This is a genomic window from Paenibacillus mesophilus, assembly GCF_005938385.1.
GTDB lineage: Bacteria > Bacillota > Bacilli > Paenibacillales > NBRC-103111 > Paenibacillus_AB > Paenibacillus_AB mesophilus.
Genome location: NZ_VCRA01000011.1, coordinates 115,343 through 173,013 on the forward strand (window position 1 = coordinate 115,343; position 57,671 = coordinate 173,013).

The following is a 57,671-nucleotide window of genomic DNA, read 5'->3' on the forward strand; positions in this document are numbered from 1 at the left end:
CTGGTCGGCATCAGTAAAGCAACAAACGTTCAGGCTTCGGGTTCGGGCTGTACCCCTCCTGTTACAGCTTCCGTTTATATCTCCGTCTACGGAATTGGCGACAACCCCGGTTCCGTTACTTGTGTAGCCGGTAGCTCCGTGGTAATAAGCAGTGTATATGCCAAATATGATATAACTTTGCACGTATCGGGTAACGAAGGTAAACCGGCTATCATCGTACAAGGCGGCAAAGTAAATATAAGCTCGGCTGACGTTTCGAGTGGAACTGTTACGTTCAGTAATGTGGAATATTTAAATGGGAGCGAGCTTCGTTTTGCGCTAGTGCCGGATAGAGAATGGAGAGGAATGTTCTACAAGCGGTCAGATGAAATCCTGTTTCAGGAAGGCGATTACGGAGACTTAGAATTTGCCGTTCCCTCAGCATCGCAGTTTGATTTCTACGTATATAGAAGTGGATTCGATGACATTAAATTGGTTGGCCCCGATAAAACAGTGTTGGGAAGTTCGGCAATTGTGGAACAACGTGCTTTTGTCCCGAATGTTCCAATTGCAGCCGGCAGCCGGATATACGCATTACTAAGCGACGGCGGTAAAATAGAAGAAGTGAATATGGTCGGCGTAAAACCCTTGGCCGATCCAGAGACATTCAAAGTCATTTCCAATGCCGGCACTTTGCAGTACCGAACGAATAACGCCTCCATAATGCAGGCATTTCCGAGTGATTTTTCGAATGTCTACGTATTAGATCAACCTGCCGATAATGTTTTGGTTTATTACGGGGATTCCCTTAATTACCCTCTAGTTAACGTGACGAATGGGGTAGATGAAAGAATAGTAACCGTGTATGATTATTATAATACGACGGTTATCGATCCGGAGCTGTATTATACGCTGACCTTGAAAGCTGTAGATGGAACTCCGATACTTACGAATCGACTTTTGTACGCATTTGAGCCACCTGAAATGGAAGGTCCTCCTTTAACTCCTCTAACGACGCATATGTCGGATAGTTTGGGCAGAGTGACGTTTCTTGGGGGAATGCAAACGAACGTGTTCGCGATTCCTTTCGACCTAGAATGGAATCCGGGGGAACCGCTTCCGTCCGATCTAGTATGGACAGGTGATGTCTTCTTCCCGAACCCGGGAGTACACAATCAAGCGGAACTACCCGTTCTGCCTTTATTTCGACCGGGGGCGGGTGGAACGGGTTCCTCCGTATTCGGACTTCAGGATTTAGTGTGGATCGCGACGCATGGACACGTAATGAGAGATGCGGAGTTATTTCCTGAGGAACTAAAATTTTTCTTGGAACTGCTCGTTCCGTAAAAGTAATCAGCAAAGGAGAAGCCGATGAAAAAAACAATGAAACTAATAGCCGCGCCGCTGCTTGCCGCCACGCTGATCCTGAGCGGCACGACCGCCTTCGGGGCCGGTATCGACAAAGCGGTAGTCGGCGGAGAAGGTCAGATCCTGTCGCAAGTGTCGACGACGGCAGGCAAGGGCGATCTGGGCGAAACGAACGGGAAGGCGGCGGACTCGACGTTCCGCGCCCCATGGAGCCTGCTGCCGCTTCCCGACGGCTCGGTCCTGATTGCCGACGCTCGGAGCCATTTGATCCGTAAATTGTCGGGCACGGATGTCACTACATTCGCCGGCATTACGATCAGCAAGGACGCTTACAATTATCCGATCGGCGGATTGCTGGACGGCACATCCAAAACATCCGTCTTCCAGCAGCCGAAAGGGCTCGCCGCCGACGCCAAAGGCAACATCTACGTCGCCGACGAGAAGAATCATGCGATTCGTAAAATCGATGCGAACGGAAATGTAACAACTTTTGCAGGGAACGGCGTATTCGGCAGCAAAGACGGCAAAGGAAAAGAAGCTTCCTTCAAGCAGCCCCAAGACGTTGCGGTTGCTGCCGACGGAACCGTATACGTAGCCGATACGCTGAATCATACGATCCGTAAAATTACCGCGGACGGGACCGTCACGACGTTGAACGCACCTTCCAAGAGGGTTGTGGAAGTCGTACCCGGCCAGCTTGTTCCGGCGGGCGATTACGCGGACGGCGCCTTGGCATCGGCGAAGTTCAACGAGCCGTCCGGCCTTGTCATCGACGGCAAAGGCAACCTGTATGTGAGCGATTCCGGCAATCAGAGCATCCGGTATATCGATTTGGCCGCCGGCACGGTTACGACCGTAGCGGGCAGCAATACCGTGAAATATGCGAAATCCGAGCTGTATGTTTCGGGGGATTATGCCGACGGCGCCGCCGCCCAGGCCAAGTTCAGCTTCCCGAGAGGGCTGGCGCTTGCGCCTGACGGCGGTCTGCTGATCGCGGACAGCTTGAATCATTCAATCCGTTATTTGAAGGACGGCACGGTCAAGACGATAGCCGGGGAGAAAAATACGTACGAGGGCAGCGCAGACGGGACGGAACGCAATGCGGAGCTGCATCATCCTTCGGACGTAGCGGTACTCGGGGACGGCAGTCTGCTTGTGGCGGATGCATACAATAACAAAATCCGTAAAATCGCATTTTATGAGCTTCCGGCGGGCATTACGGCGGATGGCAACGTAAAAGTTGTATACGGCGGTAAAAAAATCGATTTTGACGCCCAGCCGGAAATCAGCAACGGCCGCACGATGGTGCCGGTGCGGATCATTACCGAAGCACTGGGCTTCGAAGTCAAGTTCGACGAGAACCCGCAGACGACTGAACGGACTGTCGATCTGAGCAAAAACGGGACGACGATCCGTTTAACGATCGATAAGGCCGAAGTGAAGAAGATCGTGAACAATGGTGCGGCCACGACAAAAGCGATCGATGCTTCCCCTTACATCAAAGAAGACCGCACTTATGTGCCGGTCCGCTTCTTCGCCGAGGAGCTCGGGTTGGACGTGCAATGGGAAAATGCGACGCGTACGGTCATACTGCGCGATAAGCTGACGAAGTAGAGCAGCATACAGCCGAAAGAAGCCTGTCCCGTTTCGACAGGCTTCTTTCTTTTTTTTGTCTGATGGATGAGGTGTTCCGTCCGAAGCACCATTTTCGCATGATCCCTTCAAAACGCCGAGGAAGCGGCCGATATAAAAGTAGTAAATGTTGGAAGGCCGTCGATCGGCCGATGTTCCTGCGAAGAAAAGGGGGATGCGGGTGGATAAACAACCGGAAGATCCTCAATATTTGAAAGACTATATTAAAGAGCACCCGACGAACAAAATGGCTTGGTATTTATTAGGCCGGCAATATGCGGCAAAAGGCGAAACCGGCAAAGCCAATTACTGCTTCGCTCAAGCGGGCGAGGTGTACCGGGCGTTCGAGGAAGGAACCGTATTCGGAGCGCCGGACGAGAAGGAGAAAGAGCAGGAGGCTTCGGATGACAAAACGAACGCAAAAGGACGGGAAACCCGCAAGCCGGGAAAATGGAAAACCGCCTTACTTGTCCTGCTCTTGCTGCTCGGCAGCCATATTCCGTATCAGCCCGATCGTCTGAAGAGCTCTGCCGCTGAAGCCGCCGAGGCAAGCGGGACGAACGGCGGTACCGCTGCCCCTAGGTCCGATGCGGCAACCGCGTCCTCAGCCGCTTCAGGCAGCTTGGATGTCGTCTATGCCGTGTCCGGCGATTCGGCGGCGAATCGGACGAACCAGATCGGGGAAATGCTGCGACGCTTTCAAGACAAATCGCTGATTCGAGCCGAGACGCTGCTGCTTGCCGAGCCGGAGTGGATCAAGGAACGGAAATGGCTGCTGTGGCCCGTCCCCGCCAAGCCGATCGTGACGGTTCAACATTCGGACACGGCGGCGGGAACGCATCTTACGTATTACGATGCGAAAACTTGCCAATGCGAGCCCGCTAACCGTGCCGTACCCGCGGCCAAATATGCCGAATGGCAAAACGAGCAGCTGCAGCAGCTGATCGTCCGGACCGCAATATCGACCTTCGAAGCGGCGAACGGAAAAACGCCCGACAAAATCGAGCAGATGGTCCGCAGCTATCCGGACAATTGGATGGCCGGTTATACACCCGCGATGAAAGCTTATTTCGACCGCTACCTTGCGGAACGACAAGGAGGACGTGCCGCTGCGGGAGGCGAGCAGCCCGCATCCGCTCCTTCCGGCGCTGCACAGGCAGGCAATGCTTCACTATTACCGGCGGCGGAAGCGCTGCAGCAGCCGCTTCGCATTCTGGTAGACAAAACGACCCATACGCTGGCGCTGGTGAGCGGAAACGTGCTGCTGCGCAGTTACCCGGTGGGGCTGGGGGGAGAGCGGACCCCGGAGGGCGAGTTTACGATTACGGAGAAAGTTCGTAACCCGAACGGCCGCGATAACGGAACGTTCGGCAGCCGGGGAATGACGCTGTCCGATACGCTGTATGCGATTCACGGCACGAATCAGCCTTCCAGCATCGGCAAGGACAAATCGCTCGGCTGCATCCGCATGCTGAAGCCGGATGTCGAGGAGCTGTTCGACATCGTGCCGAAAGGAACGAAAGTGGTCATCGGGCAAAATTTGCTGATCCCGGCTGAAACGTACCGCTCCGATGCGCCTTTGCGGGTACCTTCCTCAACGGACGAGACGAACCCGAACAAAACGTACAAATGGTTGGACTAAAGCATGGCAAATAGTCCCGTAGACGAGAAGAGGATCGTCGCAGGGATTCGGGCACGACCAATGAGACGAGGAGCGTTCGCGGAGCAACCCGTTCGACTGTCCGGTCGGATAGGACGGATTGCTCTGTGGGCGCTTTTTGTGCACATATTAGAATCTTTAAGTTCTTCACCGTACTAAAGCGGAATATACCTTTACGTGTCACACTCTTCAGGTGAAAGCTTTATGGAGAGAGAAAGAGACGGAACTTTCATTTCCTTAATCGGTTCAGAAAGAGAGTAAGCAGGAATAAGCGTTTGGGGCATGGGCTTTTGAAGTAGAAGTCATTTCGCAGAAGCTCCGAGAGGGAATGGGTATTGAAGCGGAAAGTTTGGGTGTGAATTTGGCATGGACCTCGCCAAAATCACACTCAGGCCGCCTTTGAAGTCGTGTTGTTACCGCCAAGTCTAATCAAGACAACACGACTTCAACAGCGGTTGGAGCTCGATGCCCATTCCCTCCCAACGCGCTAACGTATGGGTACGCACACCAATGGACCGTCCGGGAACCGGACAGTTTTTCTTATTGTGGATAACGGTGGTTCCCCCAGAAGTAACAGGAATAAGCTACGAAGCAGATCTTCACTTCTGGGGGTTTTGTTCAAATTCAGGGGTTCCAGATGAGAAGGACGATCATCAGCAGCACGATCGCGCCGATAATGGAGCCGACCCATATGACCGCTTTCTTGTTAACCGTATCCTTCCGCCTGCGCTGCATGTAGCTCGGTTTCCGGTTCGCCATAGGACAATCAACCTTCCTCCCGATAATACTTTTTCAGAATATTATAACAAATCGCCCAGACTAATGAAAGGGTTTGCAAAGCGGTCCATATAGCGAATGCCGAAACTCGGCACTTTCTTTTTCCCTCAGAAACGGATAAACTGATCGATAGAGTCTACGACAGAACGGAGTGTACTTCCATGCTTTACCGTAACGTGGCAAAACCCGTATTGTTTCAGATGGACCCGGAGAAAGCTCATCACGTCACGGTGGACGGGCTCGGGGCGGCGAGCAGGGTGCCGGGCATGACCGCACTACTGAACTCGCTATGGGGGGTGACGAGCCGTCCGGAGACGACGGTATCTTTGTGCGGGCTGACGTTTCCGAATCCGGTCGGCTTGGCCGCCGGGCTCGACAAAAACGCCAAAGCGGTGCGCGGCTTCTCTTCGATCGGCTTTGGCTTCATGGAAGTCGGCACGGTAACTCCGCGACCGCAGACGGGCAACGACAAACCGAGATTGTTCCGCCTTCCATCCGACGAGGCGCTGATCAACCGGATGGGCTTCAATAATGTGGGTACGGAGACGATGGCCGTCCATTTGCGGCAGGCCGGCCCGCAGCGCATCCCGATAGCGGTCAATATCGGCAAAAATAAAGATACGCCGAACGACCGGGCGGAAGAAGATTACCGAATCTGCATCCGAAGGCTGTACCCTTTCGGCGACTTTTTCGTCGTGAACATCAGCTCCCCGAACACGCCCGGACTTCGCAATCTGCAGCATGGCGCCGAGCTGCAAAGCCTGGTAGCCGCTGTAAAGGACGAGGTGGAGAAGCAAAGCGCGGCGATGAAGCTGCCTATCAAGCCGGTATTCGTGAAGATCGCACCGGACGTTACCGGCAAAGAGCTCGATTATATGGTCGAGACGCTTGCGGCGAGCGGCGTATCCGGCGTGATCGCGACCAATACGACGATTGGCCGCGAAGGGCTCAGCCACTCCAATGCGAAGGAGACCGGAGGGCTTAGCGGCAAGCCGTTGACGGCCCGTTCGACGGAAGTAATCCGCAGCGTATACCGGCTGACCGGCGGGAAACTGCCGATCATAGGCTCGGGGGGTATTTTTACCCCACAAGACGCATATGAAAAAATACGGGCGGGCGCCAGTCTCGTTGAAGTGTATACGGCGCTTATCTATAAAGGGCCCGGCTTGCTGCGCGAATTGAACGAAGGTCTTCTCGGCTTGCTCGAGCGCGACGGATTTACGCATATTTCCGAAGCGGTCGGCGCAGACGCGAAACGATGACAACGGTTCGGGAGGCGTGCGTATGGACAGCAGGGATTGGAAAAAGTTTTTGATTCCATACGATCAGGCGGTCGAGGAGCTGAAGGTGAAGTTCAAGACGCTCCGGACGGAGATGAAAGCCCGGGAAGAATATGCTCCGATCGAATTTGTGACGGGAAGAGTGAAGCGCATCTCGAGCATATTGGAGAAGGCGAAGCGGCTTCAAGTTCCGATGGACCGGCTCGAGCAAGGAATCGAAGATATCGCGGGCATCCGTATCATGTGCCAATTCATCCAGGACATCCGGACTTTGTCGGAGCTGATCCGGCAGCGGAAGGACATGTCGGTTGTCTACGAGAAAGATTATATTACGAATTATAAAGAGAGCGGCTACCGCAGCTACCACATCATCGTGGAATACCCTGTACAGACATCGCTCGGGCTGAAGACGGTGCTGGCCGAAGTGCAGATCCGTACACTGGCCATGAATTTCTGGGCCACGATCGAGCATTCCCTCAGCTACAAGCATCGGGAAAGGCTGCCGGAGGACGTCAAAAACCGGCTGCAAAGAGCGGCTGAAGCCGCCAATGCGCTCGATCAGGAAATGTCCAGCATCCGCGACGAGATTATGGACGCGCAGAAGCTGTTCGAGGACAATTCGAACTTGGTTTCGAAGGTGCTGGGCCACATTCAAGACTTGTATTACTACCATCGCGTACGGGAAGCGGCCAATTTCCAGCTGAAATTCAACGAGCTATGGGAAACGGAAGAAATTATGGGAATGCGCGCTTTGGCGGTTCAGGTGGAGGAAGCGGTGCTTCGGGCCAAAAAAACGGATTCGTCGTTGTAGCCCGGCAACCACTTTAAACGAACAGTACCGTATTGTGATGTTCAAGCCCCTCTTCCGGCCCCGTCCGGAAGCTGCGGGCTCATTTTGTTCATGGAGGCGCGGGGATGATCGCATACGATATGCTGTACGTGGAGTTTTTGTATTACTTCAATGTGGAACGGGATTATTTCGAATGCCACGAGGTGATGGAGGAGCTATGGATGGAGGAGGGGCGCAATCCGCTTCATCAAGGACTGCTTCAGGTCGCGGTAGCGTTGTACCACCATCGCAACGGCAACGTGGGAGGAGCGATCAAGCTGTTCTCCCAAGGGATCGAGAAGCTGGAATTTTACCCGAAGATTACGCTCGGCATCGATCTCGGCAAGCTGATCGCGGACTCGGAATCTTATTTGGACAAGCTGCTCGCGATCGAGGAGGAGCCTTTCGAATTTTACGATCTCGATATCGCGATCGTCCACAGCGAGCTGACCGCGATGGTCGAGGAGCTGAAGGAGTTTCCCCCGGTGAAAGGATCGTAAAAGCAAAAAGCGGCGGTCCCGATCCGGGATCTCGCCGCTGCCGCTGCCGTTATTTCTTCTTGGCATCCTCGAAAAACTTCTTGAAGTCGTCGGCCGAATAGCCCGGTTGGCCGTTGGAGCTGATGCCGCCTTCCATGCGAAGAACTTCCTTGCCGCCTTTGTAATAGACGATCGTAGGCGTGGCGGTAATTTTGAACTCGTTCCAGCCGGCTTCGTACTCCCATAGGTTAAGCTGCTTGAGATCGACTCCGGCCGTTTTGGCGATCGGGTTCAGCACGGGAGTAGTGACGATGCAATGAGGGCAAGTCGTCTGGAAATAGTAGACGAACATATCCTTTTTTGCGCTCAGATCGTTTTTCAGATCGGCCGGCTTGATGATGTTCTGGTAATTCGCGTCGTTCAGCTGCGCCAGCGTCTCCGGCTTCAGCTTGGCGGCGTCGACTCCGTACAGCTGCTTCGACTTCTCGTTCGTCGCCGCATCGATTTTGCTTGCGCGGGCTTCTTCCTTGGTCTTTTCGCTTTGATGATTTACAATGAAAAGAAGGACGAAAAGTCCGACGATAATCCCTAAATAAATCAACAACTTCTTCACGATTTCACCCCGGTTAATAGTTTGAAATAACTTATTCTACCCGTCCCCCTTCGTTTCCTCCCGGAGGCGGATGGGAATTGTTGATCATTTTTTGAACTGAACGTTTGATAAGAGCGGAGCGCAGCATACGATGGCCAAATTGCCCGACCTATTTTTGAAAAAGATGGAGCAGCTGCTTCAAGACGAATATCCCGCTTTTCTAAGTTCATACGAGCAATCGCGGCTGCAAGGGATCCGGGTGAACGGGTTGAAAATGGAAGCGGAACGGTTCCCGGGACTGTCGCCGTTCCCGCTGTCACAGGTTCCGTGGGTGCGCGAAGGCTTCTATATCCCGGAGACCGAGCGGCCCGGGAAACATCCGTATTACCATGCGGGCTTGTATTACGTGCAGGAGCCCAGCGCGATGGCCCCCGTCGAGCTGCTCGACGTACGCCCCGGCGACAAAGTGTTGGACCTATGCGCCGCTCCGGGCGGCAAAACTACGCAAATTGCGTCCAAGCTGCAAGGACGAGGGCTGCTGGTAACGAACGACAACCAACCGGACCGGGTCAAGGCGCTCGTCAAAAACGTAGAGCTTTACGGCGTAACGAATGCTATCGTATTGAACGAGACGCCGGAGAGGCTCGCTCCCGTATTGCCGGATTACTTCGATAAAATATTGGTCGATGCTCCTTGCTCGGGAGAAGGGATGTTTCGCAAAGACGACAGTATGGCGAAAGGGTGGGACGGACTTTCGCCGCTTCGTTATGCAGCCATGCAGCGCCATATTTTGGCGAAGGCCGCGGACATGCTGAAGCCCGGGGGACGGATCGTTTACTCGACCTGTACGTTTTCCCCCGAAGAAAACGAGCGGATTATAGCCGATTTTGCCGCCGAACATCCCGGGTTTCGGGTTGTGCCGATTCCGGCGGAGCACGGCTTTGAGCATGGACGTCCGGATTGGACAGGTTCTGGCCGTTGCGAGGACGGGCATTGTCAAGAGACAGCGGGAACTGTCAGGCTCTGGCCTCATCGGCTGAAGGGCGAGGGGCATTTCGCCGCCGTACTGGAACGTACAGGCGTTCGGATCGGTCCCGAATCGGTAAATGTGTCGGCGCAGCCGGTGAATCGATCCGAGTCCCGCATGCCGGAAGGCCGAATGAAGCGGACATTCGGGGAGAAAGAGGGCCGGATGGCGGGTAAGCACGGCGCTAAAGGAAAAGGCATGAACGGGGAGCGAGGCGGAACGTCCCGGCTTGAAAGCGGATCGTCTGCGGACGGGAGCGAGCTGCTCCGTTTGTTTGCCGAAGCGAATCTAACCGCCGGATTATCCGGCAAAGTCAAGCTGCATCGCGATTACGTATATATTTCTCCCGAGGAAGCGCCGGACCTGGACGGGCTGAAGGTCGTCCGTCCGGGCTGGTTCGCAGGGACTGTGAAGGGAGGACGATTCGAGCCATCGCACGCGCTGGCTATGGGGCTGAAGCGCGGCGCCGATGCCGTACGCTCGATCTCCTTCGAGTCCGGCGACCTCGACGCCGTCCGCTATTTGAAGGGCGAGACGCTGCAGCTTTCCGAGGAACGGCTTTGCCTGAATCGTCCGGGAATGCCCGCCAAAGGCTACTGTCTCGTCTGTGTCGACGGTTATCCGCTCGGATGGGGCAAATGGATGGACGGTATGCTGAAGAACGAATATCCGCCGGGATGGAGGTGGTCCTGATTGGGCAAAAAACAACGGGTCGATAAAATATTGGCGCATATGGGGTACGGCACGCGAAGCGAAATCAAGCGTTTGGTCAAGCAGGGCGCGGTGGAGGTCGGAGGAAAGACGGTCAAGGACAGCGGGCAGCAGGTCGATCCCGAGCTGGAGACGATCACGGTCGACGGCGAACGGGTCAAGTTCCGCGAATTCGTCTATCTGATGCTGAACAAGCCGCCGGGCGTCGTCTCGGCTACGGAAGATACGCGCGACCGGACGGTGGTCGATTTGCTCGCGGATGAATATATGACGTTCGAGCCTTTTCCCGTCGGACGGCTCGATAAAGATACGGAAGGGCTGCTGCTGCTGACGAACGACGGCAAGCTGGCGCACAATTTGCTCTCCCCGCGCAAGCATGTGCCGAAGACGTATTTCGCCGAAGTCGAGGGCAAGGTCGACGGAACGGATACCGCCGCGTTCGAGAAAGGCGTGGAGCTCGACGACGGTTATGTCACGATGCCGGCCAAGCTTGTCATTCTGAAGGAAGGCGATCCGGCCGAAGGACGCGTATCCAAGATCGAGCTGACGATTATGGAAGGCAAGTTCCATCAAGTGAAGCGGATGTTTCAGGCGGTCGGCAAAAAGGTCGTCTACTTGAAGCGGATCGCGATGGGCCCGCTGCTGCTGGACGAACATTTATCCGTAGGACAATACCGCGAGCTGACGGAGGACGAGCTGGAGCAGCTGAGGGGACACAACGGCAAATAACGAGGCCGGCTGCGGAGAGACAACCGCGTTGGATGGGGGATGACCTGGGACGATGAACTATAAGCTAATTGCGCTTGATGTGGACGGCACCTTGTTGAACGATCGGTACGAGCTAACAGAGGCGACGAAGCGAACGGTCCGGGACGTGTACGAAGCTGGGGCTACAATCGTGCTGTGTACGGGACGATCTCCGGTGAATACGCTGCCGCTGATGGAGGAGCTCGGGCTGGAGGGAACGCTGATTACGCACAACGGAGCGGCTACCGTTCGCTCGACCGACAAGCGGATCGTACACCAATTTCCGTTCGCAGTCGATCAGCTGTGCGATCTCGTGCAATATTGCCGGGAGCGTCGGGTGCATCTGGACGTGTGCACGCCGTTTCATTTGTACGTCGAAGGGGAATTGGGCGAAGCGGAAGCATCGATGTACCGCAAATTTATGCTGGAGCCGATACGGATGGACGATGTTCTTGCGCTCGGCGAAGCGCCTGTCAAATTTACCGTATTCGGCGATAAACAAACAATGAACCGCGTGGAGGAAGATTGGCGGAATATGCGGCTGCCGTTGACCGTGCTGCGCAGCGGGGATTATTTTATAGACATCATGCACCCGGAAGCGACGAAAGGGAACGCACTGAGACGGTTGGCCGATTCGCTCGGAATCGAACGTTCGCAGGTGATGGCCATCGGCAATTATTTCAACGATACGGAGATGATCCGGTTTGCCGGTCTCGGGATCGCCATGGATAACTCGCCCGAAGAAGTGAAGCGGGAAGCCGATGCCGTGACGGCATCCAACAATGAGGACGGGGTTCATCTGGCGCTGCGGCGGTATTGTTTGGGGGATAGATGAGAAAAAGGGATTGGCGCCATAGATGCGCCAATCCCTTTTTCCTTTGTTCAAGGACGTGAATTAGTACAGAACAGGACGGGATACGATTACGAGCAAAATGTACAGCACGAGAATAATGGCTGTGGAAGTTACCAGGCCCCCAACTCCGGACATTCGAATTCCTCCCTCGTTAATAATGGTACCAAAAGGGTTGGTTTCGTTCCCTGTAATCAGTAGATGAACGGACGGGATACGATGACCAACAGAATGAACAGTACGAGAATAACGCCGGTCGACGTAAATACTCCTCCAACACCAGACATTTGCGATTCCTCCCCATTTGAAGGTATTTTCCGAATGCGCCGGCCCTTATGAGGCCGTTTCTCGCGTCGTGTTTCTTGTTGATTCCGCATTCGGCATACACCATCATATTGAGATGAGCGCACATCCGATTGGACATATGTCCCGGCGCATAGAAAATGGGCTCATACAGGATAATAAAGGGGAAGTTGGAATTCATCCCGAAAGGAGAACCGTGTCCATGGCAGTGATTACGTTAAGGCCCGATCTGAAAACGTCCGGCGGGGAAGTGACCGAGCTGCTTCTCGACGGTCGGTTCGTCGGAGCGGTGACGCTCGTATACCGTGAAGGCGGACGTATATCCGGTTCCATTCAGCTCGATCGCGAATCGCTTTACGGCAGCCGGAAAGCAGAAGCCGTGAGCGCCGCCCAAACCTATGTGGAGCATCTGATGGACGCACTGGAAGCCAAAGAGTGCGAAGTGATCGTAACTTGCAGCGGATACGACCATATTATTACAGCCGGGCATCAAGTCGGGGTTATCGAATCGTTCGCGGATGAATCGGACTATTATGAACAACTATCCGGTGAAGAGGACGACGCGCATTTGGACGATATCGATCCGAATGGCCTCGAAACGATGGAGATGTACGGCGGCTTGCAAGAACGCGAGTACGAGCTGGTCATTGTAGGGGAAAGCCGCAGCCGGATCGAATACCACATATACGATCGCGATCAGGAATGGCTGGCCGAAGCGTTTGTCCGGATACGCGGTGCCGGCGTAATCGCGGAGATCGAATGGAAGATCGAGCCTTCGGAGGAAGAGATCGGGCATGTTACCGATTTGCTCGTCTCCGATTTCGACCCCGATGAAGTGGATACTTTCGTAATCGATATGATATTCGACGGGGAAATCATCGAAACGGTCGAGCTGACCCACGAGGATTTGCTTGATCCGGACGATTTCGCCGCCGATGCCGATGAAACTTACGGCTCGGATGAAGAACGGAGCTATTCGGTCATCCTTGTAAGGGATGACGGGGATACGCTGACCTACGACTTGTATGAGCGGTCGCAAGGCGGACTGCCGATCGGGCAGGCTACGGTTGATGTCAGCAGCCGCGAGCTGACCGGTTTTATTGATTTCCGCGACTCTGGCAGCTCCTCCGACAGCGAGTTTATCGGTTCGCTGCTCATGCGCGAGCTGGATAAGGAGAAGGATTACGAGTCGCTTAATTTGACGATGCTCGTCAACAATGAGCCTATCGACGAAATTTTGTTCGAGACGGAACTCTATCACTGAACGTATAAAGACGGACCTCTCTTCCGGAATGAAGAGAATGTCCGTCTTTTTTGTGCTTGTCTTACCCCATTCTCCGGAGCCCTTTGGGGAAATGGTTTTTCAGCTGTCCTCCGCTTGCTTTCCCCCATCCCAAAGGATATCCTTCGACGGTAACAAGCGTCCAACCGGAAGCGCCGTCTGCCGCCGGAATCGTCTCTCCCCTCAAATAAGCGTCCAATTCCGGCGATTCCGCCTGCATCGACATCACGCTGCGGCACATGCCGGCGTTTACCGCCATGGCGAGGGAATGCGCCGGTTCGGCGCGCCCTTTCTTGATATGCGCGAGATGAAGTCCGGGACGCAGCGTTTTCAAACCGTTCAGATCGTGCGCGTAAATCGGATCATGTCGGGCTGCGGGCAGCCAATACAGCTGTTCGCCGAAAAGCGCCGGCTCGCCGGGCGGCAGGGCGAACCCTGAAGCGATCTCGCCCAGCAAATCGTCGGCGAGCCGCATCGCTTCGCGTACCGTTCTGTCGGACGTATCGGACGGCCTGCCGCGATCCCGATCCCGTCCCCGTCTTCCGGATGTGCTCCGATCCGTCTCTCCGGAGCCGTCCTTGCGCAGCAGTGCGACGAAGTGACCCTCTCCGCGAACGAGATGGGGCCAGAGACGCTCGGTTCGCAGCACGGTGAAAGAGGGATATTTGGCTGTAAAGGCGGCGAGCACGTCTTCGTTTTCCGACCGGTTGAATGTACATGTGGAATAGGCCATCGTCCCTCCCGGCTTAAGCATCGCTGCGGCGGAATCGAGAATATCCAGTTGGCGCTCGGCACACATGCGAACGTGCTCGGGAGACCATTCGCGGATCGCATTCGGGTCTTTGCGGAACATGCCCTCGCCGGAGCAAGGCGCATCCAGCATAATTTTATCGAAAGCACCGGGGAATTTCCGAGCCAGCGCATCCGGGGCGGCGCTCGTTACAACGGCGTTCGGGACACCCATCCGCTCGACGTTCTCGGACAATATTTTCGCCCGGGCCGGATGAATTTCATTCGCTACGAGCAGTCCCTGGCCTTGAAGCGAGCCTGCGATCTGCGTCGTTTTCCCTCCGGGAGCCGCGGCCAGATCAAGCACGCAATCGCCCGGCTGCGGATCGAGCAGCTCCGCCGAGGACATGGCCGACGGCTCCTGGATATACAATAAGCCGGCTTGGTGGTACGGATGCTTGCCCGGCTTTGCCGTTTCGTCGTAATAATAACCGTTCGGGCACCATGGCACCGGCGACAGCCGGAACCGCTCCTTCATCGACCGGATGAACGGATCGTCCGGCGATAATTCCCCGAGCTTCAACGGATTAAGGCGCAACCCGTATGTCCGGGCGTCGTCATAGCTTTGCAAAAACGGATCGGCTTGTTCGCCAAGCTGATCGCGGATTTGCTCGATAAATGGTTGCGGCAGCGTAGTCATGGTCGTCTCCTTCGTATGTATCTTAATAAATCGGTTTCGTTCCGATGCGCGTTTCGCGGATGTGGACTCCTGCTATTTCGCCGCGGCGGCCATGCTTTGCGTATACTTGACGACTTTGTTTTTGCCTGTCGTTTTGGCTTTGTACATCGCTTGATCGGCTTGGGCCACGAGCTGCTCTGCGGTTACGCCTTCCCGCGACTTGCTGTATCCGACACTGACCGTCACGCCGACTTCGGATTCGATGCGGGCCCGCACCTTCTCGGAGAATTTGGCCATATCAACGGACGAATCGGTGACAAGCACGACCATCTCTTCGCCGCCGAACCGTCCCGCGATGCCGATCTCTTCGCTTTCCTCCATGATGACGCGGGCAACGGACTTCAGCGCCTCGTCGCCGGCGTGATGGCCCTGCGTATCGTTAAGCTTCTTGAAGTTGTCGATGTCGCTGAACAGCATCGAGACAGCATAGCCGTAGTTCATATACTGTGCCGTCTTATTCATCAAATACCGCCGGTTGTACAGACCGGTCAAGCCGTCCGTAATCGCCGTACGGTAGCTCGCTTGCATCAATTCGACGATCCGTTCGAACAGCAGCACGAACAAAATAAAATAGTAGACGAGAGGCACATAAAGCTCGGTCAGCGTGAGAGCGGCAAGAGGTCGTTCCAGCATATAATGGTTAATCAAGTGTGATAAATGGATGATAAAAAAGAGGGACAATCCGATTTTGTATGTAATGGTTTGCCCGATCCGGTTCGGCAAAACGATGAAGAACGCAAAAATGAGCAGCAGCAAATACAAGTCTAGGCCGATCCGCTCAAGGGCGGCGAGCTGCTCCGGAGAGCCTTCGAACAGCCTGTGGACATTGGCACGGAACAGAGCGAGAAGCATCGTGACAAGCAGAGAGAAATAAAAATAAAGGTGATGGCGCTTTTTTGTGGAATTATAAAGTTGAAAGATCGCCCGGTTGATCATAATGAAAGCAACGACGTGCAGCGTTTGGGCCGTCAAGTCGCCCCAAGCGTGCGGACCGTCTTCGGACAGCGACATGCCGAGCCTCATCGCATAATGAGCGATAAAAACGGCTACGGAAACCGTAAGCGATAAATACGCTTTGCGGCGACGGCTTGCAAACAGTCGGACCGACATGACGAGAATCATGCCGAGCATGACGAGTATGCCGGTATACGAGTAAAATCGGGCGTAAGCTCCGATAAGAAGTTCCGAAACGTTCAAAGTAGCCTCCGTGATTCGAGTCGATTCGACTCCATTATAACATCAGAATGAAAACACAGCGATGAATCGTTCTGCCTGATGTTTCAACAATAGCCACCTTTAAGGAAGAACTCGGCGACATCTTCGAGAAGGCATCTTCAAAAGCTATTGTTATAACATCAGAATGAAAACACAGCGATGAATCGTTCTACCTGATGTTTCAACAATAGCACGGCGACATCTTCGGTTAAGCATTCATACGAAATGGGAGAGACGAACGAATGAACATCCTGCAAGCCCTTTTTTTTCCTCCGGAGCAGCCCGGGGGCGTATCGTCGATGGTACCTTACATTCAGGAATCGTTTTTGGATAAAGGCTGGGAGATGGAGCTGTTCTCACTGCCGAGACGGGTACGCTCGAAAGGAACGGAAGACGTCGCGTTCGAGACGTTCGACTGGCATCCGCTCGCCGGCAATCCGGTCGTCGATAAATATATGCAAACGTATAAGGACTACGTCTGGTGGACGCGGATGCGCATCCGCAAATCTTACGACCTCATTCATGCCCATCATCCGATTGCCGGCCTTGTTATGAAGCAGCTGTTTCCGGACACCCCTGTGCTCGTTACGATCCATTCGAGCTATGAGAAGGAACTGATTCTGAACGGTAAAATCTCTGCAGGGGGGCCGGAGGAAACGTTTCTGACGTCCTTATACGGCGAGCTGGAGCATAAGCTGGACGGGATCGTTACCGTCTCCCAATCGTTCAAGCGGTACTTGTCCGGCTACGTCCGCAATGGCGAAGCGATCGGCGTCATCCCGAACGGGTTCGACGAGAGAAGGTTCCGTCCGGTCTCGCACGACAACGCGGTTCCCCAGCTCATCTCCGTATGCCGTCTCGTTCCGGCGAAAGGAATCGACGTGCTGCTCCAAGCTTGCTCGGAGCTGAAGAGAAGAGGACATCCTTTCGTACTCCATCTGATCGGTGACGGGCCGACTCGCGAAGAGCTGGAACGCGTAGCGGTGGAGCAGAACATTTATGACGAGACGATATTTTACGGCTATATGCTTCATCCGGAAGAATTCATGCCCTTCTTCGACATATTCGTTCTTCCTTCGAGGGCCGAGGCGTTCGGCTCCGTCTTCGCCGAAGCGGCGCTGTGCTGTCTGGCTCTTGTCGGCACGGATGTAGGCGGGGTAGCCGAGCAGATCGAAGACGGCGTCAACGGACTGCTCGTTCCCGTCAATGACCCGCCGGCGCTCGCCGACGCGCTGGAGAAGGTGATGTCCGATCCGGCATTCCGGTACCAGCTGGCCCGCTCCGCATGGCTGAAGGCGAAGAGCACCTATTCGCTGAGCCGAGTCATTGGCCAGCTTCAGAAGCTCTACAGCTCGCTCAGCCGTGCAGGCCTTTCGGAGAACACTTGACAGGCAAGCATCACGGGAACCTCGCCCACTCGATCCGAAGATCGATAGGGGCGAGGTTTTTTATCGATAAAGAAAATTTAACTTCGCTAAGCGTTAAAGCGAAGTGAGACTTTCTTTACCAAGAGAAACTTCCGGTGTTCGGGGTCCCCGAAAAGTACCCGGTGTAATCTTCGAAGGATAGCGTCACTTTTTGGGGGGAGAGTAGCGGTCGCTCATCCTTGAAGTACATCGATAGACGTTTTTTTTATGCGTTCGAACGTTAACGCATGCCGTAAAAAAGGGAACGCTTGTACGCGTTCCCTATCCTTTGTACAATGGAGTGGGAGCAAGCATTATTGCCCGTTGTGCCGGGGAGGTATGTTCGTTGAAAGCTTTTCGGTTTATTCATGCGGCCGACCTACATCTGGACAGCCCTTTCAAAGGGTTGTCCGGATTGCCGTCCGCCATTCGCGAGCCGTTGCGGGAGTCGACGTTCGATGCGCTGACACGGCTCGTAGAGCTCGCCATATCCGAACGGGTAGACTTCGTCCTGGTCGCGGGAGACGTATACGATGCGGCGGATCGTTCGCTGAGGGCGCAGCTGCGGTTTCAACGCGCGGTGGAGACGCTCGCGGAGAGGGGGATTCCGGTATACGCCGTACACGGCAACCATGACCCTGACGATGGCCGCAAGGCGGCGCTGCGCTGGCCGGACTCGGTCCGGTTCTTCTCTTCGGCAGAGGCGGAATGCTTTGCCGTAACCGACGCGCTACGCGGCGACTTGGCCTGCGTGCACGGCTGGTCGTACCCGTCCGCTTCCGTGACGGATAATCCGCTGTCCCGCTACGGGAGTCCGCGTCCCGGCTTGTTCAATATCGGCCTGCTGCACGCCAATGCGGACGGCGACCCAGACCATGATAATTACGCACCTTGCTCGGTAAGAGAGCTGGTACGCTCCGGAATGGACTATTGGGCGCTCGGCCATATCCATACGCGACGCGTGCTGAACGATAGTCCGCCGGTTGTATATCCCGGCAATATACAAGGCAGAAGCGTCCGCGAGACGGGGGCGAAAGGCTGCTATATCGTCGACGTTGCGGATTCGGGCTCCATATCCCTCGGTTTTCGCCCTGTGGATGCGGTGCGCTGGTTTGCGGTCGATGTTTCCATCGAAGGGATGACTGGCGAGCAGGAGCTGCGCGACCGGCTGGAGGAGCGGATGAGGGATTGCGAAGCGGAGGCGGAGGGACGTCCGTCTATCGTCCGGTTTCGTCTGCAAGGACGCGGGCCGCTTCACCGGACGCTGAGCCGCCCGGGGCCGGTCCGCGAGCTGACCGAGGAGTTCCGGGAGCTGCAGCGGAGAAGGGCGGAGGCCGAGGAAGGCGCGCCTTTCGTATGGATTGAATCCGTGAACGTGAGAACGGCCCCGGAGTTCGATTTGCGGCTTGCAGCGAGCCGCAACGGTTTTCTCGGAGACTTGCTGCAGCTGTCGGACAGACTGGCGGCAAACGGTGCCGAGCTGCAATCGTTTTGCGAGCAATCGCTCGCTCCGCTGCTCTCGCATCCGAAGGCCGGGGCGCTTCTGGCCGGCATGCTGGGTGAAGAGCGCGCGGAATGGCTGAAGGCGGCCGAACAGCTGGCGCTTGGGCTCGTGGCCGAAGAGGAGGGATGGGACGAATGAATATCCGGGACATCCGGATTGACGCCTTCGGCTCGGTACGCGACAAGCGGTTTGTGCCGAAAGGACCGATTACGCTGTTTCACGGCCCGAACGAAGCGGGCAAAAGTACGATAATGGGATTGATCCGGGCCGTATTGTTCGGTTTGCCGCCCCGGTCCGCCTCGGCCAATTTCTATGAGCCGCGTTCGGGCAGCTTGTACGGAGGGTCACTGACCCTGGAGCTGAACGACGGAACGGCGTATCGGGTCGAACGGACATTCCAGGTCGATTCCAACGGGCGGGGAAAAAGCGGCGGCAAAGTCAAGGTGACCCGTCTCTACGATGAGGGCAGCGACGGTACTTCGCGGCAGCCGGGAGCCGCGGGTGCAGATAGCGCTGCGCAGCGGGGAGACGCGCAGGACGAGGCTTTGCTCAAACAGATTCTCGGAGGCGTCCAAAGCGAGCTGTTCCGCAGCGTTTTCGCGTTCGGACTGAGCGAGCTGCAGGAGCTCGGTACGCTGCAATCGGACGAGGTGGCCGGATTTCTGTACAGCGCGGGCTGGGGAGCGCAGGGAGGCGCCGTCGTCTCGGCGGAACGCCGGCTTGCGCAGGAGATGGACAAGCTGTACCGGCCCAAGGGCAAAAACCAGGAGATCGCCGTACTTGTCAGACGGTGGGAGGAAGGACAGTCGGAGCTGAGGCGCAGCAAGGAAAAGCTCGCTCAATATGTCGCCTGGGGAGAGCAGTGCGCACAGCTGGACCGCGAAATCCGTTCGGCCGACGACTCGCTGCGGGATGTCAGGGAATCGGCAGCGAGGAGCGAAAGGTGGCTCAGAGCCAGAGATCACGGTTTGCGGCTGCAGACGGTAGACCGGAAGCTGAAGGAGCTGCCGGACTTTGCAAGCTTTCCGCACGACGCCATATCGCGCTTCGAGATGATGAATGCGGAGCATGAGCGGTTAAGCGGGGAACTGCGCGAGAAAGAAGCGAAGCTGGCCATACTGGAGCGTACGCTGGACTCGATGACCGTAGACGAAGCACTCATCGCGGAGCGTCAGAAGCTGGAATCGATGCTCGAACGGGCGGGAGTGTATAAGGAGGCGCTATCTTCGCTCGGCGGACTGAGGTCCGAGGCGGATGCGGACGAACGGAACGCGGAGCTCTCGCTGGAGCGGCTCGGAATCGGGTGGACGGCTGCCGACCTGATGGCGTACCCGCTCCCGGTGTCCGATCGCGAAGCGGTTAGGGCGGCCAAATCGGAATGGGACGAGCTGCGCAAAGAGGAGGCTTTGTCCCGCGCCGACGCCGGTCGGGCCGCCCTCGAGCGGGAAGAGGCCGAGAAGATCGCGGCTGACACGCGCGCGGTATACGAGGAAGCGGCGAGCTTATCCGGGAACGGCGGAGCCCAATGGGAGCCGTCCGCCGAAGCGATGCGGCGCAAGCTCGTTCAGCTCGGCACCGACTTTACCGAATGGAGCAGACTGCGGCAGGAGCTGCGTCATTTGCGCCAGCGTGAAGAGGATTACCGGCTTTTTCACGAACCGGTGTCAGGCGCACGGTCCAGAAGCAGGCAGGCGGCGGAACGAAAAGGCGGCGATGGATGGAATCGGCTGCTGCGTCCGGCGCTGCCCGCCGCGGCCGCAATGATCGTTCCGGTTCTCCTGTGGCTGCAGGGCGCGGAGGTTATGGCTGCAGTCACCTTGCTGCTGTTCGCCGGGGCCGCCGTTTTACTATGGCCTCGCAAGTCGAGCGATACGGATGGCGACGGGCGGGGACGCGGTCAGCCGCTTCCTTTCTCGGACGAGAAACAGTCGCTGGACACGCGGCTTCGTCAATTGGAGCGGGTTGTTCTCGAAAAGATGCGGACATGGCGGCTGCCTTTTCCCGAGCACGCCGCGACGATGATCGGAAACGGCGCCGCTCCCGAAGCCGTGCTGCCGGAAGGTTGGTTATCCGAAGCGAGCCATGCGGCCGAGCAATGGCTGGAAGGGCGAAGCGAGCTGGAGCGGCGGGAGAAGGCGATGGTGGAATCCGCGGCTGCGGCCGACGAGGCACGGCGGAGAAGCGCGGCGGCTTCCCGCCGGCACAAGGAGACGGAGGAGCGTCTCGCCCTATGGAAAGCCGACTGGGAGAGCTGGCTTCGCGAGAGGGGAATATCCGGCGGCATGGGACCGGATGGCGCCTTGGAGTGGCAGCTTGTCGCGGAGCAAGGGAAACAGCTGTTGCTGCGTCGCGAGGCCGTTTTGCGCCGGATAGCCGCGCTGGAGGCGGAAGCCGTATCGTTCGAGCAAGAAGTGGAGGCGCTTTGCCGTTCGGTCGGCGAAGAGCCGATCTATGCGCTGAAGCGCCGTAAAGCCGAGGCGGATGCGGAGGCTGCGCGACGATCGGAGCGTGCCCGGCTTGCCTCGGAGCGCGAGCTGCTGGCGGCCGATGCGGAGCTGTGCCAGGGGAAGCTGGCGAGCGTCCGGTCCCGGATCGCGCAGCTGTGGCGGGATGCGGAAGCGGACACGGAGGAGCGATTCCGGGAGCGCTGCCGGCAGTGCGAAGAGAAGGCCGCCCTCGCGAAGGAGCGAGAGGAGCTCGAGGCTGCGCTGGATTCGATGCTCGGCTCGGAGCTACGCCGCGAAGCGGAGCTCTCGCACCTTCGCCCGCCCGAAGAGCTGCGGAGCGAGCTTGCACGGCTGGACAAGCTGCAATCCGAGACGGAGCGGCTGCTTGACGGGCTGAGAGACCGGCGGGGCCGGCTCCGCAACGAGATGGAGAAGCTGGAGAGCGGCGAGGAGCACGCCGAACGGCTGCAGCGGGTTCAGGACACGGAAGCGGAGCTTGGACATCATTCCAGGCGATGGGCCGTTCTGGCGCTCGCATCCGCACTGTTCGACCGGACCCGTACGCTGTACGAGACGGAGCGTCAGCCTGCGGTTCTGCGCAGAGCTTCCGGCTATTTGAGCGCGATGACCGGGGGACGCTACGTCCGCATTATCGCTCCGCTCGGCGAGAAGAAGCTGGTAGCGGTCAACCGCGACGGGGAGCCGGTCGATTCGGCGAAGCTGAGCCGCGGAGCGGCGGAGCAACTGTATATGGCGATGCGGTTTGCGCTCGCCGACGAGACGGCCCCGGACGCTTCGCTGCCTTTTGTGATGGACGACGTGTTCGTCAACTTCGACGAAGAACGGCTTCGTCTTTGTCTGGGCATATTGCCTTCGCTCGCAGAAAAAAGGCAGCTGCTGCTGTTTACATGCCATGAGCATGTCGTGCGGGAAGCGTCCAAAGCGATACCGCAGCTGCAAGTGATCCGGCTGTAAAGCTTGTCAACCCGCCCGCCGTACCGCGTCTAAGCCGGTGGGCGGGTTTTTGTTTAACGTCTATTCCGAAAAGTAAGTTATTAACCGGTCGATTTACAGTATTGTCCAGTGGCAATAAATGAAGTCATGTATAATACATATCTATACAAATAGACAATTCAACTAGGGAGACAACGAAAACGGGAAGGAGGCGATCGTTACGGGCAAGCGATAGCGGAATTTTCAAATTGTTCTTCGAAAGCGGTTTCATGAAGGCAAACCATCCATTAGGAGGTCGTTTCAGTTGAACAAACTTCGTATCGCATCATCGCTGACATTCATCGCAGTCGTAGCAGGCTCCCTCGTCGCGTGCAGTCAGGGGCAGGAGAAAGAGAAGGCGGCTCCCGAAGGTACCGTCAACAAAGCTAGCACAACCGATTACAAGGGCGGCCCGGCCGAGCTCCTGGTACTCGACGTAAACACCGGCACGACGGATGAACAATTTCAGAAGTTTTTTGTGGAGCCGGTCCAGGCGAAGCACCCTCAGATCAATCTCAAAAAAACTACGGACGCCCTCGACAAACTGCTCGCTGCAGGAACTCCCCCCGACATGGTACTGGTCAGCAACGCATCTTTGGCGACCATTCTCGAAGCGAATATTCCGGAAGATTTAACGCAGATAATCAAGACATACGGGATAAACACGGCACAGCTGGAGCCGGCCGTTTTCCAGCAAATGCAGAAGCTCGGGGAGCAGAAAGCGTTTTACGGGATACCGTTCTATATGAATTACGGCATTATGGTCCACAACCGGGACATCTTCGACAAATTCGGCGTGGCGTACCCGAAAGAAGTCATGACCTATGAAGAGCTGCTCGAGCTGGGGAAGAAATTGACACGCAAAGACGGCGGGACGAACTATATCGGCGTCATGCCGCCCGACTTGCGGCAGATGTATTGGCAATACGGGGTGCCCGTATTCGACAAGGCAAAAGGCAAAGCTTCCTTGATAACGGACCGGCACGCCCAAGTGTTCTCGCTGCTGAGGCAGTTTTATGCGATTCCGGGCTATTTGGAAAACGGCAAGCACAGCCATTCGGTCGACTTGTTCTTCAAGGAGCAGCGGATGGCGATGTATCCGAACTGGGTCGCCGCCGTCGTCACCTTCTTCGACAGAGCGGGCACGAAGGATGCGTTCAATTGGAACGTGACCGCCCATCCGGGCTACAGCGACAGGCCGGGTCTCGGGAAGGAGGTCGATTTTGCGATTGCCGTCGTAAACAAATCAAGCAAGTACAAAGAGGCGGCTTATCAGGTCCTGCTCAGCTTATACAGCCAGGAGGTGCAGACGAAGTTCAGCAAAGCGGGGCGGTTGTCCGTATTGAAAAACGATGAAATCCGGAAAGTGTACGGCACGGACAGTCAAATCTACAACGGGAAAAATTTGCAATCGATTTTCAAAGTGTCCCCTTCGCCGCTGCCGGACGCATCCAAATATGATCCGAAAATAAACGCCCTGCTGATCGGGGATGTCGTGAAAAGCGTCATGGTGGATGGAACCGACATTAACACGGCACTGCGGAATGCGGAGGATAAAGCGAACAAAGAAATTGTAATTCCGTGAGACGAAGGAATTGTAATAATTGTCCCGGCCCAAAAAAAATCGCCCTGTCGGCCTGCACACCGACGGGGCGATTTATTCCAATAGCCTTAACCCCAGAACCCCCGCTAACGCGCAGGCGATTCCGATCATCTCCTGAAACGACCAGCGTTCTTTCAGGAATATTCGCGCATAGAGCAAGATGAGCAGCACGTTCGTGGCGACGACGGCCGACACCAGCCCCGTAATGCCGTGCTGGAACGCAGGCAGGATGAAGATCATGCCGGATATGTTCGTCAGTCCGACGAACGCTCCCCAGCCAAGCGTTGCCCGGATAGACCAGGTCGAACGACCGGTGTCCGCCTGCGGACTCGTCTTCCCAGAAACGGAACTTGCTGTCGGTGCCGGTGCCGCTGCCGCGGATATAGATGCCACGGCAACCTCGCGCCGCACGCTGCCGGAGGCCGTACGCTTGCGCAGTCGACCCAAGCCCCACAGCATAAAAAACAAGACCGACCCGGTCGCGTACATGACGAACAGCGTCGGCAATTTGTCCGCATGCCATAACATCGCCTGCTTGGAAGCTAAGTCGGTAATCCCGAACGTCACCATCGCGAGCAGCGCCCATTGGATGCCCTGCAAGTTGCGCCATGACAAATCATTGGAATAACGGATAATGACGATGCCCGCGACGATGACTAGAAAAGCGGCCGCCTGCCATACGTTCAGCGTCTCTCCCCAGCGGAGAAACGAGATGACCGCGACCACGACGGGCGTAAGTGCGGTGAAAACGGCGACAAGGGATGCTTTTCCGACGGAGAAGCCTTTGTACATGGAGGCGTTGGAGACGAAGGAGAAGGCGCCCATCACCAAGCCGGTCCATACGGCAGGGCTCCACGTCTGGCCCAGCATGATCGCCGCCGCGATCGAAACTACGGCTCCGGATAAGTACACCCCGAGCAGCATCAAGTTCCGCTCGAGCGGCTTCTGCGATGTCCATTGATATAAAATTCCTCTGAAGCCGAAACAAACGGCGGCCAAGGAAGCGTAAGCGAGCCACATGGGAGTGAGCCCCCTTCCGGGTATGAAATACGTGGGTCTGACTACGTACTATATTCCTTGTAAGCGTTTCCAGTCAACTTGTTTTTAGGCTGTGGTGCACGAGGACGGCGATCGCTGCCGCTGCAGTTACAGCATTTATGCAATTTCCGAAAGACACGGGGGAGCGTCTATTGTACAATGTTCCTAAGGAAAGAAGGCTTAGCATGGCCCCCTAAAAAGAGGTTCCGGCCTTCGAACGATGTTTCGAAAGTGCAGACGAAGGACGGAACGAAAGCGAGGATCGGAGGGATTCGATGGTTGAGGAGCGCCGTAAGCATCCGGCGAAACGCGAGCTTACATACCGGGTCGGCTGGAAAAAAGGAAAGTTCGAGGTCGGAGAAAACGGCCGGGTGACCGCATCGGAATCGGCGGTCGTATTTATGGAGAAGGCGCTGTGGCATCGTTTGCTTGAACAGGCGGTATGGCGGAAAGCGCCGAACGTACCGTTGGGCGTTCTGGCTTATTTGCTGCTCGCGCTGCCTGTCATCAGCTTCGGCTTGACTTGGCTGCTTGTGCGCATGCTGTCCAACTCTTGACGGAAATCCGGTTTGAAGGGAGAGATTTGATGTATATCGCTTTAGCCATATTTGCCAGCCTGGTCGGTTTGTTCGTTACGGGAGCCGCCGTGTTCACGGCGTGGGCGTTCTATGCCTCGCGCAAAAAGGCGGTAGAAACGGATCGGCTCGAAGGGAAAACGGCCGCAGCAGCCGAAGGAAGTCCGCTTGGGCGGTTTCTGAGATGGACGGTCGTCGATTATGCGGCGTTGTTTTTGTTCGGGTTCGGCACCGTCTTCTTGCTGACCGACCTGGTCGGCGTGGCCAAAGACCGCGATCAATTTCCGATGTATCATTACGCGTATTTGCTGTGCGGAATCGTATTTTCTTTTATGGGCATGCTGTTTACGTTCGTCCGGCTCGCCCTGGTGCTCCGGTTAGCGGGCGGATCGGCTGCGGCTCATCATCATCCGCACAAACCAGATCAGACCGAGCATGCCGAATAACGGGTAAAGCGTCGACAGAAGCGTGCTGAAGCCGATTTGTCCGATCAAATAAGTGCCGGTCAAAATGGCGACGATGACCGGTTTGGCCGGCCAGCCGGTCCGCTGGCGTATTTGCAGCGTTAATCCGAACACGTTGGCGATATAAGTGGTGAAAATTTCGCTGAAGATGACAAGGATGAATAATAGCTGCACACCGCCGCCGAGTCGGGCGATCAAGCGGCTCATCGGGATTTCGAACTGGGTAATGCCCGGCATTTGCGATGCGAGCGCAAAATGTCCCGCAAGAAGCATGGCGGTTACCATCGCTCCTCCCAGCACACCTCCCCATATGACGGCTTTTCGGTCTTGGACGGATGCACCCAGGGGGACTAATACGGCTTGGGCCGTCACCAGATTGTACGATACGTAAAGAAACGGGGCGGCCCAAATATGCAGTGCCGGACGATCGCTCGTCAAGGCGAGCCAATTTCCCGCATTAGGCGAACCGACAGTAGACGTAATGATCAGTGCGCAGAACAGTACCATGAGTGGAACAACGACCGTATTGACCGCTACAATCGCTTGCAGTCCTCTGGCAATGACCAGGTAGGCGAATAGCAGGGTAAGCAGAAGTCCGGCTTGATAAGACAATTTAAAATGCTCGTTGAAAACGGAGCCTCCTCCGGCCAGCATGACGGTGGTAATGCCGAACAGCATCGCCAGCGTGAACAAGCTGAACCATTCCCCGATCTTAGGTCCGAACAGGTGCTTGTTCAAATCTTCGTAGGAAGCCGCTTTAAGCGACCCGGCAAGGAGCATCATCCGCGTACCTAGCCAAATGAACATTAACCCGGCAAAAAGAATCGTTGCGGTTGCCGCGGCACCATAGCGGGTGAAAAACTGCAAGATCTCCTGCCCGGTTGCAAAGCCGGCGCCGACGATCGTTCCCGTATACGTAAAGGCAATTTGCAGCGCTCTTCCCCATGTCGCCAATCGGCTCACCCCCTATGTACAAACAGGCTATAGTACAAGGGTATGTGATCCGGTGTCCCGTCATGACAATCGCTGCCGGCGCGAAAAAACCTCTGTCTCGAAAGAGAAGAGGTTTTTGTTTGAGCCGTATCGAATTTATTTGCTGCCGGCAAACAGCTTGATCGATTGAATCGACTCCGTTTTCGGATCGATATCCAGCTTCAAGATGGTGCCGTCCGCCTTATAGTGCATCGCGTAAGTCGTATTCGTATCGGGCTTGCCGAGCGCCGACTCGGCGTCCTTCACTTTCTGTCCGAGACGCAGGCCGTTTAGTCCGGGGTTGACATCCTTGGACGTAATCTCGATAAATTCGACGGTGCCGGAGGCGTTGAACCCGACGGAGAACCCTTCGTATTCGCAAACCGTGACGGAATCCTGCTCGTCGTCCATTTCAAACTCGGATACGGGATCGTTGAACTTTTTCTTCACGGCCGTTCTCGTATCGGTTAGACGGATTCCCATCAACGATGGCTTCTTCGCGGTATAAGCCTCGACGGCTGCAACGCCCGGTTTGCTTTCGGGCGGCTTCGTATCCGACGATGTCTCGACTTTCTTGTCCGCAGATGCGGCAGGCGGCGACTTCGGAGCTTCCGAAGGCTCCGTCTTCTGGATAGAAGGTACAAGGGCTTCCTTCTGCTGCTCGTGTACGGCAGATGCAGGGGGATTCGTCGCTGCAAGCTGCGGCGGTGCGCTCGGCGCCCCGTATCGCGGAGCCGAAGCGGATGACGGAGCGGAAGGCTGGTCCGCCGCAAGCTTCGTTGTATTGCATCCCGTACATACGGCACCCAACATTACGGCGGCGACCCAAAACCGGACGTGTGGACGTGTGATCATCATAGATCTTCCTTTCACCGTATTTAAAACGGAAACAATACTATTGCGGCTTTCCGATAATAAAGCTTATTATAGCTTGAATGGAGCCGGGTTTTCAAACCGCTCCTCTCATTACCCGCAATCAGTCGCTTTCAATCGGAGCATTTACTAACTAAGACGGATTTACACGGCAAAAAGTTGCACGATTTTCAAAAAAACAAGGGGAAATTTACCAATTGGTGCTTGCCGGACAACCGTTCTCTTGAATGTGCAATCCGGAATATGGTACGTTAAATCAATATCTATGTTAACGGAGGACCAACAATGGACATCTTGAAGCAGCTTATTATGCAGCACGGCATCGTCATGTCGAACCAGACGCTTCAGCTGGACGCGCTGCTCAATCATCAGGTCGACCCGAAGCTTATGATGGAAGTCGGCAAAGAATTCGCCCGGCGGTTCCGCGAGCAGCCTATTACGAAAGTGTTGACGATCGAGTCGTCCGGGATTGCCGTCGCCTTTGCAACGGCGCTGGAGCTCGGAGTTCCGCTCGTATTTGCCCGCCGCAAAAAAACATTGACGACTGACGGCGACGTCTGGTGCGAGAGGGTACCTTCGTTCACGAAGGGGATCGTCACGGACATTCTCGTCTCCAAAAGCGTGCTGAGCGCATCGGATCGGGTGCTGATGATCGACGATATTATCGCCAATGGAGATGCCGCGCGCGGACTGATCCGGATATTGGAGCGTGCGGGGGCGGAGCTTGCGGGAGTCGGCGTCGTCGTGGAGAAGAGCTTCCAGGCCGGAGCGCGCACGATTCGGGAGCAGGGAGTCCGGTTCGAATCGATCGTGCAGATCAAATCGCTCGATAACGGCAAAGTCGAATTCGAGTAAGGAATTCCCGCGTATTTGCCTGCCTTGCAGCGACACCCGCTCCCATACATGTCAAGCAGAGCGCATCTCATAGCGGATACGTTTTTCCGTGACCGTTCCTAAGTGAGAGGAATTGGAGCCTTCCATCCCGGCCTTTTTTCCGATATAATGAATGAAGGTCGCTGGGAGGAGGTTACAATATGGGGAAAGAGCAAATGACAAGTGAGTTTTTGATGACCAAGTTGTCGGAATCCAAAGTACATTTCGAACGCGCTCTGGACTGCAAACATACCGATTTTGACGATCTGTACCCCTATATGATCGAGCATCCTCAGTTTTTCTGGTATAAACGTTACGTTGCTTGGTCAGAGCTGCTGACAATCGTCAAGCTGTGCAATGAGCTCGATGTCGATTGGAAGCCGGCTTTTACCGGACTGCAGACGGAGTATATCGAGAAACGCGTCATGTCGGGCAAAGTGCTGGACGAATGGTACGAGAAAAACGATTCCAAGGAGCATGTCGGTTAATACCGTCAATTATACATTGTGATTGGACCCGGATGTTACGGCATTGGGGTCTTTTTTTCTAGAACGGGGGGAATGGGGGAGGTTGGTTATGATAACGGACGAACAATTGGACGCTTACCGGATCGAAGGGATCAAGGTCCGTATCGTGCGTGACGCCGATCCGGTCAACGATGTCCGCGGTCTGGTCGTCGCATGGGACGACGAGTCGATTCTCATCCGGAGGCCGAACCGGAAAGTAGTGAAGCTGTCCCGCGGATACTTGGTGCAGCGTGCCGACGAGAAGCGGCCGGAGTCGTTTTGATGGAGAGAGCGGCGGACGCATGCATCCGCTCTGAGCCTTTTCCCGGACTATATTCCGAAATCGTTCGCACGGCCGAGGGAGAGTATCTCGCGATAAAATCGGATATTTCGCTGCTGGCGCTCAACTCCTCGATATGGGGAGGCGGCTTCAGTCGAGTGCGGCATCTCGTCAACCGTCAAGTTCCGAAATCGTACATGTGCGACGATCCGGAAGCGGAGATGGAAAGCTTCCTGCAATCGCAAGGATTCGATACCGGAGTGACTGCCGCCATGATGACGGCGGCTTGGATAGCTGATGCGGGGGAATGTCATCTGTCGCGCGATAACCTGCACGTGTCCGTTTGGGTGACGGCAGGCCTAAGCAATTCCGTTCGTGCCGGCACGACCGAAGGAACGGACCGGTTGTATCCGGGGACGATCAACACCATCGTAGTCGTGGACGGACAAATGGCGGAAGCGGCCATGGTCAATGCGGTCATCACCGCAACCGAGGCGAAGACGGCTGCACTGCAAGATTTGGGAGTTAAGGCGAGGAACAGCGGGCTGCTCGCTACGGGAACCTCGACGGATGCCGTACTGATCGCCTCGACCGGCCGCGGAGACTTGTTCCGTTATGCGGGAACGGCGACCACGATCGGTTATATGATCGGTAAAGCGGTCTATGACGCGACTATCCGTTCGGCGTCGGTTTATTTGGGCCGGACCGGCGGTTCCGCCGCTAACAACTAAAATGCTTGACTCGCGTTGTGTCCCGTGATAAGATAAATTTCGTTGACGCTTTCGGGCAGTCAGTATATAATATGCGGTCGTGGCGGAATTGGCAGACGCGCTAGATTCAGGTTCTAGTGGGGTAACAGCCGTGGAGGTTCGAGTCCTCTCGACCGCATCAAATCAAAAAAACCGGGAAGCCTTGAGATTCAAGGCTTCTTTTGTTTTCGTTCTTTCTTGAATGCGGGGAATTATGTTAATGCCTCAGATGATGCTTCATCAGGGCTTTATTATTTTTCGATGATAAACACCTTGAAACCAAACCTCTTTCGTATAAAATGTGTTACAATTGTATATATAAAATAATATACATGGTCAGGGGAAGCTAAGTGTCATTATTCATATGGGACGAAGAAAACATACAACACATAGCTCGTCACAATGTTGAACCGTTTGAAGCGGAAGATGCTTTGATGGACCCGGAGCGTATAAAATTTTCAGCTCACAGCGGCAACTTGGGTATTATTGGTTGTACAGAAGACGGAAGACGATTGGTCGTGATTTATATAAAGAAAGTAATGGGAAAAATACGAGTGATAACCGCACGGGATGCCACCGAATCTGAAGCCAGAGCTTATAGAAGGAGGAATCGATAACTATGAAAATTATCACTTCAAGAGACCAGATTCCGGAACATATGAGCGATGCGGAAGCAGCGGAATTCTGGTCGAACCACACCTTGAGCGATGAACTGTTGGAAGCTTCCATTATCGAAGAAGAGGATCGCGACTTGCCGAAAAGGAAATCCGCAACTATTTCCATTCGTCTTGACGAGGACTTGCTCCAGCGTATCCGCAATTTGGCTAAGCTAAGAAATAAGGGTTATCAGACACTAATAAAAGAATTTTTGATTGAACGCACCTATGAAGAGGAAAAGAAGGCTCCTCGTTTTAGAGAGGGGAACGCAGGTTCCTCTAAGACTGTTGATCAGCTGTCTTTGGAACGTCAATTGGAAATGGTGTTCGAAGAATTAAAGCAGGAGCTGTCCCAGTTGGTTTACGGGACCATTTATGTGCAAATCCGGAACAATCTTATCGGCAAGTTCGGTATTCGAACCCTTCCTCTGGAGGAGACGGATGATCAAGTCGAGGCGAAGACGCAAGGATTGACGGAATTTCAGCAGCGATCGTTACTGAAGCAGGCGATCGAAGCGCTCAAGTACAAGACGAACTGGACGCACGGCGAGATTCAGTTTACCTTCGCATTGCATCACAACGAGCTGTGCGCAAGTGTCCAATTTGAGTCGAACTACAACATGTCGAAACAGTTCATACAGAAATCGATCTGATTCTGGTTATGCATCCGGATTTAGATAAGTGGTTCCTTCAGATGATTCTGAAGGAACTTTTTGTGTTGGCATTCTTCCAACGGGACTATTTTGATTAAAACGTAATAATTACATTTAATTCGCTCCATGACGATTGACAATGTAAAATACTGTATTGTATACTCGCCATTAGTAGTAAAAATTACGATTAATATGACGATCGATTCCCGATTGGAGGCAGGTCGAATATGGCACATCTGTTGATGATCGAAAGCTGGGTAGGGGCAAGCGGCAATTTACTGCCGCCGCTTCTCAAATCGCTGGGGCACACTTATACCTTTGTTACCCGCAAGCCCGAGCATTACAAGAGTGCGCTCAGCACGGAGATGCACCCGGTAATACGGTACGCCGACACGGTGCTCGTTGCCGAAACGAACGATATTCCATGCTTGATCGAATTCCTGAGGCCCTTCCGCTTTGACGGAGTCATTACGGTTTGCGATTACTACATCGAGACCGTGCGGGAGGTGGCTGAAGCCTTTCACCTTCCATGTCCGTTCCCTGTGGAAGTCAAAACCGTACGGCACAAGCATCTGATGCGCCAAGCTCTGGACAGAGCGGGCCAGCCGAATCCGAACTATCGTCTCGCGCACAGCTGGGAAGAAGCTGCGGAAGCTGCCCAATTCATCGGTTATCCGCTCGTCATGAAGCCGGTTGACCTTGCTTCCAGCGCTTTTGTCAGTCTGATCCGGAATGAGAAAGAGCTGCAGGACGCTTATCGTGCGCTCGATGCTTTCCCGCTCAATTTCAGGGATCAGGAACGGGACTGCACCATTCTTCTCGAGGAGTTTATGAGCGGGGAAGAGGTAAGCGTCGAGAGCGTCTCTTGCCATGGCGAGACGACGATACTGGGTATTACGGATAAATCCGTTACGGGAACCCCTTATTTCATCGAGAATGGCCATATGTTCCCGGCACAGCTTAGCGACGAGACGCGTGCGGCGGTGACGCAATTTGTCCGTGACGCCCTGCAAGCGGTCGGTTATGACCACGGCATTGCCCATACGGAAGTGAAGATTACGGCTGATGGGCCTCGTATCGTCGAAATCAATCCAAGAACGGCAGGCAATTATATTGTCGAGTTGATCCGGCGCGTTACCGATATTGATCTGCTCGAAGCTTTCGTCGATTTGTCGCTGGGGCGCAAGCCGGCAATCGAGTCCAAGGATCGCGGTATTGCGAGTGCTGCCGTTATGTTCCTCGTACCTCCGAACGGCGGCAAAATTGCCAAGATGGAAGGGATTGAATCGCTCGAGTCGGATACGCATATCGCCCGTTTCAAGCTCGAGAATTGTGCGGGCAAAACGGTTGGAGCTCCCGTCGACAACGCCTGCTATCTGGGCCATGTGATCGCGCAGGATCCGGAAGGCCTGAACGCAAGAACGTATGCGGAAGAAGCGCTGAAGCGCATTATCCTTGACTTCGAAACGAGCGAGGTGTCCGGATGAGCTCCACCAAAGCGGGTACATTGGGCTCGGTAGCGGAATTACGGCAAGCCATTTTGGAAGGCAAGCTGGGTCCCAAGCCGGAGACGTTGACCGTAACGGGCGCATCTTATATTTATCAAACGACCCAGTTTCCGTCTTCCGCGACTAAATATCACAACTATTACTTGCTCGTGAGGGTGGAGGCCGCCTTCGGTGCTTATTCGCATACTTCGGACCAGTTGGACATGGAGATTGCGGCGCAGCTGTCGGGAATGCCGCTCGATGCGGCGCTTCGGGACAACAGGCTGCCCGTGCAAATCGCCGCCATGGATGCATACTTGGGCGCGGTCCAACCGCATCGCGAGCATTGCGCCTCGGCGGTCGAGATTTCCGCCGGAACGCCTATACATAAAGCAAAGCAGCGCGATGCGCTAATTGCCGATCTCGCGGACATTCAACCGTCCGAAGCTGTCGCCTTGATCGGTGCCGTTAACCCTTTGGTTGAAGCGATCAAACAGCGTGGCGGCATTTGTTTGCCTTGCGATTTGCAGCTGAAGGAAACCCAGTGGGGAGACGCCGTAGAGAAAGATATGGACATCGTTCTGGACCGGGCGGACCGCGTCATTTGCACGGGGATGACGTTAGGCAACGGAACGTTCGATTGTTTACTGGCAAAGGTCAGAGAGCGAAACCTTCCTCTGATCGTCTATGCCCAGACGGGCAGCGCAATTATGGCCCAATTTATCCGGCAAGGCGTCGCTTCGCTGGTAGCGGAGCCATTCCCCTTCACCCAGTTCAGCGCCTCCGCCTCGCAAGTCTATTGCTATACGAGCGGAAAGGAGCATGTGGAATGCCGATCCGTTTGAAGCTGGTCATTTTCTGTTCATGAAAGGCAGACGCATGCAGGTTATTGCGCAGACTGTATAGGCAAGTACACATCATAAAGCTGGGAGGTTCGCCATGAGGAATGCTTTATTAACTGCTCTCGTGTTTGTTTTACTTTCGATCATGATCGGCTGCACCGCCACGAACCCATCCGGCAAGCCGACCGAACAGGCGGAAACGAAGGACCTCGTGATTGTCGGTCAAGAAATCGCGGCAAGCTTGGACCCTGTCCAGCCGCTTACCTCCAGCTATTTGAGAAATGCGGGCGCGGCGGAGGCGCTGTTCAAGGTCATGGAGGATGGCCGAATCGAACCTTCTCTTGCAGAAAGCGCTAAAGAAGTGGATGCGACTACATGGGAGATCAAGCTGAAACCGAATGTCCGCTTCTGGAGCGGCAAGGCCGTAGATGCAAGTGCAGTAATCGCTTCGCTTGAACGTTCCAAGGCAAAGGATGTCCAGGCAAAGCCTTTTCTTGCGGATCTGACCTACGCCAAGGTTGACGATCAAACCGTGCAAGTCAAGACGGCCGTCAACAATGTGCCAGTACCGCTGAACCTTTCCTACTATCAGACGGTGATCCATAATGCGGAAGCGAAGCATGACGCCGTCAATACGATGGATTTGACCGGCATGTACAGAGTAAAAGAGTTCATCCCGAAGCAGAAGATGGTGCTGGAAAGAAACGAAGGCTATTGGGGCAAAAAGCCGAACATCCGGAAAGTCGTGTACGAAGAAGTGACGGATGGTCAAGCAAGGGTTCTCTCGGCACTCAGCGGCCGCGGTCATGTGGTGCTGAATATTCCTGTAACAAGCATCGCGCAATTCAAGGACAACAAAGGTGTCAAAATATCCGCGGCACCCGTTGCCAATACGCAAACGATCTATTTGAATCTGAAGAAACCTCAATTGGCCGATGTCTTGGTCAGGCAGGCGCTGTCCTGGGCGCTTGACCGCAAGGAGCTGGCGGTTCTTGGCGCAGAGGGGCAAAGCATTCCGGTAACGACATGGCTCGGCTCCAATCCCGCTTTCGCGGAAGCGAGAAACGCCGTGTACGCCAAGGCCGATCCGGCCAAAGCCGGCCAGCTGCTCGACGAAGCGGGATGGGCGAAAGGCTCCGACGGCATCCGATACAAAGATGGAAAGCCGTTAAGCCTGCGCTTGATGACCTGGGGCGGCGATAAAGCGCTGGGGGAAGCGCTGCAGAACCAGTGGACGAAGATCGGCGTTAAAGCCGAAGTCCAGCATGGCGACTACAGCTTGATCACGGCAGCCCGCGAAAAAGGGGAATGGGATGCTTCGATCGAGGCATGGAGCACCTTCGGCGGTCTGCACAGCTTGTTGTCCGGTCAGTTTGCCCCGAAGGGAAGCGCGAACTTCGGCGGATACGACGACGAAGAAACCGTTCAGTTGCTGGCAAAATTAAAGGATGCAGCCGATGAAGCCGCGCGGCGCCGGCTTGCGCTCAAAATCAATGAGCGGGTAGCCCAGCAAGCGCCAATCATCGCGCTGTACCCGCGCCCGCAAATTACGGCGGTCAGCGCTTCGCTGCAAGGCTTCGAAGAGCATTTCAGACAATTTGAGAATACCGTTCATGCAAACCTGTCTTTCCTGCCTGCCGGCTCGAAGTAAACGGATGTACAAGGCGATTATTCGAAAATCGGCGGAGGCCGTCATCACGCTGTTCATTGCGACTCTCTTTATTTTTGTGCTGATGCGTCTCGCGCCCGGCGACCCGATTGCCATCCTTCTGAATCAGACGTCCGAGGTCGCCATGTCCGATTCAGGGTCCTATCGGGAGAAAACAGCCGAGCTTCGAGCGGAATTAGGTCTCGACCGGAATGTATTCGCCCAGTATGCAAGGTGGATGGAACGGCTGCTGCATTTCGATCTGGGCGTATCCATTCATACCGGCAGACACGTCGGCGCCGAAATAGCGGCGAGACTTCCCGCCACCGTACTGCTTGCTGTATCCGCACTCCTGATCAAGATCGTGCTGGGACTGTTGTTCGGTATTATTTCCGCACGCAAGGCAGGGAGGCCGGTCGACGGCCTGATCCGATTTGTCTGCGTAGCCGTCGCATCCACCCCGGCCTTTGTCGTCGGTTTGTTCCTGTTATCCTTGTTTGCCGTAACCTGGGATGTCTATGAGATCGGCAGCGGCGCCAGCCTGACAAAAGTTTGGCTTCCAGCCGTTACGTTGGGCCTGCTCGGCGCACCGCAGCTGATACGCGTTGTAAGAGCGAACATGCTGTCCGAGCTGGGTCAGACTTATGTGCTATCCGCTTTGTCGAGAGGGTTGTCCAAACGGCTGGCAGCGAAGCACGCATGGCGGAATGCGCTGCTTCCCGTTATTACGATGATCGGCCTGTCGCTAGCTTCGTTGCTTGGCGGCGCGGTCGTGATCGAAACGATTTTCTCGTGGCCCGGTATCGGCAAGTACGCTCTCGACAGCATTCTGCTTAAAGATTATCCGGTCATTCAAGGCTATGCGCTCTTGAGTGTATCGATGGTGGTACTCGTTAATTTATCGGTCGATGTCGTGTACGCGCTCGCCGATCCTCGAATTCGAAATAAAGGGGAAACCGGAGTTGAATAGCCTGCTTCGCTCCAAATATCCGATCAGCCTTATTGCCGGCATCGTCCTGCTGGGCATCATTGCGATCCTCGTTCTGGGCGCACCATTGTTTACTTCCTATGATCCATTCGAGCAGCAAGTGTCCGAACGGCTGCAGCAGCCAAGCTGGAGCCATCCTTTGGGCACCGATCGCTTCGGAAGGGACGTTCTTGCCAGAACGCTCTATGGAGGGCAAACGACCTTGCTTTCATCCGTCCTGGCCCTCGGTACCGCTCTTCTGATCGGACTTGCTGCGGGACTAACGGCCGGCATGTTTCATGGCTCGCTGCTCGACACCATCCTGATGCGACTCATTGATGTGCTTTTGGCGTTTCCGTTTATGGTACTGGCTATGGTCATTGCCGCGTTATTCGGCACAAGCCTTCTTCAATTGCTGTTGGCGGTCGGTTCGGTGTGGTGGGTGTCATTTGCCCGTTTATCCCGCAGCATTGCGCTTCAGGCCAAGAACGAAACGTCCTTTGCCGCCGCCATCATACTCGGTGCCTCGAGGAGAGCGTTGATTGTCGGAGAATTGCTACCTCGCGCCATAAGCTCTATTCTGGTCCTCGCCACGTTCGAGCTGGGAACCATGATTCTGTCGATCTCCGCCCTGTCGTTCCTCGGGTTGGGCGCACAACCGCCAACTCCGGAATGGGGCAGCATGCTGGCGGATGGAAGGAGCCACTTCCTCCAAGCGCCGCATATTTTGCTCGGGCCCGCCCTGTTTATTATGTTGACGGTTCTGGCCTTTAATTTAATCGGCGAGGGACTGCGGGACCGCCTCGATCCGTATGAAATACCGGGACTATAGGAGAAGTCTAATGAGGATGAACGAACGCGAAACGATTCTGCAAGTCGATAATCTGCGTGTGGCGTACCGGCAAAACCGGCAATTCACGAGCATTCTGAGCAGCCTGTCTTTGGACGTCAAAAAAGGGGATATTGTCGCCCTGATCGGCGAGAGCGGTTCAGGGAAATCGACAATAGCGAAGGCGATCACGGGGCTGCTTCCTCCCTCCGCTCATGTCGGCGGCGGGACGCTGCGCATCGGCTCCGACGTCGTTGCGGAGCTTGCGGGCAAATCGACGGACTGGGAGAGCATTCGAGGCAGACGGCTCGCGATGCTTTTCCAGGATGCCCGGCTTGCGCTGAATCCGGTGCTGACGATTAAAGCGCACTTTCAGGAGTGTCTGCTTTATCATCGTATGGCGACCAGAGAGCAGGTCGTACCGATCGCGGCGCAATTATTGAACAAGCTTGGCTTTGCGAATGGGATCGGCATTCTTGACCGGTATCCCTTTGAGCTCAGCGGAGGCATGTGCCAGCGGGTCTGTCTGGCTCTTGCGCTGTGCCTGAAGCCGGCGGTGCTGATTGCCGACGAGCCTACTTCCGCATTGGATACGGTAAGCCAGAAGGAAGTTCTGGATTTGCTCCAAAAACTGCAGACGGAATTCGGCCTGACCGTTCTGCTGATTACCCATGATATCGCCGTGGCGAATGCAATAAGCAATCGCGTGATTGTGCTGAATCAGGGAGCTATTGAAGAAGAAGGCGATACGAGGATCGTCTTCTCCAAACCTCGCACCGCTTATACACGCCAGTTGCTTGCTTCCCGCTCCATCATGGCCGGATCATCCGGTATGCGGGCGGGAGAACAGACGGGCGAGCCTATCCTTGAGATCATTCAATTGGAGAAATCGTATGGCCCGAAGAAAGGCGTCCTTGACAATATCAACCTCAAGGTGAACAAGGGGGATATTATCGGGATTTTGGGACAAAGCGGCTGCGGCAAATCAACCTTGGCCCGATGCTTGACCGGTTTGGAGACACCCAGCCGTGGACGCATCCTGTATCGCGGTACCGATATCGGCCGATTGAATGGCAAGTACAGGCGCGAGCTAAGCAAGCATATTCAAATGGTGTTTCAGGATGCGAGAGCGAGCCTTCATCCCGGCCGTACTGCGCTGCAGCTGGTGCAAGAACCGCTCCAATATTTGAATGTCAAAGAGAAAAAAATGCGGGAAACATTGGCCGGGTTTTACCTGGAAGAGGTCGGGATTATGGGTGATGCGCAGATGAGGAGGCCGCCTCAGCTAAGCACAGGTCAATGTCAGCGAATCGCGATTGCCAGAGCTTTGGTACTGGGGCCGGATATCCTGATCTGCGATGAAGCGGTTTCCGCGTTGGATATGAACGTCCAAGCACAAATCCTGAGTTTGCTGCAGCAACTGCACAAGCAATATCATTTCTCGATTCTGATGATCTCGCATGACATCCGGGTTCTTCAATCCTTTTGCCACCAAATAGCGGTTATGGAGGGCGGCAGTATCTGTGAAGTCAGTCGGGGGGCTCAAATTCATGAAAGCGAACAGCCTTATACGCAAATGCTGCTGAAATGCGCTGGAGATTTGGAAGAAGGCCTTGCCTAGAGGAGGAGAGAGAATGATTGTCAACATCCTGGAGACGATCGGCAATACTCCGCTGATCACGTTGCCCAATAGCAACAAAGCGACCGAGGGCCAAATATTGCTCAAATACGAGCGCTTTAATCCCGGAGGCAGCATCAAGGATCGCGCCGCGATGTATATCGTAAGCGAGGCGGAGCGGAGAGGCTTGTTAAAGCCCGGGGGCACCATTATTGAATCTTCCAGCGGCAACTTCGGCATTTCCCTCGCCATGATCGTCGGACTTGACCATGAGCTTGGAGGTCCCGGAGTCTACTCTTCTTATGAACTCGGAAGTACTCGCCCATGGATATAACGATCAAGAAAGCTCCTGGTTGATCGATTAAAACTTTTGGGGGTTATCCGCATTTGAGCGCTCAGCGAGCTACAGCGTGGCCTTTTATTCGTCTCTATGGGCTGGCTTTCCTTTTTTTTAGCGCCAATTCGGTGTTGAACGTAATCGTGCCGCTGCGGAGCGAGTCCATGGGGGCAAGCAATGCGACGATCGGTTTTATTATGGGGACGTATATGCTGACCTGTATGTTTTTTCGCCCGTGGGCAGGTCATCTCGTAGGAAAATATGGACCGATCCGGGTGCTGCGCGTTCTGCTGATCGTGAACGGGACAGCACTGCTGCTGTACACGGTCACCGGACTGGAAGGATTCGTTGCGGCACGGCTCTTGCAAGGTATCTGTACCGCTTTTTTCTCCATGGCTTTGCAGATGGGCATCATTGATTCGCTCCCCGACGAGGAACGATCTCAAGGGGTATCCTTGTATTCCCTTTCCACGTATATGCCGACTATTGTTGGTCCTATAATCGCGTTTGGGATCTGGGAATGGGGAAGGATGAATGCTTTCACGGCAACTATGATCGCTATTGCGGTTACTACGGGCTTGTTCGGGTACAGCGCTTCCATACAAGCCGATTCTGTCAGGAAAGAGCAGCATTCGGACGTTGGGATGTTGAATGCGCTCCGTCGGATCGCTGAGCATCCGTACTTGCTCGTTTGCAGCTTGATCATGCTCGCCGTTTCCGTCGTGTTCGGGGCTGTGTCTGTTTTCATTCCCTTATATGTGCAACAAGTTGCATACGGCAATGCGGGTATTTATCTCATGCTTCAGGCGGGGGTTATCGTATATTCCAGGTTTGTGCTGCGCAAACGGATTCCTTCCGATGGAAAATGGCACCAACGATTCATCATCGGCATCTTGCTTCTGGCTGCTGTTGCGGCAGTGCTGCTCTCCCTGTCGGAGTCGGCGGGATTCGTGCTTCTCTATGCGGCTGCCATCCTGATGGGAATTGCGCAAGCTCTGTTATACCCGACATTGACGACCTACTTAACGTTCGTACTCCCCTCCGCCTCGCGGAATATAGGGATCGGTCTGTTTATCGCATCGGCGGACTTCGGCATTTCCTTGGGCGGCATCGCATTAGGACCGGTTGCCGACCATAGTTCTTACTCTGCGATGTATGCGGTTTGCTCCGGCCTTGTTCTGGCAGCCGTTTGCGTGGCAATGTTTTATAAAAGACAAATGAATCCGATTGCTGAGAAACGAATTTAAAGAAATCTTGAACTTCTTTTGAACGCAGCCTCCCGGCTTCTCATGTAAAATGGTACTAAGTTTTGTGCCGACGGGTCGTGTCGATCGTCCGGATCATGTTCTCATTATGGGAAGAGGAGAAACGAGCGTGGACAACCGAGGGAAGCGAACGTACGAACATTTGATGGGCAAAAGATTGCTGCGGGATTTGTTCAATTCAAAAGGCGTTTTGCTGATAGCGGCTGCAACCGTGCTCGACACGGGCCATGCGGACATACTGGAGGATCACGGGATGATGCTGACGGTACGGGATGTTGAGGATGTCGGGCACGACGCGTCGATGTCAGCTGAATTGCTGGCCGCGAGTCTCGACGAAGCGGTAGCGGTCGTAAAAGGCGTGTTCGAGCATATCCGGAACACGAGACAAATCCCGCTCGCCGAGCTCCGTACGCGAGTCATTCCCGTCATCCGGCATACGACCGATCGGCTGCACTTGTTTCAAATGTTCACGATGCTTCAGGCGAAGCACGATTATTTATACCGGCACAGCGTAGCGGTCGGAGCGGTTTCGATGCTGCTCGGGAAATGGCTGCGATTGTCCGAGGCGGAGCTGCTGCAGCTGACGACGGCGGCCGTTCTTCACGATATCGGCAAGACGCAAATTCCGGTCGAATTACTGAACAAGCCGGACCGGCTGACCGAGGACGAGTTCGAGACGATGAAGCGGCATACGCTGATCGGCTTCGAGATGATCAAGAAAACGGTCGGCACGACGCATCGGCAAGCGTCGGTGGCTCTGCAGCACCACGAGCGGATCGACGGCAGCGGTTATCCGTTCGGTCTCAAGAGCGACAAGATCGATCTGTTCAGCCGTATAGTCGCCGTAGCCGACGTGTTTCACGCGATGACCTCGAAGAGGGTTTACCGCGATCCTTCGCCCTTGTACGAGGTGCTCAAGCAGATGGAAACCAACGCATACGGAACATTCGATCCCGCCGTCGTCACGGTATTGATCCGGAAGTTCATGCAGGCGCTGATCGGATATGAAGTAATGCTGACAAACGGCACGAAGGCGAAAATCGTGCTCATTCACCCTCATAACCAGACTCGTCCGCTCGTGCAGTCGGGGGAACGTTTTATCGATTTGAGCAAAGAGTATTCCGTTCATATCGAACAAGTGCTTGGCGCTCGTGATGAAGCGGGCTAAATGTCTCCGGCAGCGCTGCGTATATGCCGCTATCCTTTTGGCGCAACCTAAAGTCGAAGGAGGGATAGGCAATCGAAACGACGCTGATCGAGACGTTCAAGCATTATTACTTCGAATACCGCACGGTTACGGACGCGGACAACAGCTTCACCGACGCGCTATCGGCATTGACTTATTCGGTGGTGGACCGGACCGGGAATATGGCCGAGGAAGGCGACCTTGACGGCATACGCAATCTGATCCGCGAATATTCCGAGATCCGGCTGTCGGCACAAGGCAGCAACGATTCGGTCAAAGAGCGGTTCGAGAAGGAGTTTATGCTGCGGGGAGGCCGGGCGCCGGATTCTCGGGTTCACTAGTCCGACAAGCAAGCCTCTCGTTTCGGAACGAGCTTCCGGAACGGGGGGCTTTTGTTTCGGGCGGATACCGTTTTGCGCTTTGCTCTCCGATTCGGTAAGATGGAGGCAACGACTGGAAACGGGGGAGAGGGAGAAGTGGAATTGAGGTTGTCCCGGTCCGCATTATGGACTTTGGTTGCGGCGAGCGCCCTCTGTGCGCTAATGGTCGGATTGCGGATCCTGTACATGGACAAATGGACGTACTATTGGCTCGTCGTTCCGAATTTGCTGCTGGCCTGGATTCCTCTTCTGGCTTCGCGATTCGCATGCAGAACGTTAACGGACGGCCGGAGGCCTGGAATCGCGACAGCCGCGTGGGGAATCGTATGGCTCGCCTTTTACCCTAACGCTTCTTACATCACGACCGACCTGATTCATTTGAGCTATGCCAGCACGAAAGAGACGCTCTACTACGATTTGTCCATGAATATGCTGGCGGCGATGCTGGGCTGGCTTCTCGGCGCCATATCGCTCTACGGGCTTCATGTCGAAATCGTCCTCCGTTCGGGTGCCCGGATCGGGGCCGTCTTTGCGGGGATTATCATCGTGCTGGGAGCCGTAGGTGTCTATCTCGGACGCGTGCTGCGATGGAACAGCTGGGATTTGGTGATCCGCCCGTGGCAAATCGTCTCGGATGCGCTGGAAGCGGTACGCAGTCCGGAAGCTTTGCTATTCATCGCCGCATTCGCGATGTTTACCGGCGCGATATACGCCGTATTTTACAAATTTGCCGATCCGTCCGGCCCTTTACTTCGCAAAGCGGGTTCACTATAATGGATTATAACTTTTCACGTTCGGCAAGCACCCCTTGAGGGGTGTTTTTGTTAGATGGTTGTAAATAACGATTCGAAGTAAAAGGAGTCAACAAATCATGATCGATTATAAATCCATTATGGCGGGCTTGGCCGCATCCGCGCTGCAAGGCGCGGACGCCGCTTCCCTCGAAGCGATGATCGAAGTGCCGCCGAACCCGGAGATGGGAGATTTGTCGCTGCCCTGCTTCAAGCTGAGCAAGACGTTGCGCAAGGCGCCGCAGCAAATCGCCGAGGAGCTCGCCAAGGCGTTTACGGCTCATCCCGCCTTTAGCCGGTCGGTGGCGGTATCGGGATATTTCAATGTCTACTTCGACAAGCGGACGTTTGCGGAGTCGGTATTGAACGCCGTGCGGGAAGCGGGCGAACGTTACGGAGCCGGCACCGTCGGAGCGGGGAAAACGATCGTCATCGACTTCTCGTCGCCGAATATCGCGAAGCCGTTTCATGTCGGTCATTTGCGTTCTACCGTGATCGGCAACGCCTTGTACCGCATACACCGGTTTCTCGGATATGACTGCGTCGGCATCAACCATCTTGGCGATTGGGGGACCCAATTCGGCAAGCTGATCACCGCGTACAAGCTGTGGGGGGACGAGCGGCAGGTCGAGGAAGGCGGCATCGAAGAGCTGATGCGGCTGTACGTGAAGTTTCACGATGAAGCGGAAGCGAAGCCGGAGCTGGAGGACGAGGCGAGAGCCTGGTTCGTCAAGCTGGAGCGCGGCGACGCGGAATCGCTGGAGCTGTGGCGTTGGTTCAAAGATATTAGCTATAAGGAATTCAACCGCATATACGATTTGCTCGGAGTCACGTTCGATTCGGACGCAGGGGAAAGCTTCTATAACGACAAGATGGGTGTCGTCGTCGATGAGCTGAAGGAGAAGGGGCTGCTGGAGGAAGACCAGGGCGCATACCTTGTCAGACTTGACGAATACAACATGGCACCGGCCCTTATTCTAAAGAAGGACGGCGCGACGCTGTACCATACGCGCGATATCGCGGCGGCGTTGTACCGTCATAAGACGTACGGCTTCGATAAAGCGATATACGTGACCGATTATGCGCAAAATTTACATTTCCAGCAATGGTTCAAGGTTATAGATCTAATGGGCTATGAATGGGCCGATCGGCTCGTTCACGTCCAGTTCGGACGGGTCAATCTAGAGGGCGTCAAATTTTCCACCCGGAAAGGCAACGTAGTGCTGCTCGAAGAGTTGCTGCGTCAAGCGATCGACAAGACGCGAGATATTATCGAGAGCAAAAATCCGTCGCTGGAAAACAAAGACGAGATCGCCAAGCAGGTTGGCGTCGGAGCGATTATTTTCAACGATCTGAGCAACAACCGGATCAAGGACATCTCATTCTCGTGGAAAGACGTCTTGAACTTCGAGGGCGAATCCGGGCCGTACGTGCAGTATACGTACGCACGCGCCCGCAGCGTTCTTAGGAAAGCGGGTTTGTCTGGCGCGGAAGCGGGTGTCGACGCCTCTCTGCTGGAAAACGCGGAAGCGCAGCAGGTGCTGAAGGAGCTGGCGGCATTCCCGGATAAAGTGCTGCAGGCGAAGGAGAAGCTCGAGCCGTCCGTCATCAGCCGTCATCTGATCGATATCGCGCAAAGCTTCAACCGGTTTTACCATGAATGTCCGATTCTCGTCGACGATGCCGCGCTGAAATCGGCGCGTCTGGCGCTCGTTCAGAGTACGTGCATGGTGCTGCGCGTCGGACTCGGCTTGATCGGCCTGCAAGCGCCGGAACGGATTTGATTTGTATTGCAGTAAAAGATTGGGACAGCCCAGAAGGTTATCTTAGATGACCTTCCGGGACTGTTCTTTTTTTGTCATTTTACAAAATTTACAATTTATTTAACCTAAATTTTAACTTATATTCGGCACGTCCGTACAGGAATATGGTGTTTTTTGTAGAAATAAGGAATATATCGTTCATAGGACTAAAGTCGTAGTCCTGGGGAGAGATGAGTTTGGCGCGCGGTTACGAAGTGCAAGGAGACGTGCAGCTAATGTTGCGGTATGAATCGGAAACGCCGGAGCACGAGGAATTTTTGTACGGTTTGTATGCGGAGACGCGAAGCGATGAACCTACCTTTTACGGTTGGCGGGAAGAGGACAAGGATGCTTTTCTAAGAATGCAGTACAAGCTGCGAACCCGGTCCTACCGGCTTCAGTATCCGCTGGCCGAGCAGCGTATTATTTTATACGAAGGAAATTGGGCCGGTGCGCTGCTTACTTCCGAGTCCGAGGATGCAATCTCGTTAATCGATGTGGCGCTTCTTCCCCCGTACCGAAACCGAGGCATAGGAACGGATATCATCAAACAAGTACAGGAAACCGCCACCGCCCGGCATAAAGCGGTCAAGCTTCACGTCCTGACGGACAATCGGGCGAGACGTCTGTACGAACGGCTGGGATTTATCGCCAAAGAGGAACATTTTCCTTATATGTCGATGACATGGAGGTCGCCAAACCAATGAAACGGGGGGAAGGAATGAATCGGGAGGCATGCTTGCAGTGGGTAGGTTCCGCTTTCCATGTGGAGCTGGGCGAAACGCGTCGAATCGGGCTGCGACTTAAAGAAGTGAAGGATAAAGGATCGAACGGGACGATCGAGCAGTTTTCGCTGCTGTTCGAAGGCGAAGAAGGGGACGTTTATTTGCAACAAAATAGTTACCGGATCGTACATGAGCATTTGGGCCCCCAAATATGGCTGATCGTTCCGATCGGGAATGAAAACGGACATTACGTATACGAGGCCGCATTTTCAATGATGAAATCCGTTAGAGAGGAGCAAGCCGATGAGTGACCAATATTTAGGCGAAATTCGATTATTTGCGGGGAATTACGCTCCGCAAGGGTGGGCTATGTGCAACGGACAGTCGCTGCCGATCAGCCAAAACGAAGCTTTGTACTCTCTGCTCAGCACGACCTATGGAGGGGACGGACAAAACTTCAATTTGCCCGACTTGAGAGGCAGAATGCCGATCCATATGGGCACCAGTTCGTTCGGTACGAAATTTACCGCGGGACAAAAGGGAGGAACGGAAACGGTCACCTTATCGATTGCGGAACTGCCGGCCCATAACCATCATATCAAAGCTTCCCAATTGCCGGGAACGTCAACCAGCCCGGCCAACAATTATTTCGCGGAGAGCAACATGAAGCAGTATACGCAGCTCGCTCCGAACAATACGATGGATGCGCGAACCGTCTCGAGCGTCGGAGGGAACGAATTGCACAACAACATGATGCCGTATTATACGCTGACTTATATCATCGCTTTGCAGGGCAATTATCCGAACCGTAGTTGATACTTCGGATTACTTGACAGGTCCCGGGAGGAGAAAAAGGTATGGCAGAACCGTTTATCGGAGAAATCCGTTTGTTTTCTTTCAATTTTGCGCCTACGGGCTGGGCCATGTGCAACGGCCAGATGCTGCAGGTCAATCAAAATCAAGCGTTGTTCACGATCCTCGGCAACACCTATGGAGGAGACGGTGTGCAGACGTTCCAGCTACCGAATTTGCAGGGAAGGGCGGTTATGCACCGTCAAGACGACGTTTACAAGCTTGGTTCCATAGGCGGTGAAGAAAATCATACGTTAACCGCGAATGAAATTCCGGAGCATACCCACGCGGTCACGGCGGGTTCGGACAGCACGCTGGTTCCGCCGAATGGAAATGTATGGGGAACCGATGCGGCTGTTCAAGCTTACACGAATGAGTTGAACTCGGAAAAATTGTATATGAACACGAGCGGCCTCGACGTGAGCGGAGGCAGCGCCCCCCATAACAATATGCAGCCATACTCCGTGGTCAATTATTGTATTGCGCTTCAAGGCATATATCCGCCCAAACCGTAACGAACAGGAGGAACGCGAGAATGGATCCGTATGTTGGAGAAATAAGAGTGTTTGCCGGAAAATACGCGCCGGCGGGGTGGCTGTTTTGCGAGGGCCAAATTTTGGATGTGCCGCAATATCAGGTATTGTATGCGGTAATTGGCAACGTTTTCGGCGGAAATGGTACTACGACTTTCGCTTTGCCAGACTTGAGGGGGCTTGTGCCGATCCATCAAGGTCAAGGAGATGGATTGACGAATCGGCATGTTAGCGATAGCGGCGGGACGAAGCAGGAGACGTTGACGATGGAACAAATACCGAATCACGATCATGCGGCGAAATGCCGGACGAATACGAACGGTAACGATCCGATCGGATCGATCTGGGCGACAGCCCGAAACCCGGTTAATAACTCGACGGTTTCTTTTTATTCGAACAAGGCCGATACGCCCATGAACCCGGATATGCTCACACCCGTAGGCCAAGGTCAAGCCCATAATAATATGCAGCCTTACATGGCGTTGAATTATATTATCGCTTATGAAGGGGTTTTTCCCGTAAAGTCCTAGGGTGCTAGAGAAGACGTTTGAATTTTTATTTCAAGAAAATGTCTTTTCGATCGATAGATTGCTGCGGAGTGGATGAGCGTGAAGAGTAGAGTTTCGTTGTCCTTATTGTCGGTGATGATATTTACATTATTTTATAGCGTTCAATTCCATGAACAAGTTGTTGCAACTTCAGGAACGACTTTTGTGGTCGCTTCCAAAGAAAGAACGAATAATTGCAGCACAACATGGGATCCAGTTTGTCCTTATTATAACAATTTAAATGAAAATGCTATCGGATACCTACTAGATGAACCTCCAACACAAACCATCCTAAGCTTCGATATTGCCGATATCCCGGCTACAGCGTCGGAAGTAACATTAGATATATTCATCACTTACGGTCCGGGGTACGACGACGGCGTCGGAGAATACTCTGGGGATGGAGAGGTAACGATCTCGTTACATGGATTCAACGATTACGATTCTATCCCTTCGCTAGATAGCAGCAATCAAATAGCTATTGAAGGGGATGGCGATAATGTTCCAACTACCACAATTACCTCCTCTGATTTGGCTAATTGGAAACGGATAGATGTGACGGACTATATCACTTCTCTTAGAGGAGGCGGTGCAACTACGGCAGTTTTCGCCATTCGGGAAGCTGACATGCCGGATACCGATAAACAGGAGCAAATTTTTGTTTCCTCCAAGGCCTCAGCGGCCGCTCAGGCTCCCAGGCTCACCTATCCTGCAGTGGACACGACCATACCAATAGTATCTGCGTATTCGCCACTGGATAACGCGATAAATGTAGCGGTAAATTCGAACTTGACGCTGACGTTCAGCGAGAGCGTCACGGCGGTAAGCGGCAAAAATATTGTGATCAAGAAAGCAGCGGACAACAGTGTCTTAGAAACGATCGCTGCAGACGACGCGAAGGTCATCATATCGGGAGCGACTGTGACGATCAATCCGACTGCGGTCTTGGCGCATAGCACCGGCTACTACGTGCAGATCGACCCGGGAGCGTTCAAGGATGCGGCGAACAACGATTACGCCGGCATCGCGGATACGACGACGTGGAGCTTCACGACGGCCGCAGCGCCGGATACGACAGCGCCAACAGTCACTGCGTATTCACCTTTAGACGATGCGATAAACGTAGCGGTCAACGCGAACTTGACGCTGACGTTCATCGAAAACGTAACGGCGGTAAGCGGCAAAAATATTGTGATCAAGAAAGCAGCGGACAACAGTGTCTTAGAAACGATCGCTGCAGACGACGCGAAGGTCACCATATCGGGAGCGACTGTGACGATCAATCCGACTGTGGTCTTGGCGCATAGCACCGGCTACTACGTGCAGATCGACCCGGGAGCGTTCAAGGATGCGGCGAATAACGACTACTCCGGCATCGCGGATATGACGACGTGGAGCTTTACGACTGCGGCAGCGCCGGATACGACAGCGCCAACAGTCACTGCGTATTCACCTTTAGACGATGCGACAGACGTAGCGGTCAACACGAATTTGACGCTGACGTTTAGCGAAAGTGTGACGGCGGCAAGCGGCAAAAACATCGTGATTAAGAAAGCGTCAGACAACAGCATCGTGGAAACGATCCTAGTGACCGATACCTCAAGGGTGACGGTGACAGGAGTGACGTATACGATTAACCCGGCTGCGGATTTGGCATACAGCACCGGCTATTATGTCCAGATCGATCCGGGAGCGTTCAAGGATGCGGCCAACAACAACTACGCGGGAATCGCGGATATGACGACGTGGAGCTTCACGACGGTGGCTGATACGACTGCGCCAACAGTGGTTGCTTATTCACCATTGGATAACGCGACAAACGTAGTGGTAAACTCGAACCTGTCGCTGACGTTCAGCGAGAGCGTCACGGCGGTAAGCGGCAAAAATATTGTGATCAAGAAAGCGTCGGACAACAGTGTCTTAGAAACGATCGCTGCAGACGACGCGAAGGTTATCATATCGGGAGTAACTGTGACGATCAATCCGACTGCGGTATTGGCGCATAGCACCGGCTTCTACGTGCAGATCGACCCGGGAGCGTTCAAGGATGCGGCGAATAACGACTACTCCGGCATCGCGGATACGACGACGTGGAGCTTTACGACTGCGGCAGCGCCGGATACGACAGCGCCGACCGTCACTGCGTTTTCACCTTTAGACGATGCGATAAACGTTGCGGTGGACGCAAACCTGACGCTGATATTCAGCGAGAACGTGACGGCGTCGAGCGGTAAAAATATCGTGATCAAAAAAGCGTCGGACAACAGTGTGGTGGAAACGATCGCTGCAAACGACGCGAAGGTCACCATTTCGGGAACGACGGTGACGATCAATCCGGCAGCGGACTTGGCGCATAGTACCGGGTACTATGTGCAGATTGACTCAGGTGCGTTCAAGGATGCGGCAAGCAACAACTACGCGGGAATCGCGGATATGACGACGTGGAGCTTCATGACGACCGTAGCGCCGGATACGACCGCGCCGACCGTCACTGCGTATTCACCTTTAGACGATGCGATAAACGTAGCGGTCAACGCGAACTTGACGCTGACGTTCATCGAGAGCGTCACGGCGGTAAGCGGCAAAAATATTGTGATCAAGAAAGCAGCGGACAACAGTGTCTTAGAAACAATCGCTGCAGACGACGCGAAGGTCACCATATCGGGAGCGACTGTGACGATCAATCCGACTGTGGTCTTGGCGCATAGCACCGGCTACTACGTTCAAATCGAAGCGGGAGCATTTAAGGATGCGGCGAATAACGACTACGCCGGCATCGCAGATACGACGACGTGGAGCTTCACAACGGCGGCTGAGCCGGATACGACCGCGCCAACGGTCATCGCTTATTCGCCTTTAGACGATGCGATAAACGTAGCGGTCAACGCGAACTTGACGCTGACATTCAGCGAGAACGTAACGGCGGCGAGCGGCAAAAACATCGTGATCAAGAAAGCGGCAGATAACAGTATCGTAGAAACGATCGCAGCAAACGATGCGACTAAAGTGACCGTATCCGATGTGACCGTTACGATCAACCCCGTGGCTGACTTGACGTACAGCACCGGCTATTACGTACAGATTGACCCGGGAGCTTTCGCGGATGCCGCCAACAATAATTACGCCGGCATTGTGGATACGACGACGTGGAGCTTCACGACGGCCGCAGCGCTGGATGCGACAGCACCAACGGTCACAGCTTATTCGCCTGTAGACGATGCGACGAATGTAGCAGTCAACGCGAACTTGACGCTGACGTTCAGCGAGAACGTAACGGCAGCGAGCGGCAAAAACATCGTGATTAAGAAAGCGTCGGACAACAGTATCGTGGAAACGATCGCTGCAAATGACACGACGAAGGTCACAGTATCCGGTACGACGGTAACGATTAACCCCGCGGCAGACTTGACATACAGCACCGGCTACTACGTACAGATTGACGCAGGAGCGTTCGCGGATGCCGCCAACAATAATTTCGCCGGAATCGCGGATACGACGACGTGGAGCTTCACAACGACCGCATCGCCACTTACGGCTCCACTTGCCCCGGCCCATTTAACGGCATTAGCCGGGGATGCACAAGTTGCGTTAAGCTGGGGCAGCGTACAGGCTGCAAACTACTACACGATTTATTACGGAACGACACCAGGTTTATACGGCGGAACGCCTCTAGCGACTGTAACGGGCACCACCTACGAAGCATTGAACTTGATCAACGGTGCGGCCTACTACTTTGCGATCAAAGCCGGCAATGCGGCAGGAAGCAGCCCATATTCCAATGAAGTAGCGGCAACCCCACAAGCGACGGTACCCCCGGCGCTGACGACAGTCCACATCTCCAGCAGCAATCCGGTGTCTGGGCTTGCTAAGCCGGGAGATTCAGTAACGTTAACCTTCACGGCCAACAAGGCTCTGAACAGCCTAACAACCGCTTCAATAGCAGGCAGAGCCGCGACGGTTACAAGTGTCGGCGACAGCGTCTACAGGGCTGCCTATACATTCACGGGAAGCGAAAGCGAAGGAATAGTCGCGTTCACTATCGATTATGCCGATATGGCCGGAATCGCCGGGCCTCGCGTGACGGCAACGACGGACATGAGCCGAGTCCTCTTCGACAAGACGGCGCCGTCGGGCACGCTTCGCATTAATGGAGGTGCGGCGTCGACGGGCGAGACGTCGGTCGTAATGACTGTAACCGCAAGCGACGGCAGCGGATCAGGCAATATTCGGGTGCGTTTCTCTAATGACAGCGTAGTGTGGAGCCCATGGGAAACCTTCACGGGAACGAAAGTATGGCAATTGACATCGGGCTTAGGCAGGAAAACCGTGTATATGGAGCTGCGGGATAAAGCGGGCAACGTTACGCCGCATGCGGTCACTGCTGTCATTGAATTGCTCGACCTTTCTTCGCCGTCGTCCGGAGGAGGAGGCGACAGCGATAACAATAGCAACAGCGGTCCGCCTTCTCCGCCAAATCCTCAGAACCCGCAAAAGGAAACCATTACGGTGGATGTGGAAAACAAAGGGAGCGGCAGCGGAGCCATCGTATCGACAGCGGTCATTAACCGGACTACCGATGCGGACGGCCGGAAAACGGATGAAGTAACCCTTACTCCCGAGCAGGCGGCATTGACGGTGAAACAGTTGGAGTCGGCCGGCTCCCAATCGGCGAGAATGGTCATTCCCGATCCGAAAGATGAAGTGGCCGAATTGAACGTAAAAATTCCGCAGGCGTCCACTTCGGTTCTGGCAAACGGAAACGTCGGTTTGGAAATTTTCACGAACAATGTGCGGATCGATATTCCGGGCAGCTCGTTGCAAGGAATGAAGGAAGATGTGTATTTCCGCATCGTGCCGGTCAAAGAAGAAGACGAACGCAAAGAAATCGAGCAAAGGGCGAAAACGGAGCAAGCGGTGCGAATCGCTGCGGGAAGCGGGTCCGCCCAAGTGGTGGGGCATCCGATGACGATCGAAACGAACCTGCAAAGCCGTCCCGTCACGCTCGTACTTCCTCTCGAGAGTGCCGATTATACCGAACAGCAGCAGCGGGATATGGGAGTGTTCATCGAGCACAGTGACGGAACGAAGGAATTTGTCAAAGGTGAAATCGTCCCATACGACGATACCGGCAAGCTCGGAATCCGGTTTGCGATCGCCAAGTTCAGTACGTTTACGATCGTGCATATGGAAGGCTGGGGCGCTTCGACGGCAGAGCGTGCTTTGCACAAAGCCTATATAACCGGTTATTCGGACGGTACCTTCGGTCCGGAGAGAAGCATTACCCGAGCGGAAATGGCCGCGATTCTCGCCAGAACGGTCGATAAGGCCAGCGATGAAGCGAAAGGAATCGCTTATAACGATGTTCCGTCCGGCTATTGGGCGAAAGAGTTTATCGACAAAGCGGCGAAGACGGGCCTTATGCAAGGCTATCCGGATGCAAGCTTCAGGCCGGATCAGACGATTACCCGTGCAGAGATGGCAGCCATCGCCGCCAAACTCCGGCACGATGTTCAGAGCTTGAATAGCGATTTCACGGATACGAACGGTCATTGGGCGCAAACGGCGATAAGCCGGGCGAAGTCAGCCGGAATCATCGACGGCTTCCCAGATGCAACGTTCCGCCCGGAGCAGCCCCTCACCCGCGCCGAAGCGGTAACGATCATCAACAGGCTTCTCGGCCGGGGGCCGTTATCCGGCACCGATGCGAAATGGCCGGACGTTCCCGAGCGGCATTGGGCGTACGAACATATTCAGGAAGCGTCCGTCGATCATGCATTCGTTACAAAGCCCGGCGGCGAACAGAAATTAACCGCGCCGTAAGCAACAAGGGCCGGTCATCGCATCGAAGCGATGATCGGCTTTTTGCTTTATCGTGAGATAACGCGACCTTAACGGCTTCCGAGCAGGAAAAGCCGGATTTTTTCAATCATTTTTTCCCTTTTCAGATGAACCGGGAACATATAATATTGGTGTTATGTACCAAATTAATTCCAATTTCCAGTTGCGATGGAGAGATGATGAGAACATTACCTGAAGAAATGGAAGCCGTACTGCGGCAAAACCGGATCGCAGAGGAAGACCTGGTTTACTGGATGGTGTGCGACCGGACGACGGATGGCCGATTCTCGGATACTTACCTGCTGCTCGGCCGGGATGCGCTGACGATTCTTTCGAGCGCCGGTCCGCCATCACTCGAGAAAGACTACAAAGGCTTCGTCAAATCGAAAAAGGAGAAAAAGCTGCCGAAGCCGATTCCGTCCGGACCTTGGACGAAGGAGACGATCGAGCTTGGCAAAGTGGCTTCGTTATCGGTAGTCAATCTGGTTGCTTCCGGGATGATGGTTATCAAGGGGGAGGACGGGGAGCAGCGCGTCGTCGCGGCCTTTACGAACGGGCATATGAGCAGAGCGGCGAAGCTGGCCTCGATATTCGGCAAGCTGAAGAAGAACGAAGAGCCCGATCCGCACGAACTGAACGAAGAGCTGGGGCAAGGCTCCTGCCCGAAGTGCGGGATGATCTATCCGGAGAAGGGCAGACAAGTTTGTCCGAAATGTATTAAGAAGCACGCCATTTTCACAAGGCTGCTTTCCTTCGCGGGGGCTTATAAAGTCTCGATCTTCTTCATCGTCCTGTTCATGCTGCTCAATTCGGCGACCGGCCTGGCCATTCCGTATTTACAAGGAACGGTGCTATTCGATCAGGCGCTGGGCGGGGAAGGGACGTTCGCCGGCAAGATCGGGCTCGTGATCCTGCTCATCATCGGTTTCCGCACGTTATCTTTGTTGTTCGGGATTTTGTTCGGGGCGATCAATGCGAAGCTGGCGGCCAACGTCTCGTTTGACTTGAAATCGACCGTATTCAGCGCGATGCAGCGGCTGTCGCTCAACTTTTTCCAGAGGAAGCAGACCGGACAGCTGATGACAAGGGTAAACAACGACGCCACCGAGCTTCAATACTTTTTCGTGGACGGCATGTCGTACTTTATCGTCAATGCGATGAACATTATCGGCATTACCGCTATTTTGCTTATTATGGACTGGAAGCTGACGCTGCTCTGCTTTATTCCGCTGCCGGTCGTCTTCTTCATCGTCCGGAAGGTATTCCCGAGGCTGTGGCGGCTGTCGTGGAGAAGGCACAGGAAAGTCAGCGCGATGAACTCGATCATCAGCGACACGATACGCGGTACGCGCGTTGTCAAATCGTTCGGCAAGGAGCAGAACGAAATAGAGCGTTTTCAACGGGCCAACATATCGTTCTCCGATGCGGAGCAGACGGTCAACAAGCTGGGCGGCACCGTATTTCCCGTACTGAACCTGCTGACGCAAATGGGCGGACTGCTCATCTGGGCGTTCGGCGGCTGGATGGTCATGAAGGATCAGTTTTCGTTCGGGCAAGTTTTGACTTTCGTGAATTACATGTATATGCTTTACGGTCCGATCCAGTTCATGAACAACATCGTCAACTGGTGGTCGCACTGCATGTCCGCGGCGCAGCGCATATTCGAAATTCAGGACGCCGTCCCGGAAGTCGCGGAGAAACCCGATGCGATTCATCTGGAGGAGTTGAAGGGCGATATTCGCGTATCGAACGTCGTTTTCGGATACGAGCCGAATAAAGCGATTTTGAAGGATGTCACCATACAGGCGAAGCCGGGTCAGATGATCGGAATCGTCGGACATTCGGGAGCGGGCAAATCGACGCTGGTCAATCTCATTTCCCGGCTGTACGATGTGAATGAAGGGGAGATCCGGATCGACGGCATTAACGTCAAAGACTTGACGACCGCATCGCTTCGCAAAAATATCGGGATCGTCTCCCAGGACGTCTACGTTTTCTCGGGCAGCATTGCCGAGAACATCGCCTACGCGGATGCCGATTGCACCATCGCCGATATCGTAAATGCCGCGAAGATAGCCAATGCCCACGATTATATCGAGAAGCTGCCGGACGGCTACGATACGATTATCGGCACCGGAGGACACAATTTGTCCGGCGGGGAGAAGCAGCGGCTGTCGATCGCGCGGGCCATTCTGCACAATCCGAAAATACTCATTCTGGATGAAGCGACCGCTTCGCTCGATACGGAGACGGAGCTGCAAATTCAGGAAGCGCTCGATTCGCTGATCAAGGGCCGGACGACGATCGCCATCGCGCATCGGCTGTCTACGCTGAGAAACGCCGATTACTTGGTCGTCATGGATCACGGGAAAGTGGTGGAAGCCGGTACCCATGAGGAGCTGATGAGCAAGGAAGGCGCGTATCACGGACTCGTGAAAAAGCACGACGAAGCATTGAAGATGAAAGAGGGGATCATCGCATGACGATGACGGCTGCGGTAACGGAAACCGATAACGGTCCGGACGGGAAAGAGAAACAGCGGCTTGCCGCAAGCGGGCACGAGGGAAATAACGAAAAGCAATCCGACTTGGCCGAGGCTGCGAAAATTAACTATTTGACGCCGGAGAGCGCGTCGTTCCGGAAGACGGAAGGCCGAATGCTCGCCGTGACGGTCGACGGCAAAGAGCATGACGCGGTTTATGTGCATTGTTCGTTCCCTCACACGGACAAACGGATCTATCTCTCGATCCGCACGTTCGAGAATAAAGAAATCGGGATGATCCGATCGCTTGACGACTTCCCGAAGGAGACGGCCGATTTATTAGAGGAACAGGTAACAATCCGGTATTTCGCCCCGGAAATAACGAAAGTGGTCAAAATCAAGGAAGAATTCGGCTACTCCTACTGGGAAACGGAGACGACGGCGGGAATATGCCGCTTTACGGTTCGCAGCGGCGGGGGGCACGTAAAGCTGGTGTCGGAAAACCGGCTTCTCGTCTCCGACGTAGACGGCAACCGGTTCATCATTCCCCATTTGGACCGGCTAAGCGACAAGGAATACCGGATGGTCGAAATGTGCATGTAACCGATTGCATCTTCAGCGGGGGAAAGCGGAGGTATAGATGAACTTAAATTACACGCTCTCGGAACGCGATTCAGCGGCGGCGCGGCAAGCCGTCGGAGAGCATATTTCTTACTGCGTGCCTGCCGACCTGTCGCTTCAAGGACAGCGGACGCCGGGATATTTCGTCATTGGGCATCAGAAGTGGGCTTATGTGGAACAGGGCGAGGTACGGGACAGCGGCGTCATTGCGGAAGCGCGCGAATACAAGATCGTCCCGCTTATCGGCAATGCGGTCCTAGAAGCGGCGGAGAACGATTCGAAGCGGATTGTCGTCCGGGTGACGATGCAGCATGCGGCCCGTTACGGATACATCGCCAAAATATTGAACGACATGGCCGCGAACAGCCCGGTCCGGATCTATAACAATGAGGAAGAGGCCGCTTGCGTCAAATGCGGGGGAGCGCTAATTCCGGGAACGCGGGTGTGCCCGAGATGCATGAACAAGGCCGCTGCTTTCAAGAGGCTGATCCTCGTATCCAGATCGCATTGGAAACGGCTTGGCCTCGGGCTGACCGTGTTGTTCGCCTCCGCCGGCCTCGCTTTATTGGGTCCGTATTTCCAGAAGCTGCTGGTGAACTCGGCTTTACAGCCGCCCGAAGGGCAAAGCGCCAGCGTCGAGATGTTTTTTGCCGCTCTTGCCGGAATGCTCGGGGTATTGTTGTTCGGAGAGCTGCTCGGCATAGCGAAGAGCCGGATTATGGCGAGCGTAAGCTCGGGAATCGCCGCCGATTTGCGCAAGATGGTTTATGATAAAATCCAAAACTTGTCGCTCGGCTTTTTGACGTCGCAGCGGGCCGGGGACATGATGAACCGGATCTCGTCGGATACGGACCGGATCCGCCACCTCATCCAGGAATTATGTACGACGGCGATTTTCCAGTGCATCATACTCATCTCGGCTGCTTACCTGCTCTTTCATGCGGATTGGCGACTCGCTTGCGTCGTTCTGCTGCCTGCGCCGATCGTTGCCGTGCTGCACGTATACATTTGGAAATACGTTCTGTGGAAGCTGTTTCACAAGCAATGGAGGGTTTACGACAAAGCGAGCTCGTTTCTGCATGACGTGCTGAGCGGAATCCGGGTTGTGAAAGCGTTCGGGAAGGAAGAG

The 57,671-nt window shown here is 54.7% G+C and carries 52 protein-coding genes and 1 tRNA gene (2 of these 53 running past the window's edge); 44 read left to right on the forward strand and 9 right to left on the reverse strand.

Features of this window, described 5'->3' with window-relative positions; translation table 11 throughout:
* The 3 genes from FE783_RS20390 to FE783_RS20400 form a co-directional block, all read left to right on the forward strand.
* Positions 1–1,326, forward strand: the 3' portion of a protein-coding gene (locus tag FE783_RS20390; protein WP_138881238.1) for a hypothetical protein. Its footprint begins 69 nt before the window's first position; only the last 1,326 of its 1,395 coding nucleotides appear in the window; its start codon lies beyond the left edge, outside the window; the stop codon is at positions 1,324–1,326.
* 24 nt (positions 1,327–1,350) lie between these two features.
* On the forward strand, positions 1,351–2,961 hold the full coding sequence (locus FE783_RS20395; protein WP_138881239.1) for a stalk domain-containing protein: 1,611 nt from the start codon (positions 1,351–1,353) through the stop codon (positions 2,959–2,961).
* Between the two features lie 265 nt (positions 2,962–3,226).
* The gene (locus tag FE783_RS20400) at positions 3,227–4,621 is read left to right on the forward strand and encodes a L,D-transpeptidase (RefSeq protein WP_420799755.1); all 1,395 of its coding nucleotides are present in this window, start codon (positions 3,227–3,229) and stop codon (positions 4,619–4,621) included.
* 642 nt (positions 4,622–5,263) lie between these two features.
* Here the strand turns inward: FE783_RS20400 and FE783_RS38685 are convergent.
* Complete coding sequence (locus tag FE783_RS38685) at positions 5,264–5,398, reverse strand: hypothetical protein (RefSeq protein ID WP_274381453.1); 135 nt, start codon at positions 5,396–5,398, stop codon at positions 5,264–5,266.
* A 179-nt stretch (positions 5,399–5,577) separates the two neighbouring features.
* On the opposite strand from FE783_RS38685, the gene FE783_RS20405 reads away from it, so the two are divergent.
* The 3 genes from FE783_RS20405 to FE783_RS20415 all read left to right on the forward strand — a co-directional run bounded on the left by FE783_RS20405 (position 5,578) and on the right by FE783_RS20415 (position 8,025).
* Positions 5,578–6,678 (forward strand): quinone-dependent dihydroorotate dehydrogenase, encoded by a 1,101-nt coding sequence (locus tag FE783_RS20405; protein WP_138881241.1) that lies wholly within the window; start codon positions 5,578–5,580, stop codon positions 6,676–6,678.
* A 22-nt stretch (positions 6,679–6,700) separates the two neighbouring features.
* A complete protein-coding gene (yjbM, locus tag FE783_RS20410) occupies positions 6,701–7,507 on the forward strand; it encodes a GTP diphosphokinase (RefSeq protein WP_138881242.1) in 807 nt (268 codons plus the stop codon).
* A gap of 104 nt (positions 7,508–7,611) precedes the next feature.
* Positions 7,612–8,025 (forward strand): DUF309 domain-containing protein, encoded by a 414-nt coding sequence (locus FE783_RS20415; protein ID WP_202916221.1) that lies wholly within the window; start codon positions 7,612–7,614, stop codon positions 8,023–8,025.
* A gap of 49 nt (positions 8,026–8,074) precedes the next feature.
* Here FE783_RS20415 and FE783_RS20420 read toward each other — a convergent pair whose 3' ends face one another.
* On the reverse strand, positions 8,075–8,617 hold the full coding sequence (locus FE783_RS20420; protein WP_138881243.1) for a thioredoxin family protein: 543 nt from the start codon (positions 8,615–8,617) through the stop codon (positions 8,075–8,077).
* A 130-nt stretch (positions 8,618–8,747) separates the two neighbouring features.
* On the opposite strand from FE783_RS20420, the gene FE783_RS20425 reads away from it, so the two are divergent.
* Genes FE783_RS20425 through FE783_RS20435 form a run of 3 tightly spaced genes read left to right on the forward strand, consistent with a single transcriptional unit; the run spans position 8,748 to position 11,916 of the window.
* The gene (locus tag FE783_RS20425; protein WP_138881244.1) at positions 8,748–10,316 is read left to right on the forward strand and encodes an RsmF rRNA methyltransferase first C-terminal domain-containing protein; all 1,569 of its coding nucleotides are present in this window, start codon (positions 8,748–8,750) and stop codon (positions 10,314–10,316) included.
* Positions 10,317–10,355: 39 nt separating this feature from the next.
* Entirely contained in the window at positions 10,356–11,063 is a 708-nt protein-coding gene (locus FE783_RS20430) for a pseudouridine synthase (RefSeq protein WP_238403181.1), read from the forward strand.
* Between the two features lie 52 nt (positions 11,064–11,115).
* Complete coding sequence (locus FE783_RS20435; protein ID WP_138881245.1) at positions 11,116–11,916, forward strand: Cof-type HAD-IIB family hydrolase; 801 nt, start codon at positions 11,116–11,118, stop codon at positions 11,914–11,916.
* Between the two features lie 60 nt (positions 11,917–11,976).
* Here FE783_RS20435 and FE783_RS20440 read toward each other — a convergent pair whose 3' ends face one another.
* Together FE783_RS20440 and FE783_RS20445 are read right to left on the reverse strand one after the other, a co-directional pair.
* Positions 11,977–12,069, reverse strand: a complete 93-nt coding sequence (locus FE783_RS20440; RefSeq protein WP_138881246.1) for a sporulation protein YjcZ — start codon at positions 12,067–12,069, stop codon at positions 11,977–11,979.
* Between the two features lie 56 nt (positions 12,070–12,125).
* Entirely contained in the window at positions 12,126–12,218 is a 93-nt protein-coding gene (locus tag FE783_RS20445; protein ID WP_138881247.1) for a sporulation protein YjcZ, read from the reverse strand.
* Positions 12,219–12,436: 218 nt separating this feature from the next.
* Between FE783_RS20445 and FE783_RS20450 the strand changes: the two genes are divergently transcribed.
* Positions 12,437–13,498: a hypothetical protein gene (locus tag FE783_RS20450; RefSeq protein WP_138881248.1), complete on the forward strand. Its 1,062-nt coding sequence runs from the start codon at positions 12,437–12,439 to the stop codon at positions 13,496–13,498.
* A gap of 61 nt (positions 13,499–13,559) precedes the next feature.
* Here FE783_RS20450 and FE783_RS20455 read toward each other — a convergent pair whose 3' ends face one another.
* Entirely contained in the window at positions 13,560–14,945 is a 1,386-nt protein-coding gene (locus FE783_RS20455) for an RsmF rRNA methyltransferase first C-terminal domain-containing protein (protein WP_138881249.1), read from the reverse strand.
* A 72-nt stretch (positions 14,946–15,017) separates the two neighbouring features.
* Positions 15,018–16,181: a GGDEF domain-containing protein gene (locus tag FE783_RS20460; protein ID WP_138881250.1), complete on the reverse strand. Its 1,164-nt coding sequence runs from the start codon at positions 16,179–16,181 to the stop codon at positions 15,018–15,020.
* 260 nt (positions 16,182–16,441) lie between these two features.
* Here FE783_RS20460 and FE783_RS20465 point away from each other — a divergent pair, with 260 nt between their 5' ends.
* From FE783_RS20465 to FE783_RS20480, 4 genes are all read left to right on the forward strand, one after another.
* Entirely contained in the window at positions 16,442–17,587 is a 1,146-nt protein-coding gene (locus FE783_RS20465; protein ID WP_138881251.1) for a glycosyltransferase family 4 protein, read from the forward strand.
* A 364-nt stretch (positions 17,588–17,951) separates the two neighbouring features.
* Positions 17,952–19,247, forward strand: coding sequence for a metallophosphoesterase family protein (locus FE783_RS20470; protein WP_158301932.1), 1,296 nt, complete (start codon positions 17,952–17,954; stop codon positions 19,245–19,247).
* Positions 19,244–22,531, forward strand: a complete 3,288-nt coding sequence (locus FE783_RS20475; RefSeq protein WP_158301933.1) for an AAA family ATPase — start codon at positions 19,244–19,246, stop codon at positions 22,529–22,531. Before FE783_RS20470 ends, FE783_RS20475 begins: the two co-directional genes overlap by 4 nt.
* Before the next feature lie 283 nt (positions 22,532–22,814).
* Positions 22,815–24,134: an ABC transporter substrate-binding protein gene (locus FE783_RS20480; RefSeq protein WP_158301934.1), complete on the forward strand. Its 1,320-nt coding sequence runs from the start codon at positions 22,815–22,817 to the stop codon at positions 24,132–24,134.
* 72 nt (positions 24,135–24,206) lie between these two features.
* Here FE783_RS20480 and FE783_RS20485 read toward each other — a convergent pair whose 3' ends face one another.
* Positions 24,207–25,172, reverse strand: coding sequence for a DMT family transporter (locus FE783_RS20485; RefSeq protein ID WP_138881255.1), 966 nt, complete (start codon positions 25,170–25,172; stop codon positions 24,207–24,209).
* 293 nt (positions 25,173–25,465) lie between these two features.
* Here FE783_RS20485 and FE783_RS20490 point away from each other — a divergent pair, with 293 nt between their 5' ends.
* Both FE783_RS20490 and FE783_RS20495 read left to right on the forward strand, forming a co-directional pair.
* On the forward strand, positions 25,466–25,747 hold the full coding sequence (locus FE783_RS20490) for a hypothetical protein (protein ID WP_138881256.1): 282 nt from the start codon (positions 25,466–25,468) through the stop codon (positions 25,745–25,747).
* Positions 25,748–25,776: 29 nt separating this feature from the next.
* Positions 25,777–26,211: a hypothetical protein gene (locus FE783_RS20495; RefSeq protein WP_138881257.1), complete on the forward strand. Its 435-nt coding sequence runs from the start codon at positions 25,777–25,779 to the stop codon at positions 26,209–26,211.
* Here FE783_RS20495 and FE783_RS20500 read toward each other — a convergent pair.
* Together FE783_RS20500 and FE783_RS20505 are read right to left on the reverse strand one after the other, a co-directional pair.
* On the reverse strand, positions 26,143–27,183 hold the full coding sequence (locus tag FE783_RS20500) for a YkvI family membrane protein (RefSeq protein WP_138881258.1): 1,041 nt from the start codon (positions 27,181–27,183) through the stop codon (positions 26,143–26,145). The two genes, FE783_RS20495 and FE783_RS20500, sit on opposite strands and share 69 nt — an antisense overlap.
* A 135-nt stretch (positions 27,184–27,318) precedes the next feature.
* Positions 27,319–28,056 (reverse strand): DUF4309 domain-containing protein, encoded by a 738-nt coding sequence (locus tag FE783_RS20505; RefSeq protein WP_138881259.1) that lies wholly within the window; start codon positions 28,054–28,056, stop codon positions 27,319–27,321.
* 303 nt (positions 28,057–28,359) lie between these two features.
* Here FE783_RS20505 and FE783_RS20510 point away from each other — a divergent pair, with 303 nt between their 5' ends.
* From FE783_RS20510 to FE783_RS20650, 28 genes are all read left to right on the forward strand, one after another.
* Complete coding sequence (locus FE783_RS20510) at positions 28,360–28,929, forward strand: xanthine phosphoribosyltransferase (protein ID WP_138881260.1); 570 nt, start codon at positions 28,360–28,362, stop codon at positions 28,927–28,929.
* 179 nt (positions 28,930–29,108) lie between these two features.
* On the forward strand, positions 29,109–29,435 hold the full coding sequence (locus tag FE783_RS20515; RefSeq protein ID WP_138881261.1) for a hypothetical protein: 327 nt from the start codon (positions 29,109–29,111) through the stop codon (positions 29,433–29,435).
* 88 nt (positions 29,436–29,523) lie between these two features.
* Positions 29,524–29,736, forward strand: a complete 213-nt coding sequence (locus FE783_RS20520; protein ID WP_138881262.1) for a hypothetical protein — start codon at positions 29,524–29,526, stop codon at positions 29,734–29,736.
* Positions 29,736–30,464 (forward strand): adenosylcobinamide amidohydrolase, encoded by a 729-nt coding sequence (locus FE783_RS20525; RefSeq protein WP_158301935.1) that lies wholly within the window; start codon positions 29,736–29,738, stop codon positions 30,462–30,464. The genes FE783_RS20520 and FE783_RS20525 overlap by 1 nt, the downstream gene beginning before the upstream one ends.
* A 73-nt stretch (positions 30,465–30,537) precedes the next feature.
* Positions 30,538–30,621 (forward strand) — tRNA-Leu (locus FE783_RS20530).
* A 211-nt stretch (positions 30,622–30,832) separates the two neighbouring features.
* A complete protein-coding gene (locus FE783_RS20535; RefSeq protein ID WP_138881264.1) occupies positions 30,833–31,099 on the forward strand; it encodes a BrnT family toxin in 267 nt (88 codons plus the stop codon).
* Between the two features lie 2 nt (positions 31,100–31,101).
* Complete coding sequence (locus tag FE783_RS38005) at positions 31,102–31,791, forward strand: CopG family antitoxin (protein WP_202916223.1); 690 nt, start codon at positions 31,102–31,104, stop codon at positions 31,789–31,791.
* A 227-nt stretch (positions 31,792–32,018) separates the two neighbouring features.
* Positions 32,019–33,278 carry an ATP-grasp domain-containing protein gene (locus FE783_RS20550; protein WP_138881265.1) on the forward strand — a complete coding sequence of 420 codons (1,260 nt, stop codon included), beginning with the start codon at positions 32,019–32,021 and terminating at the stop codon, positions 33,276–33,278.
* Complete coding sequence (locus FE783_RS20555; protein WP_138881266.1) at positions 33,275–34,123, forward strand: Rossmann-like domain-containing protein; 849 nt, start codon at positions 33,275–33,277, stop codon at positions 34,121–34,123. Before FE783_RS20550 ends, FE783_RS20555 begins: the two co-directional genes overlap by 4 nt.
* 94 nt (positions 34,124–34,217) lie before the next feature.
* Positions 34,218–35,771, forward strand: coding sequence for an ABC transporter substrate-binding protein (locus FE783_RS20560; protein WP_138881267.1), 1,554 nt, complete (start codon positions 34,218–34,220; stop codon positions 35,769–35,771).
* Between the two features lie 4 nt (positions 35,772–35,775).
* Entirely contained in the window at positions 35,776–36,738 is a 963-nt protein-coding gene (locus FE783_RS20565) for an ABC transporter permease (protein ID WP_138881268.1), read from the forward strand.
* Positions 36,731–37,567 (forward strand): ABC transporter permease, encoded by an 837-nt coding sequence (locus tag FE783_RS20570; RefSeq protein WP_238403173.1) that lies wholly within the window; start codon positions 36,731–36,733, stop codon positions 37,565–37,567. The genes FE783_RS20565 and FE783_RS20570 overlap by 8 nt, the downstream gene beginning before the upstream one ends.
* Before the next feature lie 10 nt (positions 37,568–37,577).
* Positions 37,578–39,185, forward strand: coding sequence for an ABC transporter ATP-binding protein (locus tag FE783_RS20575; RefSeq protein ID WP_138881269.1), 1,608 nt, complete (start codon positions 37,578–37,580; stop codon positions 39,183–39,185).
* A 13-nt stretch (positions 39,186–39,198) separates the two neighbouring features.
* Positions 39,199–39,516, forward strand: coding sequence for a pyridoxal-phosphate dependent enzyme (locus FE783_RS20580; protein ID WP_238403174.1), 318 nt, complete (start codon positions 39,199–39,201; stop codon positions 39,514–39,516).
* Between the two features lie 53 nt (positions 39,517–39,569).
* Positions 39,570–40,766: a staphylopine family metallophore export MFS transporter CntE gene (gene cntE, locus FE783_RS20585; protein ID WP_138881270.1), complete on the forward strand. Its 1,197-nt coding sequence runs from the start codon at positions 39,570–39,572 to the stop codon at positions 40,764–40,766.
* A gap of 127 nt (positions 40,767–40,893) precedes the next feature.
* Positions 40,894–41,952 (forward strand): HD-GYP domain-containing protein, encoded by a 1,059-nt coding sequence (locus FE783_RS20590; protein ID WP_238403175.1) that lies wholly within the window; start codon positions 40,894–40,896, stop codon positions 41,950–41,952.
* A 167-nt stretch (positions 41,953–42,119) separates the two neighbouring features.
* Positions 42,120–42,311 carry a hypothetical protein gene (locus FE783_RS20595; RefSeq protein ID WP_138881271.1) on the forward strand — a complete coding sequence of 64 codons (192 nt, stop codon included), beginning with the start codon at positions 42,120–42,122 and terminating at the stop codon, positions 42,309–42,311.
* 135 nt (positions 42,312–42,446) lie between these two features.
* Positions 42,447–43,124 (forward strand): DUF1361 domain-containing protein, encoded by a 678-nt coding sequence (locus FE783_RS20600; protein ID WP_158301936.1) that lies wholly within the window; start codon positions 42,447–42,449, stop codon positions 43,122–43,124.
* Positions 43,125–43,224: 100 nt separating this feature from the next.
* Entirely contained in the window at positions 43,225–44,925 is a 1,701-nt protein-coding gene (argS, locus tag FE783_RS20605) for an arginine--tRNA ligase (protein ID WP_420799756.1), read from the forward strand.
* A gap of 215 nt (positions 44,926–45,140) precedes the next feature.
* Complete coding sequence (locus FE783_RS20610; RefSeq protein ID WP_158301937.1) at positions 45,141–45,650, forward strand: GNAT family N-acetyltransferase; 510 nt, start codon at positions 45,141–45,143, stop codon at positions 45,648–45,650.
* Positions 45,651–45,664: 14 nt separating this feature from the next.
* Positions 45,665–45,979, forward strand: a complete 315-nt coding sequence (locus FE783_RS20615) for a DUF6916 family protein (protein ID WP_138881275.1) — start codon at positions 45,665–45,667, stop codon at positions 45,977–45,979.
* Positions 45,972–46,484: a phage tail protein gene (locus FE783_RS20620; protein WP_138881276.1), complete on the forward strand. Its 513-nt coding sequence runs from the start codon at positions 45,972–45,974 to the stop codon at positions 46,482–46,484. The genes FE783_RS20615 and FE783_RS20620 overlap by 8 nt, the downstream gene beginning before the upstream one ends.
* Positions 46,485–46,525: 41 nt before the next feature.
* A complete protein-coding gene (locus tag FE783_RS20625) occupies positions 46,526–47,035 on the forward strand; it encodes a phage tail protein (RefSeq protein WP_138881277.1) in 510 nt (169 codons plus the stop codon).
* 20 nt (positions 47,036–47,055) lie between these two features.
* Positions 47,056–47,583, forward strand: coding sequence for a phage tail protein (locus FE783_RS20630; RefSeq protein WP_138881278.1), 528 nt, complete (start codon positions 47,056–47,058; stop codon positions 47,581–47,583).
* Between the two features lie 645 nt (positions 47,584–48,228).
* Positions 48,229–53,421: an Ig-like domain-containing protein gene (locus tag FE783_RS20635; RefSeq protein ID WP_158301939.1), complete on the forward strand. Its 5,193-nt coding sequence runs from the start codon at positions 48,229–48,231 to the stop codon at positions 53,419–53,421.
* A 194-nt stretch (positions 53,422–53,615) separates the two neighbouring features.
* Positions 53,616–55,922 carry an ABC transporter ATP-binding protein gene (locus FE783_RS20640; RefSeq protein ID WP_138881280.1) on the forward strand — a complete coding sequence of 769 codons (2,307 nt, stop codon included), beginning with the start codon at positions 53,616–53,618 and terminating at the stop codon, positions 55,920–55,922.
* The gene (locus FE783_RS20645; RefSeq protein ID WP_238403176.1) at positions 55,919–56,524 is read left to right on the forward strand and encodes a DUF1854 domain-containing protein; all 606 of its coding nucleotides are present in this window, start codon (positions 55,919–55,921) and stop codon (positions 56,522–56,524) included. The genes FE783_RS20640 and FE783_RS20645 overlap by 4 nt, the downstream gene beginning before the upstream one ends.
* A gap of 37 nt (positions 56,525–56,561) precedes the next feature.
* On the forward strand, positions 56,562–57,671 hold the 5' end (the start) of the coding sequence (locus FE783_RS20650; protein WP_138881281.1) for an ABC transporter ATP-binding protein. It continues 1,116 nt past the right edge of the window; 1,110 of the gene's 2,226 nt are visible here — the first part of the coding sequence; it begins with the start codon at positions 56,562–56,564; its stop codon lies off the right edge, out of view.

Bases quoted from the DNA above. Each gene is read 5' to 3' on its own strand.
- FE783_RS20395 (WP_138881239.1), top strand. From the start codon at position 1,351: ATGAAAAAAACAATGAAACTAATAGCCGCGCCGCTGCTTGCCGCCACG.
- FE783_RS20400 (WP_420799755.1), top strand. From the start codon at position 3,227: ATGGCTTGGTATTTATTAGGCCGGCAATATGCGGCAAAAGGCGAAACC.
- FE783_RS38685 (WP_274381453.1), bottom strand. From the start codon at position 5,398: ATGGCGAACCGGAAACCGAGCTACATGCAGCGCAGGCGGAAGGATACG.
- FE783_RS20405 (WP_138881241.1), top strand. From the start codon at position 5,578: ATGCTTTACCGTAACGTGGCAAAACCCGTATTGTTTCAGATGGACCCG.
- yjbM (WP_138881242.1), top strand. From the start codon at position 6,701: ATGGACAGCAGGGATTGGAAAAAGTTTTTGATTCCATACGATCAGGCG.
- FE783_RS20415 (WP_202916221.1), top strand. From the start codon at position 7,612: ATGATCGCATACGATATGCTGTACGTGGAGTTTTTGTATTACTTCAAT.
- FE783_RS20425 (WP_138881244.1), top strand. From the start codon at position 8,748: ATGGCCAAATTGCCCGACCTATTTTTGAAAAAGATGGAGCAGCTGCTT.
- FE783_RS20430 (WP_238403181.1), top strand. From the start codon at position 10,356: ATGGGGTACGGCACGCGAAGCGAAATCAAGCGTTTGGTCAAGCAGGGC.
- FE783_RS20435 (WP_138881245.1), top strand. From the start codon at position 11,116: ATGAACTATAAGCTAATTGCGCTTGATGTGGACGGCACCTTGTTGAAC.
- FE783_RS20440 (WP_138881246.1), bottom strand. From the start codon at position 12,069: ATGTCCGGAGTTGGGGGCCTGGTAACTTCCACAGCCATTATTCTCGTG.
- FE783_RS20445 (WP_138881247.1), bottom strand. From the start codon at position 12,218: ATGTCTGGTGTTGGAGGAGTATTTACGTCGACCGGCGTTATTCTCGTA.
- FE783_RS20450 (WP_138881248.1), top strand. From the start codon at position 12,437: ATGGCAGTGATTACGTTAAGGCCCGATCTGAAAACGTCCGGCGGGGAA.
- FE783_RS20455 (WP_138881249.1), bottom strand. From the start codon at position 14,945: ATGACTACGCTGCCGCAACCATTTATCGAGCAAATCCGCGATCAGCTT.
- FE783_RS20465 (WP_138881251.1), top strand. From the start codon at position 16,442: ATGAACATCCTGCAAGCCCTTTTTTTTCCTCCGGAGCAGCCCGGGGGC.
- FE783_RS20475 (WP_158301933.1), top strand. From the start codon at position 19,244: ATGAATATCCGGGACATCCGGATTGACGCCTTCGGCTCGGTACGCGAC.
- FE783_RS20485 (WP_138881255.1), bottom strand. From the start codon at position 25,172: ATGTGGCTCGCTTACGCTTCCTTGGCCGCCGTTTGTTTCGGCTTCAGA.
- FE783_RS20490 (WP_138881256.1), top strand. From the start codon at position 25,466: ATGGTTGAGGAGCGCCGTAAGCATCCGGCGAAACGCGAGCTTACATAC.
- FE783_RS20495 (WP_138881257.1), top strand. From the start codon at position 25,777: ATGTATATCGCTTTAGCCATATTTGCCAGCCTGGTCGGTTTGTTCGTT.
- FE783_RS20505 (WP_138881259.1), bottom strand. From the start codon at position 28,056: ATGATCACACGTCCACACGTCCGGTTTTGGGTCGCCGCCGTAATGTTG.
- FE783_RS20510 (WP_138881260.1), top strand. From the start codon at position 28,360: ATGGACATCTTGAAGCAGCTTATTATGCAGCACGGCATCGTCATGTCG.
- FE783_RS20515 (WP_138881261.1), top strand. From the start codon at position 29,109: ATGGGGAAAGAGCAAATGACAAGTGAGTTTTTGATGACCAAGTTGTCG.
- FE783_RS20520 (WP_138881262.1), top strand. From the start codon at position 29,524: ATGATAACGGACGAACAATTGGACGCTTACCGGATCGAAGGGATCAAG.
- FE783_RS20525 (WP_158301935.1), top strand. From the start codon at position 29,736: ATGGAGAGAGCGGCGGACGCATGCATCCGCTCTGAGCCTTTTCCCGGA.
- FE783_RS38005 (WP_202916223.1), top strand. From the start codon at position 31,102: ATGAAAATTATCACTTCAAGAGACCAGATTCCGGAACATATGAGCGAT.
- FE783_RS20550 (WP_138881265.1), top strand. From the start codon at position 32,019: ATGGCACATCTGTTGATGATCGAAAGCTGGGTAGGGGCAAGCGGCAAT.
- FE783_RS20555 (WP_138881266.1), top strand. From the start codon at position 33,275: ATGAGCTCCACCAAAGCGGGTACATTGGGCTCGGTAGCGGAATTACGG.
- FE783_RS20560 (WP_138881267.1), top strand. From the start codon at position 34,218: ATGAGGAATGCTTTATTAACTGCTCTCGTGTTTGTTTTACTTTCGATC.
- FE783_RS20565 (WP_138881268.1), top strand. From the start codon at position 35,776: ATGTACAAGGCGATTATTCGAAAATCGGCGGAGGCCGTCATCACGCTG.
- FE783_RS20575 (WP_138881269.1), top strand. From the start codon at position 37,578: ATGAGGATGAACGAACGCGAAACGATTCTGCAAGTCGATAATCTGCGT.
- FE783_RS20580 (WP_238403174.1), top strand. From the start codon at position 39,199: ATGATTGTCAACATCCTGGAGACGATCGGCAATACTCCGCTGATCACG.
- FE783_RS20615 (WP_138881275.1), top strand. From the start codon at position 45,665: ATGAATCGGGAGGCATGCTTGCAGTGGGTAGGTTCCGCTTTCCATGTG.
- FE783_RS20620 (WP_138881276.1), top strand. From the start codon at position 45,972: ATGAGTGACCAATATTTAGGCGAAATTCGATTATTTGCGGGGAATTAC.
- FE783_RS20625 (WP_138881277.1), top strand. From the start codon at position 46,526: ATGGCAGAACCGTTTATCGGAGAAATCCGTTTGTTTTCTTTCAATTTT.
- FE783_RS20630 (WP_138881278.1), top strand. From the start codon at position 47,056: ATGGATCCGTATGTTGGAGAAATAAGAGTGTTTGCCGGAAAATACGCG.
- FE783_RS20635 (WP_158301939.1), top strand. From the start codon at position 48,229: ATGCCGGATACCGATAAACAGGAGCAAATTTTTGTTTCCTCCAAGGCC.
- FE783_RS20640 (WP_138881280.1), top strand. From the start codon at position 53,616: ATGATGAGAACATTACCTGAAGAAATGGAAGCCGTACTGCGGCAAAAC.
- FE783_RS20645 (WP_238403176.1), top strand. From the start codon at position 55,919: ATGACGATGACGGCTGCGGTAACGGAAACCGATAACGGTCCGGACGGG.